At 67.4% G+C, this 54,950-nt stretch carries 53 protein-coding genes (2 of these 53 cut by a window edge); 31 read left to right on the top strand and 22 right to left on the bottom strand.

Annotated elements, in window-relative coordinates:
* Positions 1-782, bottom strand: the 5' portion of a protein-coding gene (locus AvAM_RS11745; protein WP_249368084.1) for a LysR family transcriptional regulator. Its footprint begins 145 nt before the window's first position; 782 of the gene's 927 nt are visible here — the first part of the coding sequence; its start codon is at positions 780-782; its stop codon lies off the left edge, out of view.
* Positions 783-907: 125 nt separating this feature from the next.
* Here AvAM_RS11745 and AvAM_RS11740 point away from each other — a divergent pair, with 125 nt between their 5' ends.
* The gene (locus AvAM_RS11740) at positions 908-1,660 is read left to right on the top strand and encodes an SDR family oxidoreductase (RefSeq protein WP_137747232.1); all 753 of its coding nucleotides are present in this window, start codon (positions 908-910) and stop codon (positions 1,658-1,660) included.
* Positions 1,661-1,723: 63 nt separating this feature from the next.
* Positions 1,724-2,398, top strand: a complete 675-nt coding sequence (locus AvAM_RS11735; protein ID WP_137747231.1) for a glutathione S-transferase family protein — start codon at positions 1,724-1,726, stop codon at positions 2,396-2,398.
* 92 nt (positions 2,399-2,490) lie between these two features.
* On the opposite strand, the gene AvAM_RS11730 is transcribed toward AvAM_RS11735, so the two are convergent.
* From AvAM_RS11730 to AvAM_RS11700, 6 genes are all read right to left on the bottom strand, one after another.
* Positions 2,491-4,206 (bottom strand): tannase/feruloyl esterase family alpha/beta hydrolase, encoded by a 1,716-nt coding sequence (locus AvAM_RS11730; protein WP_137747230.1) that lies wholly within the window; start codon positions 4,204-4,206, stop codon positions 2,491-2,493.
* Between the two features lie 153 nt (positions 4,207-4,359).
* Positions 4,360-6,090, bottom strand: coding sequence for an acyl-CoA dehydrogenase family protein (locus AvAM_RS11725; RefSeq protein WP_137747229.1), 1,731 nt, complete (start codon positions 6,088-6,090; stop codon positions 4,360-4,362).
* Positions 6,091-6,366: 276 nt separating this feature from the next.
* Complete coding sequence (locus AvAM_RS11720; protein WP_137747228.1) at positions 6,367-7,356, bottom strand: Bug family tripartite tricarboxylate transporter substrate binding protein; 990 nt, start codon at positions 7,354-7,356, stop codon at positions 6,367-6,369.
* Between the two features lie 238 nt (positions 7,357-7,594).
* A complete protein-coding gene (locus AvAM_RS11710; protein WP_137747226.1) occupies positions 7,595-8,359 on the bottom strand; it encodes an SDR family NAD(P)-dependent oxidoreductase in 765 nt (254 codons plus the stop codon).
* Between the two features lie 38 nt (positions 8,360-8,397).
* Entirely contained in the window at positions 8,398-10,266 is a 1,869-nt protein-coding gene (locus tag AvAM_RS11705) for a feruloyl-CoA synthase (RefSeq protein WP_137747225.1), read from the bottom strand.
* A 43-nt stretch (positions 10,267-10,309) separates the two neighbouring features.
* Positions 10,310-11,095, bottom strand: a complete 786-nt coding sequence (locus AvAM_RS11700) for a crotonase/enoyl-CoA hydratase family protein (protein WP_137747224.1) — start codon at positions 11,093-11,095, stop codon at positions 10,310-10,312.
* Between the two features lie 157 nt (positions 11,096-11,252).
* On the opposite strand from AvAM_RS11700, the gene AvAM_RS11695 reads away from it, so the two are divergent.
* The 3 genes from AvAM_RS11695 to AvAM_RS11685 are packed head-to-tail and all read left to right on the top strand — an operon-like array spanning position 11,253 to position 15,334.
* Positions 11,253-12,467, top strand: coding sequence for a thiolase family protein (locus tag AvAM_RS11695; protein ID WP_137747223.1), 1,215 nt, complete (start codon positions 11,253-11,255; stop codon positions 12,465-12,467).
* A gap of 2 nt (positions 12,468-12,469) precedes the next feature.
* Positions 12,470-13,723 carry a thiolase family protein gene (locus AvAM_RS11690; protein WP_137747222.1) on the top strand — a complete coding sequence of 418 codons (1,254 nt, stop codon included), beginning with the start codon at positions 12,470-12,472 and terminating at the stop codon, positions 13,721-13,723.
* Positions 13,724-13,759: 36 nt separating this feature from the next.
* Positions 13,760-15,334 (top strand): acyl CoA:acetate/3-ketoacid CoA transferase, encoded by a 1,575-nt coding sequence (locus AvAM_RS11685; protein ID WP_137747221.1) that lies wholly within the window; start codon positions 13,760-13,762, stop codon positions 15,332-15,334.
* Positions 15,335-15,430: 96 nt separating this feature from the next.
* Here AvAM_RS11685 and AvAM_RS11680 read toward each other — a convergent pair whose 3' ends face one another.
* Together AvAM_RS11680 and AvAM_RS11675 are read right to left on the bottom strand one after the other, a co-directional pair.
* Positions 15,431-15,937, bottom strand: coding sequence for a MarR family winged helix-turn-helix transcriptional regulator (locus AvAM_RS11680; RefSeq protein ID WP_137747220.1), 507 nt, complete (start codon positions 15,935-15,937; stop codon positions 15,431-15,433).
* A 157-nt stretch (positions 15,938-16,094) separates the two neighbouring features.
* Positions 16,095-17,639 carry a YifB family Mg chelatase-like AAA ATPase gene (locus tag AvAM_RS11675; protein ID WP_137747219.1) on the bottom strand — a complete coding sequence of 515 codons (1,545 nt, stop codon included), beginning with the start codon at positions 17,637-17,639 and terminating at the stop codon, positions 16,095-16,097.
* Positions 17,640-17,864: 225 nt separating this feature from the next.
* Between AvAM_RS11675 and AvAM_RS11670 the strand changes: the two genes are divergently transcribed.
* The 11 genes from AvAM_RS11670 (at position 17,865) to AvAM_RS11620 (ending at position 27,615) form a co-directional block, all read left to right on the top strand.
* Positions 17,865-18,575 (top strand): TorF family putative porin, encoded by a 711-nt coding sequence (locus AvAM_RS11670; protein ID WP_137747218.1) that lies wholly within the window; start codon positions 17,865-17,867, stop codon positions 18,573-18,575.
* Positions 18,576-18,618: 43 nt separating this feature from the next.
* Complete coding sequence (gene glnK / locus AvAM_RS11665; RefSeq protein WP_108615702.1) at positions 18,619-18,957, top strand: P-II family nitrogen regulator; 339 nt, start codon at positions 18,619-18,621, stop codon at positions 18,955-18,957.
* Positions 18,958-18,993: 36 nt separating this feature from the next.
* Positions 18,994-20,424: an ammonium transporter gene (locus AvAM_RS11660; RefSeq protein ID WP_137747217.1), complete on the top strand. Its 1,431-nt coding sequence runs from the start codon at positions 18,994-18,996 to the stop codon at positions 20,422-20,424.
* 268 nt (positions 20,425-20,692) lie between these two features.
* Entirely contained in the window at positions 20,693-21,823 is a 1,131-nt protein-coding gene (glcE, locus tag AvAM_RS11655; protein WP_137747216.1) for a glycolate oxidase subunit GlcE, read from the top strand.
* 36 nt (positions 21,824-21,859) lie between these two features.
* Positions 21,860-22,669: a YoaK family protein gene (locus AvAM_RS11650; protein WP_137747215.1), complete on the top strand. Its 810-nt coding sequence runs from the start codon at positions 21,860-21,862 to the stop codon at positions 22,667-22,669.
* A gap of 42 nt (positions 22,670-22,711) precedes the next feature.
* Complete coding sequence (gene glcF / locus AvAM_RS11645; RefSeq protein ID WP_137747214.1) at positions 22,712-23,965, top strand: glycolate oxidase subunit GlcF; 1,254 nt, start codon at positions 22,712-22,714, stop codon at positions 23,963-23,965.
* A 73-nt stretch (positions 23,966-24,038) separates the two neighbouring features.
* A complete protein-coding gene (locus tag AvAM_RS11640) occupies positions 24,039-24,653 on the top strand; it encodes an excalibur calcium-binding domain-containing protein (RefSeq protein ID WP_137747213.1) in 615 nt (204 codons plus the stop codon).
* A gap of 93 nt (positions 24,654-24,746) precedes the next feature.
* Positions 24,747-25,655 carry a ProQ/FINO family protein gene (locus AvAM_RS11635; protein WP_171012202.1) on the top strand — a complete coding sequence of 303 codons (909 nt, stop codon included), beginning with the start codon at positions 24,747-24,749 and terminating at the stop codon, positions 25,653-25,655.
* Positions 25,656-25,843: 188 nt separating this feature from the next.
* Positions 25,844-26,131: a DUF2798 domain-containing protein gene (locus tag AvAM_RS11630; protein WP_137747211.1), complete on the top strand. Its 288-nt coding sequence runs from the start codon at positions 25,844-25,846 to the stop codon at positions 26,129-26,131.
* 186 nt (positions 26,132-26,317) lie between these two features.
* Positions 26,318-26,815, top strand: a complete 498-nt coding sequence (locus AvAM_RS11625; RefSeq protein WP_137747210.1) for a GyrI-like domain-containing protein — start codon at positions 26,318-26,320, stop codon at positions 26,813-26,815.
* 65 nt (positions 26,816-26,880) lie between these two features.
* Complete coding sequence (locus AvAM_RS11620; protein WP_137747209.1) at positions 26,881-27,615, top strand: YafY family protein; 735 nt, start codon at positions 26,881-26,883, stop codon at positions 27,613-27,615.
* 118 nt (positions 27,616-27,733) lie between these two features.
* Here AvAM_RS11620 and AvAM_RS11615 read toward each other — a convergent pair whose 3' ends face one another.
* Positions 27,734-28,687, bottom strand: a complete 954-nt coding sequence (locus AvAM_RS11615; protein WP_137747208.1) for a LytTR family DNA-binding domain-containing protein — start codon at positions 28,685-28,687, stop codon at positions 27,734-27,736.
* A gap of 169 nt (positions 28,688-28,856) precedes the next feature.
* On the opposite strand from AvAM_RS11615, the gene AvAM_RS11610 reads away from it, so the two are divergent.
* The gene (locus AvAM_RS11610) at positions 28,857-30,029 is read left to right on the top strand and encodes an acyltransferase family protein (protein WP_137747207.1); all 1,173 of its coding nucleotides are present in this window, start codon (positions 28,857-28,859) and stop codon (positions 30,027-30,029) included.
* A complete protein-coding gene (locus tag AvAM_RS11605; RefSeq protein ID WP_137747206.1) occupies positions 30,026-30,523 on the top strand; it encodes a GNAT family N-acetyltransferase in 498 nt (165 codons plus the stop codon). Before AvAM_RS11610 ends, AvAM_RS11605 begins: the two co-directional genes overlap by 4 nt.
* On the opposite strand, the gene AvAM_RS11600 is transcribed toward AvAM_RS11605, so the two are convergent.
* The 3 genes from AvAM_RS11600 to lplT all read right to left on the bottom strand — a co-directional run bounded on the left by AvAM_RS11600 (position 30,509) and on the right by lplT (position 33,463).
* Positions 30,509-31,000, bottom strand: a complete 492-nt coding sequence (locus AvAM_RS11600; protein ID WP_137747205.1) for a glutathione peroxidase — start codon at positions 30,998-31,000, stop codon at positions 30,509-30,511. The genes AvAM_RS11605 and AvAM_RS11600 overlap by 15 nt on opposite strands.
* Positions 31,001-31,075: 75 nt before the next feature.
* Positions 31,076-31,975, bottom strand: coding sequence for a DMT family transporter (locus tag AvAM_RS11595; RefSeq protein WP_137747204.1), 900 nt, complete (start codon positions 31,973-31,975; stop codon positions 31,076-31,078).
* 183 nt (positions 31,976-32,158) lie between these two features.
* Complete coding sequence (gene lplT, locus AvAM_RS11590) at positions 32,159-33,463, bottom strand: lysophospholipid transporter LplT (RefSeq protein WP_137747203.1); 1,305 nt, start codon at positions 33,461-33,463, stop codon at positions 32,159-32,161.
* Between the two features lie 157 nt (positions 33,464-33,620).
* On the opposite strand from lplT, the gene alr reads away from it, so the two are divergent.
* Both alr and AvAM_RS11580 read left to right on the top strand, forming a co-directional pair.
* Complete coding sequence (gene alr / locus AvAM_RS11585) at positions 33,621-34,736, top strand: alanine racemase (protein WP_137747202.1); 1,116 nt, start codon at positions 33,621-33,623, stop codon at positions 34,734-34,736.
* 134 nt (positions 34,737-34,870) lie between these two features.
* Positions 34,871-35,737, top strand: coding sequence for a hypothetical protein (locus AvAM_RS11580; RefSeq protein WP_137747201.1), 867 nt, complete (start codon positions 34,871-34,873; stop codon positions 35,735-35,737).
* A 93-nt stretch (positions 35,738-35,830) separates the two neighbouring features.
* Here AvAM_RS11580 and AvAM_RS11575 read toward each other — a convergent pair whose 3' ends face one another.
* Entirely contained in the window at positions 35,831-36,322 is a 492-nt protein-coding gene (locus tag AvAM_RS11575; protein ID WP_137747200.1) for a MarR family winged helix-turn-helix transcriptional regulator, read from the bottom strand.
* A gap of 71 nt (positions 36,323-36,393) precedes the next feature.
* Between AvAM_RS11575 and AvAM_RS11570 the strand changes: the two genes are divergently transcribed.
* Positions 36,394-37,203, top strand: a complete 810-nt coding sequence (locus tag AvAM_RS11570; RefSeq protein ID WP_137747199.1) for a siderophore-interacting protein — start codon at positions 36,394-36,396, stop codon at positions 37,201-37,203.
* A gap of 33 nt (positions 37,204-37,236) precedes the next feature.
* On the opposite strand, the gene AvAM_RS11565 is transcribed toward AvAM_RS11570, so the two are convergent.
* A complete protein-coding gene (locus tag AvAM_RS11565) occupies positions 37,237-38,124 on the bottom strand; it encodes a LysR family transcriptional regulator ArgP (RefSeq protein ID WP_137747198.1) in 888 nt (295 codons plus the stop codon).
* 77 nt (positions 38,125-38,201) lie between these two features.
* Here AvAM_RS11565 and AvAM_RS11560 point away from each other — a divergent pair, with 77 nt between their 5' ends.
* Both AvAM_RS11560 and AvAM_RS11555 read left to right on the top strand, forming a co-directional pair.
* The gene (locus tag AvAM_RS11560) at positions 38,202-38,810 is read left to right on the top strand and encodes a LysE/ArgO family amino acid transporter (RefSeq protein ID WP_137747197.1); all 609 of its coding nucleotides are present in this window, start codon (positions 38,202-38,204) and stop codon (positions 38,808-38,810) included.
* A gap of 88 nt (positions 38,811-38,898) precedes the next feature.
* The gene (locus tag AvAM_RS11555; protein WP_137747196.1) at positions 38,899-40,479 is read left to right on the top strand and encodes an ABC transporter substrate-binding protein; all 1,581 of its coding nucleotides are present in this window, start codon (positions 38,899-38,901) and stop codon (positions 40,477-40,479) included.
* A gap of 75 nt (positions 40,480-40,554) precedes the next feature.
* Here AvAM_RS11555 and AvAM_RS11550 read toward each other — a convergent pair whose 3' ends face one another.
* From AvAM_RS11550 to AvAM_RS11540, 3 genes are all read right to left on the bottom strand, one after another.
* Positions 40,555-41,178 (bottom strand): glutathione S-transferase family protein, encoded by a 624-nt coding sequence (locus AvAM_RS11550; RefSeq protein ID WP_137747195.1) that lies wholly within the window; start codon positions 41,176-41,178, stop codon positions 40,555-40,557.
* 75 nt (positions 41,179-41,253) lie between these two features.
* A complete protein-coding gene (locus AvAM_RS11545; protein ID WP_137747194.1) occupies positions 41,254-42,231 on the bottom strand; it encodes a 2-dehydropantoate 2-reductase in 978 nt (325 codons plus the stop codon).
* A 46-nt stretch (positions 42,232-42,277) separates the two neighbouring features.
* Positions 42,278-43,108, bottom strand: a complete 831-nt coding sequence (locus tag AvAM_RS11540) for an aldolase/citrate lyase family protein (RefSeq protein ID WP_137747193.1) — start codon at positions 43,106-43,108, stop codon at positions 42,278-42,280.
* A gap of 163 nt (positions 43,109-43,271) precedes the next feature.
* Here AvAM_RS11540 and radA point away from each other — a divergent pair, with 163 nt between their 5' ends.
* From radA to AvAM_RS11505, 7 genes are all read left to right on the top strand, one after another.
* Entirely contained in the window at positions 43,272-44,651 is a 1,380-nt protein-coding gene (gene radA, locus AvAM_RS11535) for a DNA repair protein RadA (RefSeq protein ID WP_137747192.1), read from the top strand.
* A gap of 58 nt (positions 44,652-44,709) precedes the next feature.
* A complete protein-coding gene (locus tag AvAM_RS11530) occupies positions 44,710-45,129 on the top strand; it encodes a glycerate kinase (RefSeq protein WP_137747191.1) in 420 nt (139 codons plus the stop codon).
* Between the two features lie 115 nt (positions 45,130-45,244).
* On the top strand, positions 45,245-46,183 hold the full coding sequence (locus AvAM_RS11525; protein WP_137747190.1) for a branched-chain amino acid transaminase: 939 nt from the start codon (positions 45,245-45,247) through the stop codon (positions 46,181-46,183).
* Between the two features lie 5 nt (positions 46,184-46,188).
* Positions 46,189-46,395 carry a zinc-finger domain-containing protein gene (locus AvAM_RS11520; protein ID WP_124514066.1) on the top strand — a complete coding sequence of 69 codons (207 nt, stop codon included), beginning with the start codon at positions 46,189-46,191 and terminating at the stop codon, positions 46,393-46,395.
* Positions 46,396-46,410: 15 nt separating this feature from the next.
* Positions 46,411-47,226, top strand: coding sequence for a glycosyltransferase family 2 protein (locus AvAM_RS11515; RefSeq protein ID WP_137747189.1), 816 nt, complete (start codon positions 46,411-46,413; stop codon positions 47,224-47,226).
* The gene (locus AvAM_RS11510; RefSeq protein ID WP_137747188.1) at positions 47,226-48,479 is read left to right on the top strand and encodes an O-antigen ligase; all 1,254 of its coding nucleotides are present in this window, start codon (positions 47,226-47,228) and stop codon (positions 48,477-48,479) included. The genes AvAM_RS11515 and AvAM_RS11510 overlap by 1 nt, the downstream gene beginning before the upstream one ends.
* Positions 48,480-48,671: 192 nt before the next feature.
* Complete coding sequence (locus AvAM_RS11505) at positions 48,672-49,646, top strand: glycosyltransferase (protein ID WP_137747187.1); 975 nt, start codon at positions 48,672-48,674, stop codon at positions 49,644-49,646.
* 84 nt (positions 49,647-49,730) lie between these two features.
* Here the strand turns inward: AvAM_RS11505 and AvAM_RS11500 are convergent, their stop codons facing one another.
* Both AvAM_RS11500 and AvAM_RS11495 read right to left on the bottom strand, forming a co-directional pair.
* Positions 49,731-50,831, bottom strand: a complete 1,101-nt coding sequence (locus tag AvAM_RS11500; RefSeq protein ID WP_137747186.1) for a nitronate monooxygenase family protein — start codon at positions 50,829-50,831, stop codon at positions 49,731-49,733.
* A 23-nt stretch (positions 50,832-50,854) separates the two neighbouring features.
* Complete coding sequence (locus AvAM_RS11495; protein WP_137747185.1) at positions 50,855-51,739, bottom strand: LysR substrate-binding domain-containing protein; 885 nt, start codon at positions 51,737-51,739, stop codon at positions 50,855-50,857.
* A 54-nt stretch (positions 51,740-51,793) separates the two neighbouring features.
* Here AvAM_RS11495 and AvAM_RS11490 point away from each other — a divergent pair, with 54 nt between their 5' ends.
* The gene (locus AvAM_RS11490) at positions 51,794-53,050 is read left to right on the top strand and encodes a YbfB/YjiJ family MFS transporter (protein ID WP_137747184.1); all 1,257 of its coding nucleotides are present in this window, start codon (positions 51,794-51,796) and stop codon (positions 53,048-53,050) included.
* 21 nt (positions 53,051-53,071) lie between these two features.
* Here AvAM_RS11490 and AvAM_RS11485 read toward each other — a convergent pair whose 3' ends face one another.
* On the bottom strand, positions 53,072-54,346 hold the full coding sequence (locus tag AvAM_RS11485) for a HAMP domain-containing sensor histidine kinase (protein WP_137747183.1): 1,275 nt from the start codon (positions 54,344-54,346) through the stop codon (positions 53,072-53,074).
* Between the two features lie 40 nt (positions 54,347-54,386).
* Positions 54,387-54,950, bottom strand: the 3' portion of a protein-coding gene (locus tag AvAM_RS11480) for a response regulator transcription factor (RefSeq protein WP_137747182.1). It continues 159 nt past the right edge of the window; the window shows 564 of its 723 coding nt (coding positions 160-723); the start codon falls outside the window, past its right edge; it ends in the stop codon at positions 54,387-54,389.

The following is a 54,950-nucleotide window of genomic DNA, read 5'->3' as shown; positions in this document are numbered from 1 at the left end:
GGCACGGCTGGAGCAAAGTAGTCCTTCAAAATGAACTTCAAGCGACCGCTTTTCAGCCCCTTTTCAAACAGCCACGCCGGTCCATGCCCAACCCCCAGCCCAGCGCTGACCGCTGCGCTCACAGCTTCGGGTGAGTTGACCCGCAACCGGCCCGAAACTGGTATGTCGGCGTCACGAAAGCGCCATGTCGCGCCAGACGTCAGCAAGGTGTAGATCACGCAGTCGTGGTCGCGCAGGTCGTCAGGTGTGCTCGGAACCCCGCGTTTGGCCAGGTAGTCTTTGCTGGCCACGAACACGCGTTCGTACATGCCGATGCGGCGAGCGCGCAATGCACTGTCTTCCAGATGGCCGATGCGAATGGCGAGTTCGGTTCCCTCATTCACGAGGTCCACGTAGCGGTCATTGATCTGGAGATCCAGCGTCAATTGGGGGTAGCGCTCCAGAAAGGCGGGTACATGGGGTAGCACAAAGGCATGCGCCAGCGCGGTCGGGCAGGCCACGCGCAAGAGTCCCGATGGATCAGCGTTGTTCCTGAAGGACGATTCGGATTCATCCACCGCATCCAGAATGCGCCGAATGTCTGCGTAGTAGCGTTCGCCCTCCGGCGTCAGCGACAGCTTCCGTGTGGATCGATGGAGCAATCGCGTTTGCAGGTGGTCTTCCAACGCGGCCACGTAGCGGCTTACGTTCGGCTGGCCCAGTCCCAAGTCACGTCCTGCGGCAGAAAAGCTCCCCGTTTCCACGGCGCGCGCAAAGCAGGTCATCAAAAGAAATCGATCCAAGCCGTCCCCAATTCATGCAATGGTGGCATGAAGCATATTCAAAAGCCGGATCTTATCTATTTGCAGGCATGAATGCACATTTATCCCTGTCGACCAACGTTGGTCGCTATTCACAGGAGAAATCAATGTCGCGCTTGCAAGGTAAACGTACTCTCATCACTGGCGGCACCAGTGGCATCGGCCTGGAAACCGCCAAGCAGTTTTTGGCTGAAGGTGCCCGCGTCATCGTGACGGGTGTCAACCCCGACACGATCGCGAAGGCCCAAGCCGAACTCGGGTCTGAGGTGCTGGTGCTTCGTGCAGATTCGGCCAACGTTGCCGCGCAAAAGCAACTGGCACAAACCGTCAAGGACCACTACGGTCAGCTGGACGTGGCCTTCCTCAACGCTGGCGTGTCCGTCTGGCTGCCCATCGAGGAGTGGACGGAAGAGATGTTTGATCGCTCGTTCGACATCAACGTCAAGGGGCCTTACTTCCTACTCCAGGCTCTGCTGCCGGTGTTTGCGAACCCCGCCTCCGTCGTGCTGACGACGTCCGTCAGTGCCCACGCAGGCGCGGACCGTTCATCCGTCTATGCCGCTACCAAGGCTGCTTTCTTGAACATGTCGAAGACGCTGTCGACAGAGCTGCTGGGCCGTGGCATCCGCGTCAACGCGGTCAGTCCTGGCCCCGTCGAGACTCCGCTGTACGACAAGCTCGGGATTCCCGACGCGTACCGCGAGCAGGTGAATCAGCAGATTGCCGCAACGATTCCGATGGGCCGTTTTGGCACGGCTGATGAGGTGACCAAAGCCGTGCTGTACCTGGCTTCCGACGAATCCCGCTGGACCGTGGGTTCGGAAATCGTGGTGGATGGCGGTCGCCTGCTCAACCGCTGATGGCGCAGTGCGTGCGGTGCGCCAACGTCCGTTGCCGCCGCACCATTACTTTGAAAGAGCTTCATGCCCGAGACGAACCTCACCCTTGTCAGCCATCCTCTTTGTCCTTTCGTGCAACGCGCGGCGATCGTGCTTTTGGAAAAAGAAACACCCTTCGACAGAATCAACATCGACCTGGCCGCCAAACCCGCATGGTTCCTGGCCATCTCGCCGAACGGCAAGGTCCCCTTGCTGCGCGTGCGCCAGCAGGGCGGTACAGAAGCCGTAATTTTCGAGAGCATGGTGATCTGCGAATACCTCGACGAGTCGCAGGATGGCGCGCCCATGTATCCACGCGATGCACTCGCCCGTGCTCGCCAGCGGGGCTGGGTCGAGTTTGGCACAGCGACACTTGCCGACGCGTGGCAGTTTCTCAACGCCACCGAGCGCACGACTGCTGACGCGAAGCAGGCGGCGTTCCGGCTCCGTCTTCAGCAACTGGAAGCGGAACTTGGAACGGGTCCCTATTTCAACGGCGCAGCGTTTGGCATGGTGGATGCCGTTTTCGCCTCCATCTTTCGCTACTTCGACATCCTGGGTCCTGCGGTATCTCACACCATCTTCGAGAACCTGCCACGGGTGACAGCGTGGCGCAGCGCACTGGCGCAGCGCCGCAGCGTCATCGATGCCGTGGGGAGTGACTATGCGGAGCGATTCCGTGCCCACCTTCGTGGGCATGCAGCGTTGCTTGCTCACTGAGCGACAGCGACCTCAAAAAGCAGGTCCCTGGCAACCTCTAATGCAAAGAAAAAAGCCCGGCACAAGCCGGGCTTCCTACTCTCAATCCCCTATCACTTGCAGCTGAAACTGCTTGCGCTCTCCACATCCCCCGTGCCGTTGTAGCGTGCCACCTTCGGGTACACACACAGCGGCCGGGTACGGTTGGCGGACCAGCTGGCGGGCAGCTCGGCATTCACCACGTTGGCGCCTGCGCCGCGTGCCTTCGCCGTCACGCTGTCGGGCGCCTTGCCTTGCTCCACCCAGGCCACCAGCGGGGCCAGCATGTCGAACTGGTCGGTGGCGGGGCCGCCGGAGCAGTGGTTCATGCCGGGCACCAGGAACAGGCGGGCAAAGGCATCAGCCTTGCCGCTGTGGTTGGCCTGCAGGCGGTCCATCCAGTTGGCGGTGTCCATGGGCGAGAACACGCCGTCGGCCACGCCGTGGAAGACGATCATCTTGGCGCCCCGGTTTTTCAGGGTGCCCAGGTCAGCTTCGTTGGGTGGGGTCATGTAAGACCAGGGCGACTCTGTGTACGTGGTGTTGGTGGCGAACATCTTGGGGTAGTCCGTCTCCATGCTGAAGTTCAGCGCGTACTGCATGCCGGGGATGGCGGTGAACGCTGCCATGCTGGATGGGGGCGAGGTGAAGATGAAGGCCACTGCACCTGCGTCACGCGTGGCAGGCGAGCCAAAGTGCCACGACGCAAAGTTGGCGCCTGCAATGCCGGGGTCAAACCAGGTGCCGGTGTACAGCGCTTCGCCCTTGCTGTTCTTGGGGCCTGCAAATACGCTGGCCAGCACGCTCTTTTGTTCGCTGGTGATGCACGAGCCGTCGCGCGAGCCGGTACAGGTGGGCACGTCGGTCTGCAGGTTGAAGGCGGCCTGGCAGGCGGCCACGTCGTTGACCTGGCCGTCGGTCGCGCCGTCCAGTGCGTCGCACTTGGCGACGATCTTGCTGCTGATGAGCTTGAACTCGGCGGGTGTCACTGCTGACGTCAGGTCGGGCTGGCCGGCCGAATCGGTGGTGGTGCTGACCTTGGCGTATTGCTGCGCCTTCCACAGCTGCGTGGTGGCGGCCTTGGGCAGGTGGAAGCCGGGGTTGCCCGCAAGGATGCCGTCGTACTGGTCGGCATAGCGCGATGCGCCCACCATGGCGTGGCGGCCTCCGTTGGAGCAGCCGGCCAGGTACGAGCGGTCGGGCGCCTTGCCGTAGGCGCTCTTGATGAGGTTCTTGGCCATGGGGGTGAGGGTGCCCACGGCCTGGTAGCCGTAGTCCAGCCGGGCCTGCGGGTCTACGCCAAAGAACGGGGTGGGGGCACCGTGGCCTGCGTCAGAGCTGAGCACTGCAAAGCCCTGTACCAGACCGGGGGCTACCGGGGCGGCGCCGCTCACCGAGCCCAGTGCAAGCACCACGCTGCCGTCCAGCCCGCCGTTGGCCTGGTGCAGAAAGCGGCCGTTCCATTCCACGGGCAGGCGCATTTCAAACCCGATGGCGTAGCTGGCGCCGTCCACGGGGCCGGTGCGCTCTTTCATCTTGCCTTTGACGAGGCAGTGTGCGGGCGCCTGGGTAGTCACGTTCTGCAGCGTCAGCGGGCCAGCGGGCACCTGCTCGGCCGAGGTGATGCGTGTGTCGGGCAACGCCAGGCTGCTGGCCAGTGTGGCGCACGACTGCAGGGTGGCCGGTGTGGCGGCGGAGAGCTGGGGCAGGGCTGCATCGGACGAGCCGCCGCAGCCCATGAGCAAGGCGGCGGCGACGGCCGAGAGTGCCAGGGGTTGGTGGGCACGCATCCGGTTTCTTCTCATCTTCAAGCGCATGGTGTTGTCTCCAGTGGTTTTTTTGAGGCGCAAGGAAACCCGCAACGTGGCCTCAACACGCTGTGGGAGATGGGGTGGGGGGATTGGTTGTTTGCTACGAAATTGGTAGCTGTTGGTGCTTATCCATCAGGCGGTGGCAGCCATTTTTGGTCTGGCTTCCAGCGCCCGGGCAATGCGTTGGCGCAGCATCGCGGCGCGCATGTCGAATTCGGGCAGCACCCACTGGGCGAGCGCCTGGGCGGGGGCGGTCCAGCGGTCGGATTCCCGCAGGGGCTCGCTCCCACGCTCGCCTTTGCCTGCTGCGCCGATCTCGCCCCAGGCCCAGTCCAGCAGCACCAGCGCCACGGCGCGCAGGTAGTCGTCGGCCACCCAGTAGGGCAGTTCGGGGTCGGATTGGGCGGCAATTGCCAGGGTCTGCGTGATCTCGACCAGCGCATGGCGGCGTGCGCTGGCGGCGGGGCTGGGCGCTGCGCCGGGCAGCGTGGCCAGCAGTGCGGCCAGGCCCTGGCCGCCGTCGGCCAGCACCTTGCGCACCAGCAGGTCGATGGCCTGGATTTCGTTGGTGCCCTCGTAGATCATGGCCACGCGCACGTCGCGCACGATCTGCTCGATGCCCCATTCGCTCACATAGCCGTGGCCGCCAAACACCTGCAGGCAGGCGCTGGCGCCATGGAACCCTTGGTCGGTGAGCGCAGCCTTGAGCACGGGGGTGACCAGCGCGCACCAGCGCTGCGCGGCGGCGCGTTCGCCCGCGTCGGCGCTGTGTTTTGCCATATCCAGCTGCAGAGCCGTGTGGTAGGCCAGCACGCGGCCGCCGTCGATCCAGGCACGTTGCGTGTGCAGGATGCGGCGGATGGCGGGGTGGTCTTGAATGAGGCTGGTGTCCTTGGCGCCGGGGGCGCGCATCTGGCGGCGCTCTGCGGCGTAGGCGCTGGCCTTTTGCCACGCGGCCTCCAGCAGGCCGATGCCTTGCAGGCCCACATGCAGGCGCGCGGCGTTCATCATGACGAACATGGCGTTCAGGCCCTTGTTCGGTTCGCCCACCAGCCAGCCGGTGGCGTCGTCAAAGCGCATCACGCAGGTGGGGCTGCCGTGCAGGCCCATCTTTTCTTCGATGCGCTCGCAGACCACGGCGTTGCGGCTGCCGTCGGGCAAGACTTTGGGCACCAGGAACAGCGACAGGCCCTTGGGCCCCGCAGGTGCATCGGGCAGGCGCGCCAGCACCAGGTGCACGATGTTGTCCGTCAGGTCGTGTTCGCCGCCGGAGATAAAAATCTTGCTGCCGTTCACCCGCGCGCTGCCGTCGGGCTGGGGCATGCCGCGTGTGCGCACCATGCCCAGGTCGCTGCCCGCGTGCGCTTCGGTGAGGCACATGGTGGCCAGCCATTCGCCGGTGGCGACTTTCTCCAGGTACTGCGCCTTGAGGGCGTCGCTGGCGTGGTGCTTGATGCATTCGTACGCGCCATGCAGCAGGCCGGGCGCCATGGTCCAGCCGTGGTTGGCACCGGCCAGCCATTCAAACAGCACACATTCGAGCACCGCAGGCAGGCCCTGGCCGCCGTCTTCGGGTGCGCAGGCCAGTGCGGGCCAGCCGCCTTGCCAGAAAGCCTGGTACGCATCGCGGAAGCCGGGGGGCGTGTGCACCTGGCCTGCGTCAAACCGGCAACCCACTTCATCGCCCGTGCGCTGCAGCGGGGCCACGGCGGTGTCCACAAACTTGGCGGCTTCTTCCAGCACCTGCGCCGCCAGCTCGCCATCGGTGTCGGCAAACGGCGCCAGCGCCTGCCACTGCGCAGGGGCCTGCAGCACCTCGGTCAGCAGGAACTGGATGTCGGTGAGGGCCTGGCGTGCTTGCATGGATTGCTCTTGATTTGATAGCTATTGGCGCTTGATGGACGCGCGGTAACGCGCTGTTTTCTTCTACATTTCGCCGGAGGAAGCCTGGGGCGGTGTGCGCCCTGGCTTCGACAGGCTCAGCCCGAACGGGTGGGGTGGCGCAACGCCCACGCGTCTCGAAGGCGCCAAACGTCGATACCGGCGCGACCCCAGGCCAGCGCCACCGTGGAACTGGCTTTGCCAGGCCACGGGTGGCGTCCCCCTCAGGGGGAAGGCGCGCCAGCGCCTCAGGGGGAATCAAGAATCTGCGGTGAAACCGATCTTCTTGATCAGCGGGCCCCAGGTGTCGTACTCGGCCTTTTGCCAGCGCGCCTGTTCCTCGGGCGTGGAGCCGTGGGGCATCAGGCCCACGATGGCCAGGCTGTCGATGACCGACTTTTCCTTCAGCGCGGCGTTGATGGCGGCGTTGGCAGCAGCAATCACGGGCTTGGGCGTGGCGGCCGGGGCGTAGAAGCCAAACCATTCTTCGGTGGTCAGCTCAGGGAAGCCCTGTTCGGCAAACGTGGGCACGTCTGGCACATAGATGGAGCGCTTGGGGCCCGATGTGGCCAGGATGCGCAGCTTGCCCGCCTTGTAGTTGGCGATGAAGTCACCGTGTGGCGTGACCATGGCCGCCACCTGGCCGCCGACCACGTCCGTCACGCCAGGGATGGAGCCACGGTAGGGCACATGGCGCAGGTCCACGCCGCTGTTGATGCCCAGCAGCGCGCCCAGGAAGTGGGGCGTGGAGCCCGCGCCGGGCGAGCCGTAGCTGGCGTCCTTGGGGTTGGCCTTGGCCCAGGCCAGGAAGTCCTTCACCGTCTTGACGCTGGCGGGCACCATGGGGCCCACGGCCAGGCCGTGGTGCATGATGGCTGCGATCGACACGGGCGCGAAGTCCTTGTCGGTGTAGTTCATCTTGCTGTAGATGTGCGGGTAGTTGGCCAGGGCCGACACCTGCGCCACGGCCAGCACCGAGCCGTCGGCGGGGGCGCCCTTCAGCGTCTCCAGTGCAATGCGGCCGCCTGCGCCGGGCTTGTTCTCCACCACGCCAGGGTTCTTACTGAACGCGCTGCCAGCCCACTTCTCGGCCACGCGGCGGGCCACGGTGTCGCCCGAGCTGCCAGCGGGGAAGCCGAAATACACCTTCACTTGGTCTACCTGCGCGTGGGCGGCAAAGGGATGCAGGGCGCCCAGCGCGGCGCTGGCGCCAAAGGCCTGGACGAGTTGTCGGCGGGTGATGGTCATGGTGTTGTCTCCTGGTGTGACGGGGTAGAACTCAAACAAGAAAAACGGGGCTTTTTCATACCCTCTGGTTATCTAGCGTATGGCAAGCGGCGAATAGCGGATAGCGACGCATTTCCTGAGGCGCTCAAAACTGGCGCTGCGCAGGCCAGTGCCACCGTGGAACTGGCTTTGCCAGGCCACGGGTGGCGTCCCCCTCCCGCAGGAGAGGGGGAAGGCGCGAAGCGACTCAGGGGGTGCATTACCGTGGTGCCATGCGAAGGGCGCCGTCAAGGCGAATCACTTCGCCATTCAGGTGCCCGTTGGTCACGATGTGGCAGGCCAGCTCGGCAAACTCCTCGGGCTTGCCCAGGCGTGGCGGGAAGGGGATGCTGGCCGCCAGCGACTGCTGCACGGCCTCGGGCAGTTCCTTCATCAGCGGTGTGGCAAACAGGCCGGGCGCCACGGTGCACACGCGGATGGCGTGCTGCGCCAGGTCGCGTGCCATGGGCAGCGTCATGCCGGCCAGACCCGCCTTCGATGCGCTGTAGGCCTGCTGGCCCACCTGGCCGTCAAAGGCGGCGACGGAGGCGGTGAACATCATCACGCCGCGCTCGCCGTTGTCCAGCGCGTCCAGCTTGCTGCAGGCGGCTGCAAACAGGCGGCTCACGTTGTACGTGCCGATCAGGTTGATGTTGACCACGCGCACAAAGTCTTCGAGCGGCGCGGCGCTGCCGTCGCGCTGCACCACGCGCTTGGCGCTGCCGATGCCGGCCACGTTCATCAGGATGCGCGCGGGGCCGTGGGCGGCAGCGGCCTTGTCGATGGCGGCCTGCACGCTGGCGGGGTCGGTGATGTCGCAGGGGCAGGCTACGCCGCCAATGTCTGCGGCGACTTTTTCAGCCAGCTCGGCATTGCGGTCCAGCACCGCGACCTTGGCGCCCTGGGCGGCTAGTGCGCGTGCGGTGGCTTCGCCGAGGCCCGATGCGCCGCCGGTCACGAGGGCGGCTTGTCCTTGAATCTGCATGGTGGTGTCCTTGTGTGGTCAGTTCAGATGGGTTCAGTTCAACGCTGGGGCACGAGCGTGAACGGCAGGTTGCCGTCGTGCAGCGCGTTCACCAGGTCGGCGCGGTGCTTGAGCACAGCGCGCTGGTTGATGGAGCCCTTGTCGGTGATCTCGCCCTTGTCGAGCGAAGGCGGCTCGGCCATCAGGTGCATGCGCGCCACGCGGGTGGCGCTGCCGGTGGCCTGCGCGGCCAGCTGGTTGATGACCTGTTGAAAGTGTTGCTGCACGGGGGCGCTTTCCAGCACCTGCTGCAGGCTGGCATCGCCCGGCAGGCCCGCGAGCGTGCGGATGTGGGGCGTGGGGATCAAGAGCGCGCCGACCTCCTTGAGGTTGATGCCGGTGATGACGGCATCCTGCACATAGGGTGCGCAGGCGGCGATGATCTTTGCGCGCATGGGGCCCACGCTCACAAAGGTGCCGGTGCTGAGCTTGAAGTCTTCGGCAATGCGGCCGTCGAACTTCAGGCCCTTGTTCAGGTCGGCTTCGTCGATCCACTTCACGGCGTCGCCCGAGCAGTAGAAGCCTTCGTCGTCGAAGGCCTCTTGCGTGGCTTCGGCATTGCGCCAGTAGCCAGGCGTGATGTTGGGGCCGCGATAGCGCACTTCGATCTTGCCGTCGATGGGCACGAGCTTGAGTTCCAGCCCTGGCGTGGGCACGCCGATGTCGCCCGCCTGCACGTTGGGGCTGTTCACGGCCACGCAGAAGGGGCAGCCTTCGGTCATGCCCAAGCCGGTGTTCATCACGATGCGCTCGCCCACCTCTTGCTCGGCCACCTCAAAGAGGGCATCCCAGATGGGCTGCGAGAGCGCGGCGGCGGCAAAGAAGAACATCTGCACGCGGCTGAGCAGGTTCTTGCGCAGCTGCGCGTCGGTCTTCATGGTGTGCGCCAGCACCTCGAAGCCCGTGGGCACGTTGAAGTACACCGTGGGCGCGATCTCGCGCAGGTTGCGGATGGTCTCGGCCATGCCGGCTGGCGTGGGCTTGCCTTCGTCCAGGTACAGCGTGCCGCCGTTGTAGATGACGATGCCGAAGTTGTGGTTGCCGCCAAAGGTGTGGTTCCACGGCAGCCAGTCCACCAGCACCAGGTCTTGCTCGGTCAGCACGGGCATGGACTGGTTCATCTGCTGCAGGTTGGCAGCCCACATGCCGTGCGTGACGATCACGGCCTTGGGCGCCTTGGTGGAGCCCGAGGTGAACATGAACTTGGCGATGCTGTCGCCGGTGATGGCGGCGTGCGCTGCATCCACAGCGGGCGTGGCCTCGGTGCCCAGCAGCGTGCTGAACCGCGTGGTGTTGCGGCCGGGCAGCGTGCCCTCGATCAGCGCCACTTCCACATCGGCGCCCACCGTGGCGTTGATGGCAGCGGCAAAGCGCTCGCCGCTGCTGGCAAACACCAGGCCGGGCGTGAGGGTGTCGATGGCGTGGCGCAGCTTGTCGTAGTCCTTGCTCACGGTGGAGTAGGCGGCCGACACGGTGCACTGCGGCACACCGGCCACCAGGCAGCCCAGCGACAGCAGGGCGTGCTCCAGGTCGTTTTCGCTGAGCATGACCACGGGGCGGTCGGCGCTCAGGCCGCGGTCCAGCAGCGCCTGCGCAATGCGGCGGGCGCCATCCCAGGCTTCGCGGTAGCTGATGTGGCGCCAGTCACCCAGGCTGCCGTCGGCGTTCTTCAAGCGCTGGGCCATCCAGGTGCGGTCGGGGGTGGTCTGCGCCCAGTGGGCGAGGCGGTCGGTCAGCCGCACGGGGTGGGGCTGCAGGTCTTGCGTGGCGCGCACATAGACCACGCCGTTGTCGCCCTGGCGGGTGGTGACCTCGGTCACGCCAAAGCGCAGGGGCCGGTAGCGGGGGGAGGGGAGGTTTGCCGTCATGAAAGCGGGTCTCGGTGCGGTTGCGGGCGCCAGGCGGCGGGCGTCAGGCCTTCTTGACCTTGGCGGCCTTGCCGTCCAGGAAGGCGCGCACGCGGGCCTTGGCCTCGGGCGCGCTCTGGGCGATGGCGGCCATCATGGCCTCGGCCATCAGGCCCTGGTCGGCGGGCTGCTCGGCAATGCGGGGCAGCGCATGCATCAGGGCGTAGTTGGTCAGTGGGGCGTTTTGCGCAATGCGCTGGGCCAGCTCGAAGGCCTTGTCAAACGCCGTGCCGGTGGGCACGAGGTATTGCGCAAAGCCTACCTTTTCGCCGTCCACCGCGTTGTAGACACGGCCGGTCATCATCATGTCGGTCATGCGGGCCGTGCCGATCAGGCGCGGGATGCGCACCGCGCCGCCGCCGCCCACAAAGATGCCGCGCGAGCCTTCGGGCAGCGCGTAGAACGTGGTCTCGTCGGCCACGCGGATGTGGCAAGCGCTGGCCAGCTCCAGCCCGCCGCCCACCACGGCGCCATGCAGTGCGGCGATGACGGGCACGGGACCGAACTGCACGCGGTCCAGCGCCGCATGCCACATGCGCGAGTGCTGCAGGCCCTGGCCCGCGTCGCGCTCTTTCAGCTCCGACAGGTCCAGGCCCGAGCAGAAGTGCTCGCCCTCGCCGTCGATCACGGCAGCGCCCACGCTGGCAGGCAGGTTGTCCATCACATCGCGCAGCGCCAGGATCAGGCCGTCGTTCAGCGCGTTGCGCTTGGTGGGGCGGGTGAGCCGGATGACCGCGATTTCCTCGCGTTCGCCACGGATTTCTAGGGAGATGTCGGAGGTCTTGGTCATGGTGGTGTGGGTGAGTTAGAGAAATTATGGTTATCAAAAATAACTAAAACAAGGCCATTCAGTCGCTCTTTGGTAGGTGGTTTCCCTAGCTTTTCGGGATGTCCATTTGGTTATGATAAATAACTAAAATGCACCACAACGCCGCCAAGGACCTGCCATGAACGCCTTCATCCCCTACGGTATCTACTGGTCGTCCCCTTTTGCCAAGTGGCAGGGCACGCTGGCCAACCTCAACGCGCTGCCGCTGGCCGCTGCCGTGGGCAAGCAGGCGCTGACTGCGCGCGGCTATGACCTGGCGGCGGTGGACCTGGCCATCCTGGGCATCACCAACCCGCAAAAGGGCAGCTTCTACGGCCTGCCCTGGGTCACGGGCCTCATGGGCATCGACCGCGTGGCGGGCCCCACGGTGCAGCAGGCCTGCGCCACCAGCGTGCGCGCGCTGCAGATGGCCGCACAAGAGGTGGCCTGCGGCACCGCCACCAGCGCGCTCTTGGTGATGGCCGACCGCCAGTCCAACGGCCCGGTGGTGTACTACCCCGATTCGAGCGGCACCGGTGGCTACGGCATCACCGAGCACTGGGTGCCCGACAACATGGGCCACGACCCGTATGCCAAGAACCCCATGCTGCAGACCGGCGAGAACGTGGCCGCGCGCTATGGCATCAGCACCGAAGAGCAGCACGCGCTCAAGCTGCACCGTTACACGCAGTACCAGGCGGCGCTGGCCGACGACCGCGCGTTCCAGAGGCGCTACATGGCCGACGTGCCCGTCACCGATTCGAAATTCCGCAAGCAGACCGGCACGCTCAGCACCGACGAAGGCATCTTCCCCACCACCGCCGAGGGCCTGGCCAGGCTCAAGCCGGTGAAGGAAGGTGGCACCGTGACCTTCGGCGGGCAGACGCACCCGGCCGACGGCAATGCGGGCGCCATCGTCACCACCCGCGAACGGGCGCGCGCCGTGGCCACCGACCCCGGCATCGAAGTCGAGATCCTGGGCTTTGGCATGGCGCGTGTGGAGGCGGGCTACATGCCCATGGCGCCGTCCCCCGCCGCGTTCAATGCACTCAAGAACGCAGGCCTGTCCATCAGCGATGTGGCGGCCATCAAGACCCACAACCCCTTTGCCGTGAACGACATCGCCCTGGCGCGCGACACCGGCTTTGCCTGGGAGCGCATGAACAACTACGGCAGCTCCATCATCTGGGGCCACCCGCAGGCGCCCACCGGCATGCGCGCCATCATCGAACTGATTGAAGAGCTGGTGCTGCGCGGCGGCGGCGTGGGCCTGTTCACCGGCTGCGCTGCGGGCGACACCGGCTATGCCACCGTGCTGCGCGTGACCGACAGCAAAACCACTTCCAAGGCCTGACCATGACGACCGCTTCGACAAGCTCTTTCTCTGCCCCCTTGAACGCCTGGTTGGTGGACGGCGTGCGCACGCCCATGGTGGACTACTGTGGCCCGCTGGGCCATGTGTCCCCCACCGACATGGGCATCAAGGTCGCGCGCGCCGTGCTGGCGCGCAGCGGCGTGCCAGCGGCCGATGTGGGCTCGGTCATCACCGGATCGATGGCGCAGGCCGATTTCGACGCGTTTGTGCTGCCGCGCCACATTGGCCTGTACGCGGGTGTTCCCTTGGACGTGCCCTCTATCCTGGTTCAGCGCATCTGCGGCACCGGCTTTGAGCTGTTCCGCCAGGCCGCCGACCAGATCGCGCTGGGCTACACCGACGTGGCGCTGGTGGTGGGCACCGAGTCCATGACGCGCAATCCGATTGCCGCCTACACGCACCGCACCGGCTTCAAGCTGGGCGCGCCCGTGGAGTTCAAGGACTTCCTGATGGAAGCGCTGATCGACACCGCAGGCCCCGTCACGATGATCGAGACGGCCGAGAACCTGGCCAAGAAGTACGGGATCACGCGCGAGGACGTGGACGCCTATGCCTCGCAGTCCTTCGCCCGCGCGCTCAAGGCGCAGGAAGACGGCTTTCTGGCGGGCGAGATCGTGCCCGTGGTCAGCGAAAAATTTGAACTGGAAGGCTATGCCACGCGCGGCATCACGCTGCCCCGCAAGGTGGCACAGCTCGACCGCGACACGCACCCGCGCCCGTCGCCGGTGGAAGCGTTGGCGGGCCTGCGCACCGTGTACCCCGGCGGCGTGCAGACGGCGGGCAACAGCTCGGCCCTTGTCGATGGCGCCGTGGGCGCCGTGGTGGCCAGCGATGCCTATGTGCAGCAGCGCGGCCTGAAACCCCTGGCGCGCCTGCGCGGCGTGGCCGCCGTGGGTGTGGCACCCGAATACATGGGCATCGGCCCGGCCCCGGCCATCCGCGCGCTGCTGGCACGCACCGGCCTCACGCTGGAGGACATCGGCCTGTTCGAGATCAACGAAGCCCAGGGCGCGCAGACCCTGGCCGTGGGGCGCGAGCTGGGGCTCGATCTGAACAAGCTCAACGTGAACGGCGGCGCGATTGCGCTGGGCCACCCGCTGGCCGCAACTGGCGTGCGCCTGACGGTGACCCTGGCGCGCGAGCTGCGCCGCCGTGGCCTGCGCTATGGCATCTCCAGCGCCTGCGTGGGCGGTGGGCAGGGCATTGCACTGCTCATTGAAAACACCGACGCGTAACCCAGTCTTCACACCCATTTGCAAGAGCACAGCACCATGAAAATCATCACCGCAGCCCAGGCCGGCGCCCTGATTCCCGACAACGCCACCATCTTCCTGGGCGGCCTGGCCGTCTCCAGCCTGCCCGAGGAAGTGCTCAAGGGCGTTGAAAAGAACTTTCTGGAAACCGGCCACCCGCGCAATGCGACCACCTGGGCCTGCGGTGCCATCGGCAACAGCAAGGATGCAGGCATGGTCCACTTTGCCCACCCCGGCATGATCAAGCGCACCGTGGCGGGCCACTTCGGCCAGACGGGTGCCGAGATGATGAAGATGGTGTTCGATGGCGAAGTCGAGGCCTACAACTTCCCGCAGGGCAGCCTGTCGCACCTCACGCGCCACATCGCCAGCCGCAGCCCCGGGCTGCTGACCAAGGTGGGCCTGGGCACGTTTGTGGACCCGCGCATCGAAGGCGGCAAGCTCAACAGCAAGTCCACCGAAGACCTCGTGAAACTGGTGGAGTTCAACGGCGAGGAATGGCTGTTCTACCCCGCGCCCAAGATCGATGTCGCCATCATTCGCGGCACCGTGGCCGATGAGAACGGCAACCTCACGCTCGACAAGGAAGGCGTGCTGCTCGAGCAGATCAACATCGCCCACGCGGCCAAGGCCTGCGGCGGCATCGTGATCGCGCAGGTGGAGCGCATCGTGAAGGCGGGCAGCCTGCACCCCAAGTCAGTCAAGGTGCCGGGTGTGTCGGTGGACTATGTGGTGGTGAGCCAGCCTGAAAACCACATGCAGACCATCACCACGCAGTTCAACCCCGCACTGTGCGGCGACGTGCGCGTGCCGGTGAACTCGCTCGAACCCATGCCCCTGGACGAACGCAAGGTGATCGCGCGCCGCTCGGCGCTGGAGCTGCTGCCGGGCGCCATCACCAACCTGGGCATCGGCATCCCGGCCGGTGTGCCTTCGGTGGCGGCGGAAGAGGGCGTCTCGGACCAGTTCACGCTGAGTGTGGAAAGTGGCATCACCGGCGGCATCCCCGCGCAGCTGGGCGACTTTGGCACGGCCTACAACGCCGACGCGATCATCGAGCAGTCGCTGCAGTTCGACTTCTACGACGGCGGCGGGCTGGACGCGAGCTTCCTTGGCCTGGCGCAGGCCGACAACCACGGCAACGTGAACGTGAGCAAGTTCAACGGCCGACCCGTGGGCTGCGGCGGGTTTGTGAACATCACGCGCGCCACCAAGAACCTGGTGTTCTGCGGCACTTTCACGGCCGGGGGGCTGGAGGTGAAGGTGGGCGACGGCCAGCTCACCATCGTCAAGGAAGGCCGCTCGCGCAAGTTCATCGAGAAGGTCGAGCAGATCACCTTCAACGGGCTGGATGCGGCCAAGCGGGAGCAGAACGTGCTCTTCGTGACCGAACGCGCCGTGTTCCACCTGACCACCGAAGGCCTGGAGCTGACCGAGATCGCGCCAGGCGTTGACCTGGAGCGCGATGTGCTGGCGCACATGGGCTTCAAGCCGATCATGCGCAACGTGAAGACCATGGACCCTGGGCTGTTCCGCGAAAAGTGGGGCGGGCTGGCGGCGGCCATGGCGGCGAAGTCTGAGGTGGTGGCATAGGTGGCCGCAGGCCAATAGACGGGGCGCAGAAGCTGCTCGAAGCCAGGCACACAACCAAGGACCAAGGGGCGCTGGCTGCAGCGCCCCTTTTCTTTGTCAGGCCCCGTCGCGGGCGTAGACCTTTTGCAGCAGGCGGATCAGCGTCTTGCGCTCGGTGGCGGTGAGGCCTGCGGTGGCGTCCACCTCCAACTGTGCCGCGGTCTGCTCGGCCTGGGCGGTCAGCTCCACGCCGGCGGGCGTCAGGTGCAGGCCCATGGCACGGCCGTCGCTCGGGTGGGGGCGGCGCTCGATCAGGCCGCGCCGCTCCAGCGCCGCAATCAGGCCCACCAGGTTGGGCGGCAACACGCCCAGCGTCACGCACAGCTGGCGTGAGGTCACGCCCGGGTTGTGCGCCACCAGCGACAGCACCGAAAAATCCACCACCTTGAGCCGGTACACCGCCATGCGCTCCATGAACACCTCGATCACGGCCAGCGACGCGCGCCGCGCGTTGTAGCCCACCAGGGTGCGCAGAAAACCGGTGTCCACCGATTCAGGCGCGGGCGTGGCCGGGGTGTCGAGCGTGGCAGCGGTGGTCTTTTTGGAAGTGCGGGGGCTGGGCATGGGGCGATTGTGGCGGCGCAGTGTGGGGATGGGTGCAAGACAGCGGAAAATTTGATTCAAATCAGCCGTCTGCGCCTGTCTGTATTGCCTATTTAGCTATGAAAATGATAGTTAATAAAGGGTGAAAACCCGCAGCAGCAGGCCCCTGCCCTGCGCGTCAGGCGGGGTGGCGCAGCACGCGGCGGTACTGCACGGCCTCGGCCACATGGCCCACCTCGGTGTCGGTGGCGCCTGCCAGGTCGGCAATGGTGCGGGCCACCTTGAGCGCGCGGTGGGTGCTGCGCGCCGACCAGCCCAGGCGGGCGGCAGCGGTGTTCAGGAACTTGGCGGCGGCATCCTGCAGCTGCAGGTGGGTGTCGATCTCCTGGCCCTGCAGCGCCTGGTTGGCCTTGCCCTGGCGGGACAGCGCGCGCTGGCGAGCCTGTTCCACCCGCGTGCGGATGGCGGCGGTGGATTCGCCTGCGGGGGCCTGCACCAGTTGCTCGGCGGGCAGGGCGGGCACTTCCACATGCAGGTCGATGCGGTCCAGCAGCGGGCCGCTGAGCTTGGCCTGGTAGCGGTTCACCTGGTCAGGCGTGCAGCGGCAGGCGCGCTGTGTGGAGCCCAGGAACCCGCAGGGGCAGGGGTTCATGGCCGCAATCATCTGAAAGCGCGCCGGAAACTCCGCGCGCTGCGCTGCGCGGGCGATGGTGATGTGGCCGGTCTCCAGCGGCTCGCGCAGGGCCTCCAGCGCGGCCCTGGGGAACTCAGGAAGCTCATCCAAAAATAGAACGCCTTGGTGCGCCAGGGAGATTTCGCCCGGGCGCGGGGGCGAGCCGCCGCCCACCAGCGCCACCGCGCTGGCCGTGTGGTGTGGCTGGCCGGTCGGCCGCTGGCCCCAGGCCTCGGGGCGAAAGCGCCCGGCCAGGCTGGCAATGGCGGCGCTCTCCAGCGCCTCTTCCACCGTCATCGCGGGCAGCAGGCCTGCAAAACGCTGCGCCAGCATCGACTTGCCCGAGCCCGGTGGCCCAGCCATCAGCAGGCTGTGACCACCTGCCGCAGCAATCTCCAGCGCACGCTTGGCGGCCGCCTGGCCTTTGACATCGGCCATGTCGGGGCCGGTGGTGCGGGTGGCCATGGGGGTGGCGGCCAGGCGGGTCCAGCCGTCGTTGGCAACGTCGGCATCGCCGCCTGCCACGCTGCCCGGGGGCAGAAAGGCGCGCACCACGTCCAGCAGGTGGCGCGCGCGCACCACCTGGGCGGCGGGCACCAGGGCGGCCTCTTCGGCGCTGCCGGGGGGCAGCACCAACTGGGTGTCGATCTGCTGCGTCTGCAGCGCCAGGCTGGTGGCCAGGGCGCCGCGCACGGGGCGCAGCTCGCCCGACAGCGACAGCTCGCCCGCAAACTCGTAGCCCGCCAGGCGGCTGGCGTCCACCTGCCCGCTGGCGGCGAGGATGCCCAGGGCAATTGGCAAGTCGAAGCGGCCGGAATCCTTGGGCAAATCAGCGGGCGCCAGGTTCACGGTAATGCGCTTGTTGCTGGGGAACTCCAGCCCCGCGTTCTGCAGCGCCGAGCGCACCCGCTCGCGGGCTTCCTTCACTTCCACCTCGGCCAGCCCCACCAGGGTGAAACTGGGCAGGCCGTTGGCCAGATGCACTTCCACGGTGACTGAAGGCGCCAACATCCCCAGAAGGGCGCGGCTTTGCACCAAAGCAAGACTCATGAAGCGGTTTCTCCCCAGATGGGTGCGTTTTCGGGTGTTTTGGCGCGGGGTGGCGGGTTCTTGCACCAGATGGGTGCGACGTGCCCGGCGCGATCCCCACCACTGTACTGGGGATTGTTGTAACCCAACGCAACCGCACCCGGTCCGCACGCGCAGGGCCTGCGGAGGCAATGGCACGGTCCGTGCTTAAAGCGCTTGTCCCTACTTTGTCCAACCGGAGGAAACATGACCCGCGCCATCATCAAGACCCTGGGCGTTGCCCTTGTTGCAACCCTTCCCATGCTGGCCAGCGCCCAGCTCACCGCCAATGTCAGCCTGACCACGAACTACAAGTTCCGTGGCCAGGACCAGGACACGTCCAAGGCCAAGGCCGTCAAGCCCGCCCTGCAAGGCGGGTTTGACTACACCTTCGGCGAATCCGGCTGGTACGTGGGCAACTGGAACTCCAGCGTGGACTGGCTGTCCGGCAACTCGCTCGAATCCGACCTGTACGGCGGCTACAAGTTCAAGGCCGGCGGCGTGGACCTGGACGTGGGCCTGCTGACCTACATCTACCCCGGCAACAGCGCTGGCAACACCACCGAAGTCTATGGCGCTGCCACCCTCGGCCCCGTGACGGCCAAGTACTCGCACACCCTGTCCAAGGACTACTTTGCCTACGCAGGTCCTGGCATGAAGGGCCGCAACACCGGCTACCTGAACCTGGCGTTTGCCCAGGAAGTGGCGCCCAGCACCACGCTGAAGGCATCGGTGGGTTTCACCCGCTTTGGTGGTGACATCACCGCCCCCAACTTCATGGACTACAGCCTGGGCGGCTCGTACGACTTCGGCGGCGGCGTGTCCCTCGGCGCTGCCGTGGTGGGCGCCACCAAGAAGGCCTTCTACGGCCCGGTCAACAAGTCGCGCGTGATCGTCACGCTCACCAAAACCCTGTAAGTCTCAATGGGCGCCGGTGGCGCCCATTCCGGAGGATCTGAAAATGAAAATGGTGACAGCCATCATCAAGCCCTTCAAGCTCGACGAAGTGCGCGAAGCGCTCTCCGACATCGGCGTGCAAGGCATCACGGTGACCGAAGTCAAAGGCTTTGGCCGCCAGAAGGGCCACACCGAGCTGTACCGCGGTGCAGAGTACGTGGTGGACTTTTTGCCCAAGGTCAAGATCGAAGCCGCCATCGCGGACGACCTGGTGGACCGCGTGATCGAGTCCATCGAAAGCGCCGCGCGCACCGGCAAGATCGGTGACGGCAAGATTTTTGTGACCCACCTGGAGCAGGTGGTGCGCATCCGCACCGGCGAAACCGGCAAGGAAGCCCTGTAAGGGCCCGGTCGCAACAGACACAAGAGAAGAAATGCCATGAAAAAACTGCTTGCTTCCTTCATCCTGGGGCTGGGTCTGCTGACCATGGGCAATCTGTCCCTGGCCCAGGCGCCTGCCGCCGAACCAGCGGCCGCCACCGCCGCTGCCCCGGCTGCTGATGCCGCTGCGCCTGCAGCTGCTCCGGCCGCTGCTGCTCCCGCTGCAGCCGAAGCTGCTCCAGCCGCTGCTGCAGCCCCCGTGCCCAAGATCGACTCCGGCGATACCGCTTGGATGCTGACCTCCACGCTGCTCGTGATCCTGATGACCATCCCTGGCCTGGCCTTGTTCTACGGTGGCCTGGGCCGCAGCAAGAACATGCTGTCGGTGCTGATGCAGGTCTTCGTGGTGTTCTCGCTGATCTCGCTGCTGTGGGCCATCTACGGCTACAGCCTGGCGTTCTCGGGCGAGGGCAAGTTCTTCGGCGGCTTCGACAAGATCTTCCTCAAGGGCGTGACCCAGGAGACCTTTGGTGCGCTGACCACGATTCCTGAGTACGTGTTCTTCGCGTTCCAGGGCACGTTTGCCGCCATCACCGTGGCGCTGATCGTGGGCTCGTTCGCCGAGCGCATCAAGTTCGCTGCCGTGCTGATCTTCTCGGTGCTGTGGTTCACCTTCAGCTACGTGCCCATGGCCCACATCGTGTGGGGCGGCGGCCTGCTGGGTGCTGACGGTGCTCTGGACTTTGCAGGCGGCACCGTGGTGCACATCAACGCCGGTATCGCTGGCCTGGTGGGCGCGTACATGGTGGGCAAGCGCATCGGCTTCGGCAAGGAAGCCATGACGCCCCACAGCCTGACACTGACCATGGTCGGCGCCTCGCTGCTGTGGGTGGGTTGGTTCGGCTTCAACGCTGGCTCTGCCGGTGCTGCCAACGCCAACGCTGGCCTGGCCTTCGTGAACACCGTGCTGGCCACTGCCGCCGCCACGCTGTCCTGGATTGCTGGTGAAGCGCTGCACAAGGGCAAGGCCTCGATGCTGGGTGCTGCCTCCGGTGCGGTGGCTGGCCTGGTGGCCGTGACGCCTGCTGCAGGCTTCGTGGGCCCCATGGGTTCCATCGTGATGGGCCTGATCGCTGGTGTGGTCTGCCTGTGGGGTGTGGGTGGCCTCAAGCGCATGCTGAACGTGGACGACGCGTTTGACGTGTTCGGCGTGCACGGCGTGGGCGGCATCCTGGGTGCCATCCTGACCGGTGTGTTCGCTTCGCAAGGCCTGGGTGGCACGGGCGGCTTGACGCCTGACACCTTCGCCATGGGCGCGCAAGTGTGGGTGCAGGTCAAGAGCGTGCTGTTCACCATCGTCTGGTCCGGTGTGGTGGCTTTCATCGCCTACAAGATCGCCGACCTGCTGGTGGGCCTGCGTGTCTCGGAAGAAGCCGAACGCGAAGGTCTGGACATCACCTCGCACGGCGAAACGGCGTATAACCGCTGATCGCTCTGCGCCCCACGCGCTGCGGTGTCTGGTGGCACCGTGGCGTGGTAGCAAGAAAAACAAGCAAGTTACTCCTCTCGGTTCTTTGGCCCGCCGACCACCGGCGGGCCTTTTTCGCATCGGCAGGGGGCTTGCTGACAATGGTGGGGCAGGGGCCTTGCGCCCCGCGCCCGCACCCCCACCAGGCCGCTGTCCTTCACAAGCGCTGTTCAAAAAATTCACGCGCCCCGCCTGCCGTGCCGCACACCGCTGCCGCTACGATGCACGGATGGACTTTTCCCTTGCCCCGATTGCCGAGCGCGTTCGTGCCGCTGCGGCCGACCAGACCCCGCTGCGCATCCGTGGCGGGGGCACCAAGGACTTCCACGGCCTGGCCCTGCATGGCGAGGTGCTGGACACCCGGGGCCTGCGCGGCATCGTGAACTACGAGCCCAGCGAGCTGGTCGTGACCGTGCGCGCGGGCACCCCGCTGGCCGAGCTGGAGGCCCTGCTGGCCGAGCGCGGCCAGTGCCTGCCGTTTGAACCCCCGCATTTCGCCAAGACCCCTGCAGACGGCGCCACCGTGGGTGGCATGGTGGCTGCGGGCCTGTCGGGCCCGGCCCGCGCCAGCGTGGGCGCCGTGCGCGACTACCTGCTGGGCGTGACGGTGCTCAACGGAAAGGGCGAGCTGCTGACCTTTGGCGGCCAGGTCATGAAAAACGTGGCGGGGTACGACGTGTCGCGCCTCATGGCCGGAGCCTGGGGCACGCTGGGCCTGCTGACGGAAGTGAGCCTCAAGGTGCTGCCCGTGGCGCCTGGCGAAGCCACGCTGCGGTTCGAGGGCATCAACCAGGCCGACGCCCTGCGCAAGCTGCATGCCTGGGGCGGCCAGCCGCTGCCCCTCAACGCCAGCTGCTGGGTGCAAGACGGTGGAGTGGGCACCCTGTATGTGCGCCTGCGCGGCGCCGTGGCGGCGGTGGAGGCCGCGTGCAAGACCATGGGCGGCGCGCGCATGGGCGACAACGCCGCCGTGGCCGCCGACTGGGCCGCCTGCCGCGAACAGACCCTGCCCTGGTTCGCCGACCGCGCCCAGCGCCCCGACCATGCGCTGTGGCGCCTGTCCGTGCCCGCCACGGCCCCGGTGCTAGCCCTGCCAGAGGGCGCCGAGCCGCTGGTGGAATGGCATGGCGCACTGCGCTGGGTACAGGCCCCCGAGTCGGCGGGCGAGGCCCTGCGCGCCGCCGCCCACGCGGTGGGTGGAAATGCTTCTGTTTTTGTAGCTGCAAGCACAGGTGGGACAGGCGCAAAGGGCCTTTTTGACCTCAAATCCACGGCACTGGAACAGATCCACGCCCGCCTCAAGCACAGCTTCGACCCGGCGGGCATCTTCAACCCCGGCCGCGTGGCGCGGGCCTGGTAGGCGCCGCAGCCCGGTTGGCTCCCAGCGCACGCACCCATGCGACGCCTTCTCCATCTCACCGGACACCGGCGCACGGTGGCCAGCAACCAGGTGCTGGGCCTGCTGCTGGCCTTCAATGCCGGTGCGGTGAACGCGGGGGGCTTTCTGGTCGTGCACCTCTACACCTCGCACATGACCGGTTTCCTGTCGTCGTTGGCCGACAACCTGGTGCTGGGCCAGATGAAGCTGGTGCTGGGCGCCATTGGTGCACTGTGGGCCTTCATGTCCGGCGCGGGCACCACGGCCATCATGATCAACTGGGCGCGCCAGCGCAGGCTGCGCAGCACCTTTGCGCTGCCCCTGCTGCTGGTGGCTGTGCTCATGCTGCTGTTTGGCCTGGTGGGCGCCATCACCCTCAACTGGCCCACGCCGTTTGCGGTGCCGCTCACGGTGCTGCTGCTGTCTTTCATCATGGGCCTGCAGAACGCCACGGTGACCAAGATGTCCTCGTCCCAGATCCGCACCACCCACATGACCGGCGTGGTGACCGACCTGGGCATCGAGATGGGCAAGATGCTTTACTGGAACCGCACCGGCACCGCGCCCGAGTCGCAGGTGCGCGCCAACCAGGCCCGGGTGCGGCTGTTTGCCGGGCTGCTGGGCATGTTCCTGGTGGGCGGCATTGCGGGTGCGGCGGGCTTCAAGCATGTGGGCTTTGTGTTTGTGGTGCCGCTGGCGCTGGTGCTGCTGGCCCTGTCGCTGCCGCCGCTGTGGGCCGACCGGGCGCGGCTGCGCCAGCCGTTGCGCAAGCCCCAGGCGCTGGATGTGCCCCTGGATCCGCCCCTGGACCCACCGCCCGCGCGCTGAACCGCTCCCGATCTTTTCTGTTCCTTCGCCCAGGCATGCACTATGCAAACCCAGCTCTCTCCTGAATACCGCGCCCGCGCCGATGGCCTGGAGGCCGAATCCATCCTGCGTATGTGCGTGCACTGCGGCTTCTGCACCGCCACCTGCCCCACCTACCAGTTGCTGGGCGACGAGCTGGACGGCCCGCGCGGCCGCATCTACCTCATCAAGCAGGTGCTCGAAGGCGCCGAGCCCACGCGCAAGACCCAGATGCACCTGGACCGGTGCCTCACCTGCCGCAACTGCGAAAGCACCTGCCCGAGCGGCGTGCAATACGGCCACCTGGTGGATATTGGCCGCAAGATCGTCGATGAAAAAGTGCCCCGCCCCGTGGGCGAAAAAGCCCTGCGCTGGGCGCTGAAGGAAGGCCTGCCCTCGCCACTGTTCGCCCCCGCGATGAAGGCCGGGCAAATGGTGCGCGGCTTGCTGCCCGAGGCGCTCAAGGCCAAGGTGCCCGCACTGCAGGACGCCGGCGCCTGGCCCACGCGTGAACATGCGCGCAAGGTGCTCATGCTGGCGGGCTGCGTGCAACCGGCCATGATGCCCAACATCAACACGGCCACCGCCCGCGTGCTCGACGCCGTGGGCATCCAGACCGTGATCGCATCCAAGGCCGGCTGCTGCGGTGCCGTCAAGTTCCACCTCAACGACCAGGCCGGCGGCATGGCCGAGATGCGCGCCAACATCGACGCCTGGTGGCCGCTGGTCGAAGCAGGTGGGGTCGAGGCCATCGTCATGAACGCCTCGGGCTGCGGCGTCACCGTCAAGGAATACGGCCACATCCTGAAGGACGACGCAGCGTACGCCGCCAAGGCCGAACGCATCAGCGCCCTCACGCGCGACCTGTCGGAGCTGCTGCCCGCCCTGCTGCCCGAGCTGGCCGCCAAGCTGCAGGGCCGCGTGAACCAGCCGGACACCTTGTACGCCTACCACCCCCCTTGCACGCTGCAGCACGGCCAGAAGCTGCGCGGGGGTGTGGAGGCGCACCTGAACCAGCTGGGCTTCCAGCTGCGCACCGCGCGCAACGATGCCCACCTGTGCTGCGGCTCGGCGGGTACCTATTCGGTGCTCAATCCCGACCTCTCGTACCAGTTGCGCGACCGCAAGCTCGGCGTTCTGGCCGAGGCCTTCGGCGAGCAGCCGCCCGACGTGATCCTCTCGGCCAACATCGGCTGCATCACCCATCTGCAAAGCGGCACGGGGACGGCGGTGCGGCACTGGGTGGAGGTGCTGGACGAGGCGCTGGCGGGTCATTGACCGCGCGGCCCAGGGGTTGATCTTGCGACCAGCCGCTACCATGGCGCCCCAACCAGCCTAGAAAGGGGAGGCCATGCGCTTCGAGGGGACGCTCACCCAGTGGAACGACGACCGGGGTTTTGGCTTCATCACGCCCATCCCGGCAGGCCAGGATGTGTTCGTGCACATCTCGGCGTTTGCGCGCGACGGCCTGCGGCCGCGACTGCATGAAGCGCTGAGTTTTGAAATCTCGCTGAACAAGGACGGGAAGAAGCAGGCGGTTCTGGTGCGCCGTGACCGGCTCGCCCCCGCCTTGTCTACTGCTGCCCCGCCCCGGGCGCGCCGCGACATCGGCCGCGAATCCTCTGAACCCCGGGGGCTGCCCACACGCATCGTTGTCTTTGTGGTGGCCTGCGCGCTGCTGGCGGCGGCCTACTGGCACTTTGATCGGCGCACGCAGCGGGCTGCTGCGGCCCGGGCCGAAGCGGCGGCGCAGACTCTGGAGGCGCCGCAGCAGCGCGCCCCCGCTGCCCCGGCGCAACCGTTGACATCCTCGTATCGCTGTGACGGCCGCCAGCACTGCTCGCAGATGACATCGTGCTCCGAAGCCAAGTTCTTCCTGCAGAACTGCCCCGGCACCAAGATGGACGGGAACGGCGACGGGGTTCCCTGCGAGCAGCAGTGGTGCACCCATCCGCTGGCAAAGTAGCGTGCCCACCAAGGCCGTTTTGGCGCTCGCAACCCCAACACTGGCATGATCGAGGGTTTTGTTGCCCTCCATTTGCCCCCGAACCGCATTGCCATGACCGACTCCGCGTCCGCACAAGAACAACCCCACGCAGCCCCTGCCAGCGCCCCGGCCGCGCCCGTGGTGGCCGAGGCTGCCGTTGCCGTGGCAACCCCTGAGTCCGTGGCAGCGCCTGCTGCCGAAGCCGGTGCGCCCCAGCCGCAGCGCAAGGGCGGGTCCCGCCGTGGTGGCCGCAACCGCCGCAAGCCCGAGGGGCGCCAGGCGCCTGAAGGGGCGGCCGAAGGCACCCTCCAGGCTGCCGCATCCGGCGCAGCCTCGCGCGCGCCCCAGCGCGTGCACCCAGCGCTGGAGCAACTCGCAGCGCTTTACCCGCATCTTTTTGGCGCGGTGTTCCGCCCGCTCAAGCGCGGCATCTTCCAGGACATCCTGGCCGCCCACCCCGAACTGTTCGAGCGCGAGGCTCTCAAGGTGGCGCTGGGCCTGCACACCCGCTCCACGCGCTATCTGCAAAGCGTGGCGGCGGGTGACAAGCGGCACGATCTGCAAGGCCAGCCAGTGGAAACCATGGCACCCGAGCATGTGCACCACGCGCTGCTGGAGGTCTACCGCCGCAAGAAGGCCCGTGCCACCGAAGACCTGCTGCCCAAGCTGCGCAACCGCATGATGGCGGCTTTCGAGGCCTCGGGCCTCACGCGCGAGGCCTACACCGAGCTGGTGCAGGGCCGCGACGAGGCGGCCAACTCCATCCTTGAAGAAGCCTTTGCCGAATGGGCTGCCCGCAACGCCAAGGACGAAGCCCTGCTGCGTGCTTTTGAAGCCAGCGGCCAGACGCTGGAGGCCTTTGCCGACATGTACGGCCTGGTGGCGCGCACCGTGGGCCAGCAGTTGGAGCGTGCACGCCGCCTGGCAGCCGCGCGGGTTCAGGCTCCCGTGGCTGCAGTGTCTGCAGCCCAAAGCGACTAAGGCTCAAGCGACCGAGGTCGGCTCAGCCTAAAATTTCCCTCGCGACCCGGTTCATGGGTTGCCGTAAGCGTTTACGTCAATCAACGTGCCTACCAACGCCGGCCCTGCCGGGGTGGTGGCCCCCAGCCCGCAGATGCTGCAGGGTGGGGGTGGCACCTTGCTTGACCGGTGTGCTTTCTGGAACTGCAATGAACCAACCTTCTTCGCTCCCCCCGTCTTCCCGCAAGACCTTTCTCGGGCTGCCCAAGCTGCCCGCACGCTCGGCGGCCTGGGTGATGCCGCTGCTGCTGTCACTGCTCATGACCTTCATCGTGTCGCTGATCAGCACGGTGCGTGTGGCCGGCTTCTCGCTAGACTTCTTGCGCCTGTGGCTGAGTGCCTGGGCGCTGTCCTGGGTCGTGGCCTTCCCCACACTGCTTCTGGTGCTGCCCGTGGTGCGCCGCGCCACAGCCGCCATCGTCGAGACGCCGAACTGACCTGTGGCGGGGCGGGTGCCTGGTGCCTGCCAGCCCTCGCCACTGCGCCCACCCTCGGATCACCAGGGGTGGGCGCAGGCTACTGACATCAGGCTGTCAGCAGCAGGCACGCACCATGCCTCTCTCGCGCTGCGCCCTCGGGCCAGCGCATTGATTCCATCCAACGACCCAGAGAGAGGACCTGCCATGACCGCCACCATCACCTTTCCCGCACCCACCAGCGTCCAGATCCCCGCGTTCAGCGTGGCGGGCATCAGCGTGCGCACGCGCAACAGCGAAGAAATGAACCCCGCCATCGCGCGCCTGGGTGGCCTGTGGAACCGCTTTTTCAGCCAGAGTTGGGGGCGCCAGCTGCCCAGCCGGGGCGACGACGGCCGCATCTTTGGCGTGTACAGCGCCTACGAGTCCAACGAACACGGCGCCTTCGACGTGACGGCCGGTGTGGCCGTGGCCGAACCGCACCTGGCACAGGCCGTGCCGGGCGCGCACCGCGTGGACATCGAAGCGGGCGACTACCTGGTGTTCACCGGCGAGGGCGACATGCCGCAGATGGTGATCGACACCTGGATGCGCATCTGGCACTACTTTGCCGACAATCCGCAGGTGCAGCGCCGCTTTGGCACCGACTTCGAGGCCTATGAAGGGCCCGACAAGGTGTCCATCCATGTGGGTGTTGTGCTATAAATAATATAGCTATTAACGCTTGATGGACAGGCGCAGAAGCCTAAAAACACTCATATTCCCAGCCCATGCGCCGCGCCGACCGCCTGTTCCAGATCGTCCAGCTCATCCGGGGGCGGCGCCTGTCCACGGCCGCTTTCCTGGCCGAGCGGCTTGAAGTCTCTCCCCGCACCATCTACCGCGACGTGGCGGACCTCCAGCACCAGGGCGTGCCCATTGAGGGCGAAGCCGGTGTGGGCTACCGCCTGGGCGCGGGCTTCGAGCTGCCGCCGTTGATGTTCAGCCAGGGCGAGGCCAATGCGCTGGTGGCTGCCGCGCGGCTGGCCCAGGCCTGGCTCGACCCCGGGCTGGCGCGCGAGGTGGAGGGCGCGCTGGGCAAGATTTTGTCGGTGCTGCCCCCGGCCGCCCGGGTGGCGGCCGAGGCGCAGGCGCTGTATGCGCCGTCTGTGGGGCTGGACCCGCGCGTGCAGGCCACGCTGCAGGCGCTGCGCGAGGCGGTGCACAGCCGGCATATGGTGCATATCGACTACGCCGACGTGCACGGCCGCCCCAGCCTGCGCCGCCTGCGGCCGCTGGGCTGCTTTTACTGGGGCAAGGTCTGGACGCTGTCGGCCTGGTGCGAGCTGCGCAATGACTTCCGGGGCTTTCGCATCGACCGCATCGTGGACCTGGTGGTGCTCGAAGAGCAGTTCCGCCAGGAGCCCGGCAAGACCCTGGCCGACATGCTGCGCAAGGTGGAGGCCGAGATGGCCGCCAGCCCGCCCGAGTGGGGGGCCGCACAAACGCCGGGGCTCAATGCGTGAGAACAGTTTCTGACAGGCTTGCCGCCCTCGGCCCTCGGCCCTCAGCCCTCAGCCCTCAGCCCTCAGCCCTCAGCCCTCAGCCCTCAGCCCTCAGCCCTCAGCCCTCAGCCCTCAGCCCTCAGCCCGTGCGGGGCGCTAGCCCGTCCCGGTAGCGCCGGCTACAGGGCACGGTGCTGCCGTCCTTCATGGTCAGGCGCGCGTCGCCGCTGTCCAGCGGCTCGATCACGGCGATGGCATCCAGGTTGACGGCGTAGCTGCGGTGCACGCGCACGAAGCGCGTGGGGTCGAGCTGGGCCAGAAAGTCGGTGAGCGTGGAGCGCAGCAGGTAGTCGTGCCCGTTCACATGCAGGCCCACGTAGTTGGCTTCGGCCTGCAGCCAGGCGATGTCGGTGGCTGCGATCAGGAACTCGCGGCGCAGCTTGCGCACCAGGAAGCGCTCGGGGCGCTGTTGGGGCTGTGGGGGCTGTGATGGGGGTTCGAGCGGATCGGCTGGCGCGGGTGCATCCTGGGTCGGGGCCTGCTCCTGGAGCGCAGGTGGCGCTGGCGGTTCGGGTGCATCCAGCACGCGGGCCTCGCCCTGCAGGCGCAGCAGCAAGAAGCGGTAGCTGACCAGCGCACACACCGTGAGCGTGTAGCTGCGCACATCCTTCAGGTACTCATACCCCCACTGCGCCCACCAGCCGGGCGGCTGGTAGCGTTCGCCCAGTGCCGCGTAGCCCGCATGGCGCAGCGCCCACATGCCCACCAGGTGCACGGTGCAGTACACCACGCTGGCCAGCACATGCCAGGGCAGATGGCGCCGCAGTGTGCCCCAGCGCAGCACAAAGCGCCGCTCAAAAGCCACCATGGCCGGGATCAGCGCTGCCACCACCAGCGCGCTTGTCAGCTCCCACAGCAGCGGCTCCCACGCCGCCACGGCTCGGCCAGCGCCGCGCAGGTCGATCCAGCTCACCAGGGTGTTGAAGGCCGCCTGCACCAGCAGCACGGCGGCCCAGAAGCCGATTTCCGCGCGCCGCCGCAGGGCACGGTCGTGGGGATAGCGGTCGATCCAGGCGGACACGGGGGCGGTCATGGGGCCAAGTGTAGGCAGGGCGGGACCGGAGTGGCCCCGGGGCGGTTGCGTTTCGTCCCTGGCAACCACCGCTGGTCCCAAAGGCGCCCCGGCCCATCCCCCGGGCGGGCGGCGCGCAGGGGCGCAACCGCAGCATCAGGCCCTGTGTCCCCCTTGCCTTTGTTGTGCCATGTCCACGCCTTCCAGCGCTTCCACCCCCGCCCGCCGCCACGACATCGACGCCCTGCGCGTGCTGGCCTTTGCCCTCGTCATCCTTTACCACGTGGCCATGTATTACGTGGCCGACTGGCACTGGCACCTCAAAAGTCCGCACGCCGCCGAATGGCTGCAGGCCCCCATGCGTGCGCTCAACCTCTGGCGCATGGACCTGGTGTTCCTGGTCTCGGGCCTGGCTTTCGGGCTGGTGCGGCGGGGGCAGACGGTGCCCGGTCTCATTCGCCTGCGCAGCCTGCGCCTGCTGCTGCCCTTGGCCTTTGGCATGGCCGTGGTTGTGCCCTACCAGGCCTATGCCCAGGGGGTGGCCAACGGCCTGGTGGCGCCGGGGTTTAGCGCCTTTTTGCTGCGCTACCACCCCGGCAGCCACTGGCCCGCCGGGGCGTTCGACGGCTGGGAGGTGGGCATGACCTGGAACCACCTCTGGTACCTGGCCTACCTCTGGGCCTACACCTTGGTGCTGGCACTGCTGCTGCCCCTGGCCGAATCCGCCCCGGGCCGCCGCCTGCGCGCAGCCTTCACCGGCCTGCGTGGCGGGGCACTGCTGGTGCTGCCCGTGCTGCCGTTGGCGCTGTATTCGGTGCTGCTGTGGCCGCATTCCCCGCCCACCCACGACCTGATCCACGACGGGTGGCTGCACGCGGTGTATTTCACGGTGTTTGTCTACGGCTACTGGATCGGGCTGGATGCGGGTCTGTGGGCCGAGCTGGTGCGCCTGCGCTGGCGCACGCTGGGCCTGGCGCTGGGCTTGCTGGTGCTGTACCTCACGCTGCTGGCCCTGGCGCAGCAGCACGGCATGCGATGGGCCCGCCTGCCCCTGCGGGTGTTGGCCGACGGCTATCTGTGGACGGCGCTGCTGGCCATCCTGGGCTGGGCCCACCACCGCCTCAACCGGCCCTGGCGCTGGCTGCCCTGGGCGAATGCGTCGGTGTATCCCTGGTATGTGCTGCACCAGACGGTCATCATCGTGCTGGTGGTCTGGCTGGCGCCTGCCCGGCTGGGGCCGGTGGTGGAGCCGGTGGTGCTGGTGGTTGGCACCGTGGCGCTGTGCGGGGGGATGACGGCAGGGGTGCAGCGTGTGGGGGGGTTGCGGCCGCTGTTTGGGCTGGCCCGCACAATGCGGGCATGAGCCCCTTCCCAGCTTCCTGGACACTGCGCTCCGCCACCCCGCAAGACACCCCCCAGATCGCGCCGCTGTGGCGCGACGCCTGGGCCAGCGCCAACCCGGCCGTGCCCACAGTGGCGCCGCTGGCGCATTGGGCGGCGCGGGTGGATGCAGAGTTCGGCCCGCCTTGCACCACCCTGTTGGTGGAGCAAGGGGGCGCCATGGTGGCCTTCATGGTGCTAGAACGCTCGGGCCTGCAGAGTCTGTCCCAGGGCCATCTGCACCAACTCTTTGTGGCACCCGGGGCGCAGGGCCAGGGCCTGGGGGCGGCGTTGGTGCAACAGATGTGCGAGCAGTTGTGTCCCCGGGGATGGACCTTGCATGTCGCCACCACCAATGTGCGGGCGCGGCGGTTCTATGCGCGCTGCGGCCTGGTCGAGGAGGCGGTGGACCACCACCCCGGCACGGGCCGCGAGCGGGTGTTGTGCCGCTGGCTGCCGCCCTCAGCCTTGCGCTAGCGCCGCCTCAATATCCCCCGCCAACTTCTTCGGCGCATCCTGCGGCGCATAGCGGCGGATCACGCGGCCGTCCTTGCCGACCAGGAACTTGGTGAAGTTCCACTTGATGGCCTTGCTGCCCAGCAGGCCTGGGGCCTCGGCGGTGAGCCACTGGTACAGGGGCGAGGCGTTGGCGCCGTTCACGTCGATCTTGGCCATCATCGGAAAGCTCACGCCGTAGTTGAGCTGGCAGAAGCTGGCGATCTCGTCGTTGCTGCCGGGGTCCTGGCTGCCGAACTGGTTGCAGGGGAAACCCAGCACGACGAGGCCCTTGTCGGCGTATTGCTTGTGAAGCTCTTCGAGCCCGCCGAACTGGGGGGTGAAACCGCAGGCGCTGGCGGTGTTCACGATGAGCAGCACTTTGTCCTTGTACTGCGACAGGGGCACGGCCTGGCCGTTCATTTGCTGGGCTTCAAAGTCGTAGATGCTGGTGGGCATGCGGAATCTCCGGGTGGGAATGACGGGCCATCGTAGCCCCAGCCGCCCATGCCTGCGCGCGTGCGGGTCAATCCATCAATGGGGGCCCGTAGCGCCTGGCCGGCGAAACTGCAGCGCGGCCAGCAGCGATGCCAGCAGGATCAGCGCCCCGCCCAGCACGGTGCGGGTGCTCAGGGTGGAGGCGCCTAGCAGGGCCGATGACACGCTGGCGAACACCACCTCCGACAGCATCACCAGCGCCGTGGTGCCCGCCGCCAGCCGCGCCGCGCCAAACTGCAGTGCCCAGTTGCCCAGCAGCAGCACGCCCGCCAGCAGCAGCCCGGTGACGATCCAGGTGGCGTTGGCGGCCGGGAAGGCATCCACCACGCCCACCTGCCGCCCGACGGTGGCCACGGCCAGCGCCATGAGCATGCAGCCGCCAAACATCGCGAACATGCGCGCGGGTCCGGGCACGGCGTGCAGGCGGCGCAGCGTGACGTTGGTCAGCGCAAACATGAAGCCGCCCAGCAGCGCCAGCCCGTCGGCCAGGCTCAGGTTCTGCAGCAGGCGCGATGCGGGCGCGCCCTCTGGCAGCAGCACCAGCACCACGCCGCAGAAAGCCAGCGCCAGGCGCAGCAGCGCCGAGCCCGTGGGGCGCTCACCCAGCACCTTCCAGGCCAGCAGCACGGCCCAGGCGGGCATCAGATAGAACAGCAGGATCACGCGCACCACGTCGCCAATGGTCACCGCCCAGTTGAAGGCCACGTTGTTCAGCCCCGAGGCCAGTGCCAGCAGCCACAGCTGTGGATGCGCGCGCACCTGCTGCAAGATGCCGGGGCGCCAGGCCAGCAGCGCCAGCAACACCACCGCATACATGCAGGCCGTGGCCCACAGCGGGTGCAGCCCTGCCTGGTGCATGTGCTGAAACGGCCACCACGCCAGCCCCCAGACGAAGGCGTTGAACAGCAGGGCGGCGAAGGGTAAAGGCGATTGCATTGAAAGAAAAATGGCCGCCACCGCGCGCTAGATAAGCGCTGGTAGCTATGAAAATAATAGTAATCTGCGTGGCGCCAGAAACTGGCGCGCCGCACTCGCCAGTGCACCCGTGGAGCTGGCTTCGCCAGGCCACCGGGTGCGTCCCCCTCCGGGGGAAGCGGCGCAGCCGCTCAGGGGGGCTTCTCAGTGATGCGTATCGTGCCGCGCAATGTGCAGCAGATGCTCCACCTCTTCACGGTGCGTGATGCAGTTGTTCTGGTGCCAGCGCCGGATGAGCCACATCACGCCCGCCACCACCAGCCCGAAGGCCGTGATGGCGCCAAACACCGAGAGCCCGAACTTGAGCGAAAGGCTGTAGAACGCGCCCAGCGCCAGGATGCAGGCCTGCTCGTTGAAGTTCTGCACGGCGATCGAGCGGCCCGCGCCCATGAGGTTGTGGCCCCGGTGCTGCAGCAGCGCGTTCATGGGCACGACCAGGTAGCCGCCCAGCCCGCCCAGAATGATGAGGAAGGGAATGGCCACCCAGATGTTGTTGATGAACACCATCAGGATCAGCAGCAGGCCCATGGCAATGCCCAGCGGGATGACCTTGGTGGCCATGTCCAGGCGCATGCGCATCGAGGCCACCACGGCGCCCACGGCGGTGCCGATGGCCACCACGCCCGTGAGGGCCGAGGCCTGCGTGGTGTTGTAGCCCAGCGCCACGGCGGCCCAGGCCAGCACGATGAACTTGAGGTTGCCGCCCGCGCCCCAGAACAGCGTGGTGGTGGACAGCGAGATCTGGCCCAGCTTGTCGCGCCACAGGCGGCTGTTGCAGGCCCAGAAGTCGGGCAGCAGGCTCAGCGTGTTGGCGAACACGCTGCGCGAAGGGTCGGCGCGCATTGGGCGCATTTCTACGCCCGTGTGCGGGATGCGGGTGTTGAACCAGGCGGCCACTGCATAGACCGCGATCAGTGCGGCAATGGCCGACTCGGCAGGCGTGTCCACGCCGGTGTCGATGAACGGAATGTCGATACCCAACAGCATGCCCGACAGGTGCTGGCCCACAAGCTGGCCGCCGAACAGCACGCCCAGAATGATCGATGCGATGGTGAGCCCCTCGATCCAGCCGTTGGCCTTGACCAGCTGCGATGCGGGCAGCAGCTCAGTAAGGATGCCGTACTTGGCGGGCGAGTAGGCCGCAGCGCCCAGGCCGACCACCGCATAGGCGATGAGCGGGTGCGAGCCGAACAGCATCATCAGGCAGCCCACCACCTTGATGGCATTGCTCACGAACATCACCTTGCCCTTGGGCAAAGCATCGGCAAAGGCGCCCACAAAGGGCGCGAGCACCACATAGAACAGCGCAAACATGGGCACCAGGGCGGCGCGCTGCCATTCCGGGGCGCCCTCTGAGCGCAGGAGTTCCACGGCGGCCACGAAAAGTGCGTTGTCGGCCAGCGAGCTGAAAAACTGCGCCGACATGATGGTGTAAAAACCGCGCTTCATCGAATGGCTGGTGGGTGCATCAGTTGGGCTGATGCACTGTTAATTGTGAGTAACCGTAGCAGGAGACAGGCGGTTATATCACGCGGATAAACGGCTGCAGTGCCAGAATCCTGCAGGTATTCCCCGGTAGATTTCCTCGCCCCCACTGGTCCTTTCCATGCCCCGTCCCATCACCGCCACCATCCACACCGCCGCTTTGCACAACAACCTCGCGCGCGTGCGCCAGTCGGTGCCCGACGCCAAGGTGTGGGCGGTGGTCAAGGCCAACGCCTATGGGCACGGCATCGAACGTGTGTTCGAGGGCCTGCGTGGGGCCGACGGTTTTGCGCTGCTGGACCTGGCCGAGGCCGAGCGCGTGCGCCACCTGGGTTGGCGCGGGCCCATCCTGCTGCTCGAAGGCGTGTTCGAGCCGCGCGACCTGGAGCTGTGCTCGCGCCTGGGCCTGTGGCATGCGGTGCACTGCGACGAGCAGATCGACATGCTGGCCGCCCACAAGACGCAGGTGCCGCACCGGGTGTTCCTCAAGATGAATTCGGGCATGAACCGCCTGGGCTTCACGCCCGAGCGCTACCGCACGGCCTGGGCCCGGCTCAACGCGCTGCCGCAGGTGGACGAGATTTCGTTCATGACCCACTTCAGCGACGCCGACGGCCCGCGCGGCATTGCGCACCAGATGGCGGCCTTCAACGCCGCCGCGCAGGACCTGCCCGGCGAGCGCAGCCTGAGCAACAGTGCCGCGACGCTGCGCCACGCGCAGGACGCGGGCGTGCGTGCCGACTGGGTGCGCGCTGGCATCGTGGTGTACGGCAGCGCCCCCGACTTCCCCGAGCACAACGCCAGCCACTGGGGGCTCCAGCCCACCATGACGCTGTCCACCCGCCTCATCGCCACGCAGCAGCTGCAGGCGGGCGACACCGTGGGCTATGGCTCGCGCTTCACGGCTGACGGCCCGCTCACCATCGGTATCGCCGCCTGTGGCTACGCCGACGGCTACCCGCGCCACTGCGACACCGGCACGCCGGTGCTGGTGAACGGCGTGCGCACGCGCCTGGTGGGGCGGGTGAGCATGGACATGGTGACCGTGGACCTCACGCCCTTGCAGCAAGCGGGCGTGGAAGCAGGCTTTGGCAGCGAGGTTACGCTCTGGGGGCGGGCCAGCAATGGCACGGTGCTGTCCATTGACGAGGTGGCGCAGGCGGCTGGCACCGTGGGCTATGAGCTGATGTGTGCCCTGGCGCAGCGCGTTCCGGTGGCGGTGGACGGCGGGGCCTGACATCCGCTCTCTCTGTCTCTACCCTGCGGTTCGCGTAACAGTTCACGCAGTGGGCATAGGCCGCGCGCGGGGTGGCCGCAAACTGGTGTGAAATGGCGCCGTCTGTTTGCCACCGCGCGCAGCGCGCTCCTTCCATGGCCACACCCCGCAGCAACCCCTCCGGTTCCAAGAAAAAAAGCAGTTCCACCTGGCGCTCGGTGCGCATGCCGCACCACGGCGCGGTGGCGCGCACTCTGCAACAGCGCTACAGCCTGCGCTGGCACGGGTTGCTGATCGGCAGCTGCACGCTGCTGCTGATGTGGGCCACCTCGCACCTGCAGATGGTGCTGGGCGTGGATTCGCTGGCGCTGCGGTACTTGATCACGCTGTCGGTGGGCTACATCGGCTATCTGCTGGTGCTACGCGCCTGGGCGGCGCGGCTGGTGCGGCGGGACGGGCCATCGGGCGATGGCAGTCTGGATGTGCCCGACATCTCCTGGCCCAGCGGCAATGGCCCCTCCGGGGGCGGCCAGGTGCCCATGCCGCGCACGGGCGGGGGCGACTTTGGTGGCGGTGGCGCATCGGGGGACTTTGGGGGCGGGTGGACGCAGGGCCTGTCCAGCGGGGGCTCCGGCAGCGACTCCAGCGTGCTGGGCGATATTGCCGGGGGCGCGGCCGATGCGCTGGGCAGCGCCGACGAGGGCGCCGTGGTGGTCGTGCCCGTGGTGGCCATCTTTCTCATTGGCGCGGCGCTGATCCTGGGCGCGGGCTCGCTCGCCATGCTGTTCTTTGGCTGGGATGTGCTGCTCACGGTGGCGGTGGAGATTGCCTTCTCGGTGGCCACGGCCCGCGCCGCCGTGGGGGTGGAGCGCGAGGGCTGGCTCAGCGCCGCCGTGCGGCTGACCTGGAAGCCGCTGCTGGGCGCGCTGGTCTGCGCCGTGCTGCTGGGCGCCACCATCGACCACTTCCTGCCCCATGTGCAGTCGCTGCCCGAGGCGTTGCGGGTGATCCAAGGGCGCTGATTTGCTCTTTATTTGATAGCTGTTAGGGCATATTGCACTAGCGCTTGGGGCAAAAAACCCTTGAAAAGCGTCGGGAGCGCCTCCGAGGGGCTCCTATCGGGAGGACCGGCCCTTGCCGTGGCTGCAGTCCTCGCCAGTCTCCAGGGGGGGCAGTGCATCCAGGTTGGACCGCACCCGCGCCAGCAGGGCGAGGAACTGCGCCTGAGTGTCGTCGTCGCAGCCCGCCAGCACCTGGGCCGACAGGGTCTGCCGCGCGGCCTGCAGCGCCTGGTACAGCGCCTGGCCCTCGGCGCTGAGCGTGAGGCACAGGCTGCGCCGGTCTTCGGCGTGGGGCTGGCGCTCCAGCCAGCCCTTGTCCTGCAGAAGGCCCAGCATGCGCGCCACCTGGGCCTTGTCGGCGCCGCTGTGGCGCACCAGCTCTTTCTGCGTGGCGCCGGGGTGGCGGCCAATGAAGTTCAGCGCGCGCACCTCGTTGAAGGTCAGGTCCGGGTGCACGGAGGTCATGGCGCGCACCATGCGCGCCCGGTAGGCATGCATCAGGTCGTGCAGGGCTTCAAACACATCGGGGCGGGCGCGTGAGGGCATGGCGTGGCTATCGGTTGACAAAGTCAACTGAATGGCGGATGATTTGATTGACTAAATCAACATTTTACGCCATGAACGCACCTCTGCCCCTGGCCGCCACGGCCCCCTTCCTCACCATCGAGCGCATTCGCCACCCTTTGCAGGGCCGCCACCTCCAGGTGGTGCGCCGCACCCAGGTCAGCCCCGGCTTTGTGCGGCTGACCCTGGCCGGCCCCGAGCTGGCAGGGTTTGTGAGCGCCGGGTTCGACGACCATCTCAAGCTCATCCTTCCCTCGCCCGGGCAAGACCGTCCCACCTTGCCCACGCTGCAGGACGGCCGCCCCGTGTTCGACGGCCCGCGCCCCGTGCTGCGCGACTACACCCCCGCGCGCTTTGACGCCGCAGCGGGCGAGCTGGACATCGAAGTGGCCCTGCACGACGCCGGCCCCGCCACCGACTGGGCCGCCAGCGCCACCGTGGGCCAGTGGGTGGGCATCGCCGGGCCGCGCGGCAGCATGGTTGTGCCCACGGGCTTCGATTGGCACTGGCTGCTGGGCGACGAAACCGCGCTGCCCGCCATCGCCCGCCGCCTGGCCGAGCTGCCCGCCAGCGCAGTGGCCACCGTGCGTATCCATCTGAGCAACCCGGCCGACCAGCGCACGCTGGCGAGCGCGGCGCAGGTGGATCTGCAGTGGGTGAGCGCGCTGCCTGCTGCTGTGGAGGCGTTGGCGTTGCCGCCCGGTGCGGGCTTTGTCTGGGCTGCGGGCGAACACAGCGACATGGCCGCTGTGCGCCGTGCCATGCTGGCCAAGCCGGGCGTGGACCCGAAACGCATGCGCATCTCCGCCTACTGGAAGCGCGGGGCGGCGGACCACCACGAAGACCTGACGAATGCCGCGTAGTCGGCGCTTGCTACGTCACTCTCGACCTTCCTCTCAATGCAGCAGTGTCAGCGCCGCTGCCTTCTGCACCGCCTGCGTCATGTGCTGCAGCGCCTGCACGTTCAGGCGCCAGCACTGCCAGTACAGCGGCACATCCACAGGCTTGTTCGCAATCAGCTCGACCAGGGCGCCGCTCTTCAGGTCGTCCTCCACCAGCGGGTCGGGCGTCATACCCCAGCCCAGGCTGGCGCGGGTGGCTTTGACGAACGCATGCGCCTCGGGCAGCCAGTGCACGGGTGGCGCAAGTTGGCGGCGTGTGATGCGGCCTACAAAACGCGCCTGCAGCGCATCCTTGCGGTTGAACACCAGCATGGGTGCCTGCGCCAGCGTGGTGGCGTTCACCCCCTGCGCAAAGTGGCGCTGCATGAAGGCCGGACTGGCCAGCGCGCGGTAGCGCAGCGTGCCCAGGGGCAGCACCTGGCAGCCCTGCACGGGCTGCGGGTCGGCCGTCACGGCGCCCATCACGCGGCCTTCGCGCAGCAGGTTGGCCGAGTGGTCCTGGTCTTCCACATGGATGTCGAAGGTGATGGCCTGCCCCTCGGCCGCCTGCGCCATGGCGTGGGGGAACCAGGTAGCCAGCGAGTCGGCGTTCACCCCAATCGCCAGCCGCGTGCTGCTGTGCTGCCCGCCGCCAATGGTGGCCAGGGCGTCGGCCTCGCTCAGCGCCACCTCGCGCGCATGGCGGTACAGCGCCTGCCCGGCCTCGGTGGGCGTGCAGGGCGTGGCGCGGCGCACCAGCACCTGGCCCACGCGCTCTTCCAGCAGCTTGATGCGCTGCGACACCGCCGAGCGCGTGACATGCAGCACGGCCGCCGCGCGCTCAAAGCTGCCCTCGTCGATCACCGTGGCAAAGGCGTTGAGCTGGGCGGAGTCAAGTTGCATGTGGGGTTAGCCATTCTGACGGATCGTTAAAAAGTATAGCTGGCATCAACGCCTTGACTTGACCAGAATCCGTGCCCATGGTCTCCACTGCCTTCGTCCACGGTTTCACTTCCACCGCCATGCTCATCATGGCCATTGGCGCACAAAACGCGTTTGTGCTGCGCCAGGGCCTGCGGCGCGAGCATGTGATGCCCGTGGTGCTGGTGTGTGCGCTGTCGGACGCGGTGCTGCTGCAGGTGGGCGTGTGGGGCATGGGTGGCGTGCTGCTGGCCCGGCCTGAATGGGCGCAGTTCATGCGCTGGGCGGGCGCCTTGTTTTTGCTGGTCTACGCCGCGCAGACCGCCGCGCGCGCCTTGCGCCCTGGCCAGTTGCTGGTCGCTACCAGTGGCCCGGGCACCAGCCTGCGCACCACGCTGGCCACGGTGGTGGCCCTCACCTGGCTGAACCCGCATGTGTACCTGGACACCGTGGTGCTGCTGGGCACCATGGCCACGCCCTACCCGGCCTGGGGCCGCGCGCTGTTTGCGGCGGGCGGCTCGCTGGCCAGCGCGCTGTGGTTCTTGCTGATCGGCCTGGGCGCCCGCTGGCTGGCGCCGCTGTTTGCCACCCCGGCGGCGTGGCGCGTGCTGGACGGGGTGACGGCGACCACCATGCTGGTGCTGGCGGGGATGATGGCTCTAAGCTAAGAACAATAAGTTCGTTCCCATGCAGCGCTGCTTGGGGGATAGTGCGGCCATTCAGCATTTTTTGGCGTTTTTGCCTACCCTCCCGCCCATGCGCTTCAAACACCTTCTCCTGGCCGCCGCCGTTGTTGCGGCACTGCCCCTGGCTTCTCAGGCCAAGACCTTCCGCTGGTCCCGCTCGGTGGACATCTCCACCTGGGACATCCACACCCAGAACGTGGGCGTGAACAACACCATGCACGGCGCGGTGTACGACACGCTGGTGGAATACAACAGCAAAACCTTCAAACCCGAGCCGTCGCTCGCCACCGAGTGGAAGCTGATCAAGCCCACGCAGCTGCGCCTGACGCTGCGCAAGGGTGTGAAGTTCAGCGACGGCAGCGAGTTCACGGCCGACGACGCCAAGTTCTCGCTGGAGCGCGCCAAGGCCAAAAGCTCCAACTTCGCCGTCTACACGCAGGGCATTGACCGCGTGGAAAAGGTCGATGCCTACACCATCGACATCCACTCCGACCTGCCCAATCCGGTGCTGGTGAACCAGCTGACCGAGCTGCGCATCATGAGTAAGGTCTGGGCCGAAAAGAACAAGTCGGTCGAGCCCAAGGACATCAAGACCAAGGACGAGAACTTTGCCCACCGCAACGCGCTGGGAACCGGCCCCTACCAGCTCAAGCAGTGGACGCCCGACCAGCGCGTGGTGCTGGAGCCCAACCCCCACTGGTGGGGCAAGGGCAAGTACCCCACCAACCTGACCGAGATCATTTACACCCCCATCAAGGCCGATGCCACGCGCACGGCGGCACTGCTGTCGGGTGAGGTGGACTTTGTGATCGACCCCAGCCTGCAAGACCTGGCGCGCATCAAGCAGACGCCCAACCTGCAGGTGCTGGAAGGGCCGGAGTACCGCACCATCTTCCTGGGCCTGGACCAGTTCCGCGACGAGCTGTCCGGCTCGGACGTGAAGGGCAAGAACCCGCTCAAGGACCTGCGCGTACGCAAGGCGCTGTACCAGGCCATCGACATCCAGTCCATCCAGCGCGTGGTGCTGCGCGGCCTGGCCCAGCCCACGGGCACGCTGATCGCCAACCAGGTCAACGGTTGGACCAAGAAGGCCGATGTGCGCTACCCCTACGACCCCAAGGCCGCGCAGAAGCTGCTGGCCGATGCGGGCTACCCCAACGGGTTTGAGGTGGACTTTGCCTGCAGCGCGGGCCGCTACATCAACGACGAGCAACTGTGCCAGGCCATCACCTCGCACTGGGCCAAGATCGGGGTGAAGCCCAAGCTGCGCTCGCTGCCGTTTGCCACCTACTTCCCGATGATCCAGCGCAACGAGGCCAGCATCTACCTGCTGGGCTGGGGCGTGCCCACGTTCGACGCGTTCTACAGCCTGCAGTCGCTGGTGCGCTCGCCCGGTGCGGGCGGGGACGGCAACTTCAACCTGGGCCGCTTCTCTGACCCGCAGATGGACGCGCTGATCGAACGTGTGAAGAAGGAAACGGACACTGCAACGCGCAACGGCCTGATCGAGCAGGCGCTGATCAAGGAGCATGAGCTGGTGTCGCACATCCCGCTGTACAACCAGGTGATCCCGTGGGCGGGTACCAAGAAGGTGGAGATCATTCACCGCGCGGACAACCGGATTGATTGGCGGTATTTGAAGGTGAATTGATCCCGGTTGCCAGCAAAAAGCCCCGGTGCTTCGCGTCAGAAGCACCGGGGCTTTTTTGCGTCCGCAGGTGGCGTATCAGGCCAGTGCGCGCTGCACGGCCGGGCGCTGCAGCATGCGCTGCGTGTGCGCAAACACCTTGGGGAACTGGGCAATGTCCACACCATCGCTGTGCAGCCAGGTGCCGATGGTGAACAGGTAGCCGTCGGCCACCGTGTATTGCTCGCCCATCACCCACGGGCCCTGGTCCGCGTTCGGCAGGTAGTGGCTTTCGATGAGGTTGAAACACTCCGTCATGTTTTGCGGCACCTTGCGCTGCATGGCCGCTTGGGCCTCGGGCTCATCGGCCCAGCGGCTGGCGCGGGGGCGGTGGGCGTGGGCGATGTGCACGGTGGACGCGAGGTAGCTGTGGAACTCCTGCAGGCGCGCAAAACCGTGCGCGTCGGCGGGGGCCAGGCGGGCTGCGGGAAAACTCTGCGCCACAAAGGCCAGCAGCGCGGGGGTTTCGGTCAGCGTGCCCTGCGGCGTGGCCAGTGCGGGTACGCGGCCCTTGGGGTTGACGGCCAGGTATTTGGGTGTGCGCTGCTGGCCTGCGGCAAAGTCCACGCGCTCCAGGTTGTAGGCGGCGCCCGCTTCTTCCAAAGCGATGCGCACGGCCTGCGCACAGGTGCCGGGGGTGTAGTACAGCGTGAGTGTGGTCATGGATAGTTTGCTATTAAATATGTAGCTTATAAGGCAATGGGGCCGCGCGCAAACGGCCTTTTTGGCTTGAATTCTTCAGTACAGGCCCCGCGTGCGCGCCATCAGCCGCACCAGGCCCAGCAGCGCATCGGTGTGGGGAGTGGGCACAGCCGTGATCTGGCCCAGCTCGCGCACGGCGCCCACCAGGGCGTCGATCTCCATGGGCTTGCCTGCTTCCACGTCCTGCAGCATCGAGGTCTTGAACGCGCCCAGCTTGCGCGTGACGGCGTGGCGGTCTTCGGGCTGCTGGTCGATCGGCAGGCCCAGCTGATCGCCGATGGCCTTGGCTTCGAGCATGACGTGCGAGACAAAACCGCGCACCAGGTCATCGTCCAGGATGCGGTCGGTGGTGGCGCCGGTCAGGGCGCTGATCGGGTTCATGGTGAGGTTGCCCCAGAGCTTGAACCAGATGTCCTTCTGGATGCAGTCGCTCACCTCGACGTCGATGCCACCGCGCTGCAAGGTGTCGGCCAGGGCCTGCAGGCGCGCACTGCGCTGGCCGCCGGGTTCGCCGACGATGAGGCGGTTGCCAAAATGCTGCTTGACGAAACCCGGCGCCTCCAGCGAGCAGCTGGTGTGCACCACGCTGCCCACCACATGGCGCGTGGGGAGGGCGCTGGCGATCACGCCGCCTGCGTCCACCGACGCGAGCGCACGGCCCTGCGCGGCGCCGCCAAAACCATCCAGAAACCACCAGGGCACGCCGTTCATGGCGGTGAGCACGATGGTGTCGGGCCCGATCAGCGGGCCCATGGCGCGCGCCACATCGGGCAGGCCGGGCGCCTTGACGGCCACCACCACCAGGTCCTGCACGCCGAGGGCTGCCGGGTCGGCCGCTGCCGTCACCGCCACCTGGGCCACCGTGCCGTCGGGGCGGCGCAGGCGCAAGCCATCGGCCTGCAACGCCGCCAGCGTGGCGCCGCGCGCGACCAGGCTCACAGGGTGGCCTGCCTGTGCCAGGGCCACGCCCAGCCAGCCGCCGATGGCGCCCGCGCCGTAGATACATGCTTTCATGCTTGTCGATCCTTGCTTGTTATGTGTGTTGTCGGGAAGAGAAGGGTCAGTAGCCTGCGGGCCGTGGCGCGGCGGCTTCTGAGCCAGTACGAAACCGCGCCAGCAGAGCCTGTGCAGCGCTGGTCAGCAGCATGGTGTCCACCCCCACGGCCACAAACAGCGCACCGGCTGCCAGCCACTGGCGCGCCTGGGCCTCGTTGGTGGCCAGGATGCCCGGTGCCTTGCCCGCGCGCAGGATGCGCGCTATGCCGTCGTGGATGGCGGCCTGCACATCGGGGTGCCCGGGGTTGCCCGGGTGGCCCATCGATGCCGACAGGTCGGCAGGGCCGATGAACACACCGTCCACGCCGGGCGTCGCGGCAATTGCATCGAGGTTGGCCATGGCTTCCACCGTCTCGGCCTGCACCAGCAGGCAGACCTGCTGGTTGGCCTCGTGCACATAGCGGGGGTAAGCCTGCCAGCGCGACGAGCGCGCCAGGGCGCTGCCCATGCCGCGCACGCCCTCGGGCGCGTAGCGCGTGGCGCGCACGAGTTGCTGCGCTTGCTCGGGCGTATCGACCATGGGCACTAGCAGGGTTTGTGCGCCGATGTCCAAATACTGCTTGATGAGGGCGGTGTCGCCCACCGGCACCCGTGCGACGGCGTGGGGTGCGCGTGCGCCGGGTGGCAGCGCGCTGCTGGCGCTGGCGATGGCCTGCAGCTGGTGCAGGATGGAGCGCAGGTCGTTGGGCGCATGTTCGCCATCGACCAGCAGCCAGTCGTAGCCGGTGCCTGCAAGGATTTCTGCGGTGTAGGCATTGGCCAGGCCCAGCCACAGGCCGATTTGTGCTTCGCCCTGGGCCAGGGCCTGCTTGAAGGAGTTGGTGGGTGTGTGCATGGCGTGCATTCTTGCCGATGCCGACGGACAGAGTGGCGAGCCCGCCATCGTAGGGGCGCGGCGCCTGGGGTCTATAGGTGCTTGGTAGGGTGGGCGCCGACTCCTGGGCCTGCGCCGCTATAGTCGGCCACCCGCGCCTGTGCCCACCGACCATCCCCTTCCCATGGCCAAAGACAAAACCATCTTCACTTGCACCGAATGCGGCGGCACCAGCCCGCGCTGGCTGGGCAAATGCCCGGCCTGCGGTGCCTGGAACACGCTGATCGAGCAGGTGGCAGAGGCCGGTCCGGGCAAGAACCGCCTGAGCGCGCCGCAAGGCTACGCCGGCCTGGCCCACGCGCAGCCCGTGATGCCGCTGGCCGCCATTGAGGCCCAGGACGTGGCGCGCACCGCGAGCGGCATCGACGAGCTGGACCGCGTGCTGGGCGGCGGCATTGTGGAAGGGGGTGTGGTACTGATTGGCGGCGACCCGGGCATTGGCAAATCGACCCTGCTGCTGCAGGCGATGGATGCGCTGCAGCGCGCGGGCCTGCCTACGCTGTACGTGACAGGCGAGGAAAGTGGCGCGCAGGTGGCGCTGCGTTCGCGGCGCCTGGGCATCGAGGGCAGTCAGGTGCAGCTGCTGGCCGAGATCCAGCTCGAAAAGATATTGGCGACGGTGGACGCCACGCAGCCCGCCGTGGTGGTCATCGACTCCATCCAGACCACGTATTCCGACCAGCTCACCAGCGCGCCGGGCTCGGTCGCCCAGGTGCGCGAATGTGCGGCGCACCTCACGCGCATGGCCAAGGGCACGGGCATCGCCGTGATTCTGGTGGGCCATGTGACCAAAGAGGGCGCGCTGGCCGGTCCTCGCGTGCTGGAGCACATGGTGGACACGGTGCTGTACTTTGAAGGCGACACCCACAGCCAGTTCCGGCTGGTGCGCGCCATCAAGAACCGCTTTGGCGCCGTCAACGAAATTGGCGTGTTCGCCATGACCGAGAAGGGCCTCAAGGGCGTGAGCAACCCGAGTGCCATCTTCCTTTCTCAACATTCCGAGCCCGTGCCCGGCAGCTGCGTGATGGTCACGCTGGAAGGCACGCGTCCCATGCTGGTCGAGATCCAGGCGCTGGTGGACAGCGCTGGCCCCAGCCCCCGGCGCCTGAGCGTGGGCCTGGACAAGGACCGCCTGGCCATGCTGCTGGCCGTGCTGCACCGCCACGCGGGCGTGGCCTGCATGGACCAGGACGTGTTTGTGAACGCCGTGGGCGGCGTGCGCATTAGCGAGCCTGCGGCCGACTTGGCGGTGATGTTGTCCATCACCTCCAGCCTGCGCGGCAAGGCGCTGCCCCGGGGCTTCCTGGCGTTTGGTGAGGTAGGCCTGGCGGGCGAGGTGCGGCCTGCGCCCCGGGGGCAGGAGCGATTGAAGGAGGCTGCCAAGCTGGGCTTCAGCGTGGCCGTGGTGCCCAAGGCCAACGCGCCCAAAAAGCCCATCGAGGGCCTGACCATCCACGCTGTGGAGCGTGTGGAGGAGGCCATGGACGTGGTCCGCGGCTTGTAACCCTCTCTACGCAATGCCCACAGCGCCGCCGGTGCGCCGCCGTATGACAATCGGGCCCATGAATTTGCGCAACATCCTGGTGCCCCTGGGGGCGGTGGCCCTGATCGGTTTTGGTTTCTCGGCCTATGGCTGGGCAGGCGTGGCGGCGGTTGTGGGCGGGCTGGTCATGTGGGCGCTGCTGCACTTCACGCGGCTGGTCAATGTGATGAAGAAGGCCGCCAAGCGCCCCATCGGCTACGTAGGCAGCGCCGTGATGCTCAATGCACGGCTGGCCGAGGGGGTGAACCTGATGCACGTGGTGGCCATGACGCAGGCGCTGGGCGAGCTGCGGTCTGCCGAAGGCGCGGACCCGGAAATCTACCGCTGGACCGACGGCACCCGTTCGCACGTGACCTGTGAGTTTCGCCAGGGCAAGCTGGTGAAGTGGACGCTGGAGCGGCCTGAGGCAGATGCCGATGCCCCGCCTCCGGCGGGGTGACACCCCACCCCTGAACCTGCGGGTTTGCTGCACTGCACCCTCGGGTGGCGGTTCCCGGCGGGCTGGGGGCCCGTAAAATCCCGGTTTTGCGACCCACAGCAACCAAAGGATTCCCATGAGCCCCGTAGTTCCCTCGATGGCCGACCGTGACGGCAAGATCTGGATGGACGGCCAGATGGTCGATTGGCGCGACGCCAAGATCCATGTGCTGACCCACACCCTGCACTACGGCTGCGGCGCCTTCGAAGGCGTTCGCGCCTATAACACCCCCAACGGCACGGCGATCTTCCGCCTCGAAGAGCACACCGACCGCCTGTTCAACAGCGCCAAGATCCTGCGCATGAAGATCCCGTTCACCAAGGAAGAAGTGAACGAGGCCCAAAAGGCCGTGGTGCGCGAAAACAAGCTCGAATCCTGCTATCTGCGCCCATTGACCTGGATCGGCTCGCAAAAGCTGGGTGTCTCGCCCAAGGGCAACCAGATTCACCTGATGGTCGCTGCCTGGGCCTGGGGCGCCTACCTGGGCGAAGAAGGCCTCAAGCGCGGCATCCGCGTCAAGACCAGCAGCTACACCCGCCACCACGTCAACATCACCATGACGCAGGCCAAGGCGGTGAGCAACTACACCAACTCCATCCTGGCCAACATGGAAGCGCTGGACGACGGCTACGACGAAGCCCTGCTGCTCGATAGCAGCGGTTTCGTGAGCGAAGGCGCTGGCGAGAACATTTTTGTGATCAAGAACGGCGTGATCTACACGCCCGACCTGTCGGCCGGCGCCCTGAATGGCATCACCCGCAACACCGTGTTCCACATCGCCAAGGACCTGGGCCTGGAGATCGTGCAAAAGCGCATCACGCGCGACGAGGTCTACATCGCCGACGAGGCCTTCTTCACCGGTACGGCCGCCGAAGTCACGCCCATCCGCGAACTTGACCGCATCGAACTGGGCAGCGGATCGCGCGGCCCTATCACCGAAAAAATCCAGAGCGCCTTCTTCGACATCGTCGGCGGCCGCAATCCCCAATACGCCCACTGGCTCACCAAGGTCTGATGAACATGTCGCAAGCTTCCGTAGAACTCCTGGCCAAAGACCTGAATGCACAAGGCGGTGTCTTCTGCCCGAGCCCCAAGGCCGACATGAAGCTGTGGAACAGCCACCCCAAGGTGTACCTGGACGTGGCCCGCACCGGCGAGGCCAAGTGCCCCTATTGCGGCACCGTCTATCGCCTGAAAGCGGGCGAGCATGTCCACGCCGGCCATTGACCGATTGATTGGTTGATGCCAGTTGCAACTGGCGGCGCATCGGCGCCGCCCACGTTGACCGTGGCGGTGCTGACCCACAACGAGGCGCACCGCATCGAGGCCTGCCTGAAGAGCGCTGCGTTCGCTGACCAGCTCCTGGTGGTGGACAGCGGCAGCACGGACAACACCGTGGCCCTTGCCCAGGGCCTAGGTGCCGAAGTCCACAGCCATCCCGACTGGCAGGGTTTTGCCGTGCAGCGCAACCGCCTGCTCGCGCAGTCACGCGGCGACTATGTGTTTTTTCTGGACGCCGACGAGGTGATGACGCCTGCGTTCGCGCAGGAGCTGCAGGCCATCGTGCGTTCGGGCGAGCAGGCCGTGTGGAGCATCCGCTGGCGCATGGTGGCCTATGGGCACGAACTCAAGTATTTCCGCTCGCAGTCGCAGATCGAGCGCCTGTTCGTGCGCGCGCTGGTGAAGGAATTCACTGGCGTTGTGCACGAGCAGGCCGAACTGCAGCCCCTGCCCGGCGGCGGGGCGGTGCCGCGCCGTTTGATCCGGGCGCGGCTGCTGCATTACTCCCGCACCACGGTGCGGGGCAGCCTGGAAAAGCTCACGCAGTACGTGATGCTGGGCGCCGCCAAACGTGCTGAGAAGGGCCAGCTGGGCGGCGTGCTGCGCGGGCTGGCCTCGGGGTTCTCCATGTTCCTGCGCTTGTATGTGTTCCGCCTGGGGTTTTTGTGTGGCGGGGCCGGGTTTCTGTATTGCCTGTTTGTGGCGCTGGAGGGCTTCTTCCGGTATGCCGCCCTGCACTATGACCGTGACAGCCTGACCGACAAGGTGATCCGTTGATGAGTGCACAACGCTGGTGGGGGCGCTGCGCAAGCATCGGTGCCTTCATGGTTCCGGGTTTGGCGCTGTGTGTGCCCTCGGGGTATTCGTATGGCGCAGCCCTGCTGCTGCTGGCCGCGCTGGCCAGCGCCCCGGTGTGGTGGCGCCGCCCCGCGCCCCGCACCGCCTGGTGGCTGACGGCCGCGTTTTCCTGCATGGCCGCGCTGTGGCTGCTGGATGTGGGCACCGCCTGGGGCTGGGGCAGCATGGACCGCCCGGTCAAGTACCTGCTGGCCCTGCCTTGCATCTTTTATCTGATGACCTTCCAGCCCCGTGCCGCCTGGCTGTGGATGGGGATTGCTGTCGGGGCCGTGGGCAGCGGGCTGGTGGGGCTCTACCAGACCTATGTCATGGGCCTGCCGCGCGCCAGCGGTTTCACCAACGCCATCCAGTACGGCAACCTGAGCATGCTGCTGGCGGTGATGAGTGGCCTGCTGCTGGTGGCGCAGTGGCGGCGCTGGGTGCTGTGGCAGCGCCTGCTGCTGGCCAGCGCCATCGTGCTGGGAGTGGCCGGGTCGGTGTTGTCGCAGTCGCGCGGCGGCTGGCTCGCCCTGGTACTGCTGCTGCCGGTGTGTGCCTGGCTGCTGGTGCGCACCACCGGCCAACGCCGGGTGTACTGGGGCCTGTGCGCCTTGTTGGTCGCGGCGGCAGCGCTGTCGCAGGTGCCAGCGGTGGAGCTGCGGGTGGACGAAGCCCGCCAGGAAGTGCAAACCTACCAGCAGCATGGCGATGGCCGCAGCTCGGTGGGCCAGCGCCTGGCGCACTGGGGCCTGGCCTGGCAGATGGGCTGGGACCGCCCCCTCACCGGCTGGGGCCGGGCGGGGTACGCCGAAGAAAAGGCCCGGCGCGTGGCGGCCGGACTGGCCCACCCCGTGGTGCTCGAATTCGGTCATGCACACAACGAAATCCTGGACTTGTTCGCCAAGCGTGGCTTGCCCGGCGTGCTGCTGCTCATGGCCTTTTATGGCATTCCGCTGGCCATGTTCTGGCCCACCGCGCAGCGCATCCGCGATGCAGAGGGCAAGATGGACCGCGAATCGCTGTCGCTGTGCCTGGTGGGCGTGCTGCTGCCGCTGTCGTACATCGGTTTTGGCCTCACGCAGGTGTTTTTGGCCCACAACAGCGGCAACATGTTCTATCTGTTCATGTGCCCGCTGGTGCTGGCTGCGCTGCACCAGCGGCGCGCGCGCCTGGGCTGCCCCCGTCCTCTGTGAAATGAAGAAACACCCCCCTGAGTCCCTACGGGCCTTCCCCCCGCTCTCGCATTGCTGCGCAACGCGGGCAGGGGGACGCAGCCCTCGCTGCGGGGCGGCCCTTGCTCGGCTGCCCTGGCTGGGGCCGCGCCAGTCTCATGGGCTCTGGGTCGTGTGCAGCGCCCTGGAAAACCGAGACGAGAGGTCTTTTTGATGCACATCCTGCTGGTCAACAACTCCCCTATCCCCGTCTATGGCTACGGCGGCACCGAGCGTGTGATCTGGGACCTGGGCAAGACGCTGGTGCAGCAAGGCCACCGCGTGAGCTATCTGGTGCCCGAGGGCTCGACCTGCGACTTTGGCCAGGTGCTGCCCATCCGGCCGGACGAACCCTGGGAGGGCCAGATCCCGGCCGACGTGGACATCACGCATTTCCAGTTCAACCCGCGCACCGAGTTGGCCAAGCCGTACCTGGTGACCGAACACGGCAACGCGCGCAAGCCCAAGCCGCTGCCGCGCAACACGGTGTTCCTCTCGCGCGACCATGCGGCGCGCTATGGCTCCAGCGAGTTTGTCTACAACGGCTTGGACTGGTCGGGCTATGGCCCGGTCGATTTCAGCCTGCCGCGCCCGCACTACCACTTCCTGGGCAAGGCGGCCTGGGGCGTGAAGAACGTGCGCGGTGCCATCAAGGTGGCCAAGTTGGCGGGTGTGGAGCTGGACGTGCTGGGGGGCGACCGCATCAACTTCAAGCGTGGCTTTCGCTGGACGCTGTCGCGCAAGATCCATTTCCACGGCATGGTGGGTGGCACGCAGAAGACGGGGCTGCTCAATGCCTCGCGCGGGCTGATCTTTCCGGTGCGCTGGCACGAGCCCTTTGGGCTGGCCGTGATCGAGAGCCTGTACTTCGGCTGCCCGGTGTTTTCCACGCCTTATGGCGCGCTGCCCGAGCTGGTGCCCCTGCACTGTGGCGTGCTTTCGGCCGAGGCGAGCGTGCTGGCCGAGGCAGTGCGCGGCAACCGCTTCGACCCGCGCGCCTGCCACCAGCATGTGGTCGAGCACTTTGGCGCCGAGCGCATGGCGCGCAACTACCTGCGCATGTACGAGCGCGTGCTGGCGGGAGAGACCCTGAATGCGCAGGCGCCGGTCATCCAAGGCCCGGCGCGCGAGCTGCCCTGGAAAAACTGACGGGGCAGCCCCTGAGTTTTTGACAAAAATAGCCGTTTGCGCGCACTGCATAAGCGCAAATAGCTATCAAAAATATAGCAAACGTCAGTTGGTGGCTGCCAGCAGCTCTTGCGCCAGCACCGCCACCAGCTCGGCCGCAGGCATGGGGCGTACCTGGGCCACGCCCTGGCCTGCCCACAGCGACAGATGGTCGGCCCGACCCGCCTGGGCCGCCGCGCGGCGCAGTGCGCCTGTCAGCGCGTTCTGCACGGGGTAGGGCGGCACGCTGCGCTCATCGGCCCGCAGGGCATCCATCATGGTGTTGACGATGCCCCGCGCCGGGCGGCCCGAGAAGATGCGCGTGGTGCGGGTGTCTGTGGGCCCGGCCTGCGTCAGCGCCTGGCGGTAAGCGGGGCCGATGGCCGATTCGGGGCAGGTCAGAAACGCCGTGCCCATCTGCACCGCCTGGGCGCCCAGGGCCAGTGCGCCCGCAATGCCACGCCCGTCCATGATGCCTCCCGCCGCGATCACGGGAATGGATGGCGGCAGCGCGTCCACACACTGGCGCACCAGCGTCAGCGTGCCCAGCATGCTGGCCTCGAAGTCGTCCACCGACGGCCCGCCCGCTGGCGGTATGTCGTGCCCGGGTGACAAGAAGGTGCCCCGGTGCCCGCCCGATTCCATGCCCGAGGCGCAGACCGTATCCGCCCCCACGGCGGCCCAGGCGCGGGCCTCGGCCACGGTGGTGGCGGTGCCGATCACCGTGCTGCCCACGGCCTGCAGCCGCGCCACCTGTGCGGCCGAGAGGATGCCGAAGGTGAAGCTGGCCACCGCCGGGCGTGCTGCCACCAGGGCTTCGAACTGCGCGCCGAAGTCCTCACACCACTGCGCAGGCCGCTCGGGCACCAGCCCGAACTCGGCATAGAACGGCGCCAGGCGCTGCAGCGCGGCCGCCACCGTGGCTTCGTCGGGTGTGGGCGTGGCCTGCACAAACAGGTTCATGCCAAAGGGCCGGTCGGTGCGGCGGCGCACCTCGGCAGCGGCTTCGGCCATGGCGGCGGGCGAGCGCATGCCGCAGCCCAGCATGCCCAGGCCCCCGGCTTGGGACACGGCGGCCGCGAGCGCAGGCGTGTCGGAGCCCGTCATGGGGCCCTGGACGATGGGCAGCGCGAGGGCCAGGCGGGTGGTGAAGGGGTAAGAATGCATGGGCAACTCCTGTGGAGAGAGGGTCAGGCGATGGAAGGGACCGGGTGGAGCGTGCTGGGCAACAGGGCCGCCAGCAACGCTGCCAGCGCGGGCGACTGGTAGCCGCGCCGGTGCACCAGCACGGTGTCGCAGGTGGCCAGCGGCACCAGGCGCAGCGCAGGTGGCTCGCGCATCAGATCAATCACCGCCTGGGGCACCACACCCGCGCAGCGCCCGGCGGCCACGCAGGCCAGGATGGCGTGGTACGAGGCCAGTTCCAGCACGTACGGCGGGTTGCCGTCCTTTTGTTGCAGGAAGGCCTCGCCCATGCGGCGGTAGGTGCAGCCAGTGCTGAAGGCGGCCAGGGTGTCCAGCTGCAGGTCCTGGGGGGTGTGCACGGGCGGGTGGTCGGCGGGCAGGGCCAGCAGCAGGGCTTCGGCAAACACGGCGGTGTGTTCCACCGGCGCATCGGCGTCGATGCCCGGCGGCGGCCAGGCCACCAGCGCGCAGTCGATCTGGTGGGCCAGCACCTGCTCCACCAGCTGGCGCGAGGGGGCGGTGGACAGCTCCAGCACCAGCCCCGGCCACTGCGCATGCAGCTGCGCCAGCGGCTGCGGCAGGCGCGCGGCGGCCGTGCTTTCCATGGCGCCCAGGCGCAGGCGGCCGCCGGGCTGGTTCGGGTGCACCGACTGCCGGGCCTCTTCGGCCAGCGCCAGCAGGCGGTCGGCATAGCCGCGCAGCGATTCGCCTGCAGGCGTGGGCACCATGCGTTTGCCCTCGCGCAGGAACAGCGTGGCGCCCAGTTGTTCTTCGAGCTGCTGCACGCGCGTGGTCACGTTGGACTGCACCCGGCCCAGCCGCTCGGCGGCACGGGTCACGCTGCCTTCCTGCGCTACGGCGCGGAAGATCTCCAGGGCGGTGAGGTCCATGATGGTTCTCTTTGTGAGATGATTTAAAGAAAATATATCTCAAAAAAGAATCATATGCCGAAGCCTGCTACCCTGGAATCCCCCACCGCCTCACCCCTGTCCGAGCGCCCGCTGGCCGTGGCGCTGGCGGGCATGGCGGCGCTGGCCGTGGCCATGGGCATCGGGCGGTTTGCCTTCACGCCGCTGCTGCCCATGATGCTGCACGACGGTGTGGTCACGCTGGCAGGCGGCAGCTGGCTGGCCACGGCCAACTACCTGGGCTACCTGATCGGTGCACTGGCCTGCATGGCGCTGCCCTGGGTGGCGCCGCGCGCGCGGCAGCGGTGGCATGCGGCGCGGCTGGCGCGCTGCGGGCTGGCCGCCACGGTGCTGCTGACGCTGGGCATGGCGCTGCCGCTGCCGGGCACTTGGCCAACGCTGCGGTTTGCGGCGGGTGTGGCAAGCGCGCTGGTGTTCCTCAATGTTTCGGTGTGGTGCATGGTGCGGCTGGTGGCGCTGGGTCGGGCGCCGCTGGGCGGGCTGATCTTTTGCGGGCCCGGGCTGGGCATCGTGCTCACCGGCCTGTCGGCCAGTGCCATGGTGGCCCTGGGCTGGCCTGCTGCTGCCGGGTGGGCGGTGTTCGGTGTGTTGAGTGTGGGCCTGTGCGCCGCCATCTGGCCAGTGCTGCAGGGCCTGGCCCTGCCTGCCCCGGCAGCTGCCGCGCACGCACCGGGCCTGCTCCTGCCGGGCCAGGGCCCGCTGGCGCGCACGGGGCTCACGCTGGCCTATGGGCTGGCGGGGCTGGGCTACATCGTCACGGCCACCTTCCTGCCCGTGATCGCGCGTGCCGCGCTGCCGGCCGGGTCACCCTGGCCCGACCTGTTCTGGCCGCTGTTTGGCGCGGGCGTGGCGCTGGGGGCGCTGCTGTCCACGCGCACGCCCGCCGCGTGGGACCGGCGCTGGCTGCTGATGGCCGCCTATGTTGTGCAGGCCGGGGCCATTGCGCTCAGTTTGGTGTGGCCGGGGCCTCTGGGGTTTGCGCTGGGCAGCCTGTTGCTGGGCCTGCCATTCACGGCCATCACGTTCTACGCCTTGCAGGAGGCGCGGCGCGTGTGGCCCGCAGCGGGCGACAGCTTCCCCGGCCTGCTCACCGCTGCCTACGGCATCGGCCAGATCGTGGGCCCGCCCATGGTGGCGTGGATGCTGCACCACGCGGCCACGCAGGGCCAGGGGTTTGTGCAGGGGCTGGCCGTGGCGGCGGCAGCGCTGGTGCTGGGCGCGGTGGTGTATGCGGCCATGGCCTGGCGCTGGCCATTGTCCTCGGGGCGCTGAACGCGCCCCGAGGGGGCCGGGTCAGTGGGGGACGAGGTTGGTGGTGGCTTTTGTCGGCGCCAGCGGCAGGGTCAGCACAAAACAGGCGCCGTGCTCGCCATCGGGCCGGTCCTGGCAGTGCACGGTGCCCTGGTGGCGCCCGGCGATCGAGCGCACCAATGACAGCCCCAGGCCCACACCACCCGCGCGCTCGCTGGCGCCCGGCAGGCGGTAGAAGGGCTCGAAGATGCGCTCGCGTTGGCTGGGTGGCACGCCAGGCCCGTGGTCACACACATGCACCTCGGCGCGGCCCTGGCGGCGGTGAACCACCACCGTGATCTCACCGCTACTGTAGCGGCGTGCGTTCTCCAGCAGGTTGCGGATGGCCCGGCGCAGCAGCTTGGCCACGCCGCGCACTTCCAGCGAATCGGGGCTCGCGCTCACGTCCAGGTCGGCGTCCACGCGGGCACATTCTTCGGCGGCCAGGCCGATCAGGTCCACCAGCTCCACCGTGCCTACGTCGGCCTCGCGTGCGTCGAGGCGGCTGGCCAGCAGGATCTCGTCCACCAGCTGGTCCAGCTCGGCGATGTTGCGCAGGATCTCTTCGCGGAACGCGGGCGAGGGCTGCTGGCCACCCATCAGCTCCAGCCCCATGCGGATGCGGGTCAGGGGCGAGCGCAGCTCGTGCGAGGCATTGGCCAGCAGCGACTTGTGCGACTTGACCAGGGTTTCCACACGCTCTGCCGCTGCATTGAACTGGCGCGCCAGGTCGGCCACCTCGTCCTGCCCTTGTTCGGGCACGCGCACCGACAGGTCGCCTTCGCCAAACGTCTTTACGCTGCGCTGCAGGGCTTCCAGCCGCTGCGTGAGGCGGCGGATGATGGGGTACACCCCCACGGCCACCGCCAGGCTGACGATGCCCAGCAGCCACAGGAAACCAAACGGGGGCCGGGTCCAGAAAGCGGCCTCGTCCTGTCCGGGGCCGCCCCGGCCGCCGTTGCGGCCCATGCGGGGCTGGCGCGGCGCCATCTGCAGGGTGAAGATCTGGCCGTTTTCTGCCTCGATGTGGAATTCGACCACCTCACCCGGCTCGGACGGCTGGCGCGTGGCCATGCCGCGCAGCACCAGGTTGCCGGCCGGATCGCGCACCGCCATCTCGCGCGAAGGCGGCACAAACGGCTGGTTGTTCTGGGCCTTTTGCTCTTCGGCAATGCGCCAGGCCCAGCCCACGGTGAGCGTCAGCACCGCCATGCCGCCGACCACGGCGAGCCAGATGCGCAGATAAAGACGGCGGGAGAAAGGGTTGGACAGGGACATGCGTGGGGCTATAGCGCAGGCAGCGGGGCTGCGTCAGCGATCAATCTTGCTGCTTGGCAAACACATACCCGACGCCCCGCACCGTGAGGATGCGGCGCGGGTTCTTGGCGTCCTGCTCGATGGCTGCGCGGATGCGCCCCATGTGCACGTCGATGCTGCGGTCAAACGCCTCCAGCTCGCGGCCGCGCACGGCTTCCATGATCTGGTCGCGTGTGAGCACGCGGCCCGCGCGCTCGGCCAGTGCCACCAGCAGGTCGAACTGGTAAGAGGTCAGGTCAGCCAGCTCGCCCGCCACCGTGACGGTGCGCGCGTCGCGGTCAATCTCCAGCGTGCCGAAGCGCAGCACCTGCGTGGCCGCCGCTGCGCTGCCGCCATCGGTGCGGCGGCGCAGGATGGCACGGATGCGGGCCAGCAGCTCGCGCGGCTCGAAAGGCTTGGGCAGGTAGTCGTCGGCGCCCAGCTCCAGCCCGATGATGCGGTCCATGGGGTCGCCCTTGGCCGTGAGCATGAGCACCGGCACCTGCGCTGCATGGCCTTGCAGCGAGCGGATGCGGCGGCACACCTCCAGGCCATCCATGTCGGGCAGCATCAAGTCCAGGATCAC

It is taken from the genome of Acidovorax sp. NB1, assembly GCF_005405905.1.
GTDB lineage: Bacteria > Pseudomonadota > Gammaproteobacteria > Burkholderiales > Burkholderiaceae_C > Acidovorax.
Note: the sequence above shows the minus strand (reverse complement) of the source record. Positions and strands in the feature narration are given on the sequence as shown.

What these genes read in the sequence shown, in the direction of transcription:
- AvAM_RS11740 (WP_137747232.1), top strand. Translation starts at nt 908, where the DNA reads ATGTCGCGCTTGCAAGGTAAACGTACTCTCATCACTGGCGGCACCAGT.
- AvAM_RS11735 (WP_137747231.1), top strand. Translation starts at nt 1,724, where the DNA reads ATGCCCGAGACGAACCTCACCCTTGTCAGCCATCCTCTTTGTCCTTTC.
- AvAM_RS11730 (WP_137747230.1), bottom strand. Translation starts at nt 4,206, where the DNA reads ATGCGTGCCCACCAACCCCTGGCACTCTCGGCCGTCGCCGCCGCCTTG.
- AvAM_RS11725 (WP_137747229.1), bottom strand. Translation starts at nt 6,090, where the DNA reads ATGCAAGCACGCCAGGCCCTCACCGACATCCAGTTCCTGCTGACCGAG.
- AvAM_RS11720 (WP_137747228.1), bottom strand. Translation starts at nt 7,356, where the DNA reads ATGACCATCACCCGCCGACAACTCGTCCAGGCCTTTGGCGCCAGCGCC.
- AvAM_RS11710 (WP_137747226.1), bottom strand. Translation starts at nt 8,359, where the DNA reads ATGCAGATTCAAGGACAAGCCGCCCTCGTGACCGGCGGCGCATCGGGC.
- AvAM_RS11705 (WP_137747225.1), bottom strand. Translation starts at nt 10,266, where the DNA reads ATGACGGCAAACCTCCCCTCCCCCCGCTACCGGCCCCTGCGCTTTGGC.
- AvAM_RS11700 (WP_137747224.1), bottom strand. Translation starts at nt 11,095, where the DNA reads ATGACCAAGACCTCCGACATCTCCCTAGAAATCCGTGGCGAACGCGAG.
- AvAM_RS11695 (WP_137747223.1), top strand. Translation starts at nt 11,253, where the DNA reads ATGAACGCCTTCATCCCCTACGGTATCTACTGGTCGTCCCCTTTTGCC.
- AvAM_RS11690 (WP_137747222.1), top strand. Translation starts at nt 12,470, where the DNA reads ATGACGACCGCTTCGACAAGCTCTTTCTCTGCCCCCTTGAACGCCTGG.
- AvAM_RS11685 (WP_137747221.1), top strand. Translation starts at nt 13,760, where the DNA reads ATGAAAATCATCACCGCAGCCCAGGCCGGCGCCCTGATTCCCGACAAC.
- AvAM_RS11680 (WP_137747220.1), bottom strand. Translation starts at nt 15,937, where the DNA reads ATGCCCAGCCCCCGCACTTCCAAAAAGACCACCGCTGCCACGCTCGAC.
- AvAM_RS11675 (WP_137747219.1), bottom strand. Translation starts at nt 17,639, where the DNA reads ATGAGTCTTGCTTTGGTGCAAAGCCGCGCCCTTCTGGGGATGTTGGCG.
- AvAM_RS11670 (WP_137747218.1), top strand. Translation starts at nt 17,865, where the DNA reads ATGACCCGCGCCATCATCAAGACCCTGGGCGTTGCCCTTGTTGCAACC.
- glnK (WP_108615702.1), top strand. Translation starts at nt 18,619, where the DNA reads ATGAAAATGGTGACAGCCATCATCAAGCCCTTCAAGCTCGACGAAGTG.
- AvAM_RS11660 (WP_137747217.1), top strand. Translation starts at nt 18,994, where the DNA reads ATGAAAAAACTGCTTGCTTCCTTCATCCTGGGGCTGGGTCTGCTGACC.
- glcE (WP_137747216.1), top strand. Translation starts at nt 20,693, where the DNA reads ATGGACTTTTCCCTTGCCCCGATTGCCGAGCGCGTTCGTGCCGCTGCG.
- AvAM_RS11650 (WP_137747215.1), top strand. Translation starts at nt 21,860, where the DNA reads ATGCGACGCCTTCTCCATCTCACCGGACACCGGCGCACGGTGGCCAGC.
- glcF (WP_137747214.1), top strand. Translation starts at nt 22,712, where the DNA reads ATGCAAACCCAGCTCTCTCCTGAATACCGCGCCCGCGCCGATGGCCTG.
- AvAM_RS11640 (WP_137747213.1), top strand. Translation starts at nt 24,039, where the DNA reads ATGCGCTTCGAGGGGACGCTCACCCAGTGGAACGACGACCGGGGTTTT.
- AvAM_RS11635 (WP_171012202.1), top strand. Translation starts at nt 24,747, where the DNA reads ATGACCGACTCCGCGTCCGCACAAGAACAACCCCACGCAGCCCCTGCC.
- AvAM_RS11630 (WP_137747211.1), top strand. Translation starts at nt 25,844, where the DNA reads ATGAACCAACCTTCTTCGCTCCCCCCGTCTTCCCGCAAGACCTTTCTC.
- AvAM_RS11625 (WP_137747210.1), top strand. Translation starts at nt 26,318, where the DNA reads ATGACCGCCACCATCACCTTTCCCGCACCCACCAGCGTCCAGATCCCC.
- AvAM_RS11620 (WP_137747209.1), top strand. Translation starts at nt 26,881, where the DNA reads ATGCGCCGCGCCGACCGCCTGTTCCAGATCGTCCAGCTCATCCGGGGG.
- AvAM_RS11615 (WP_137747208.1), bottom strand. Translation starts at nt 28,687, where the DNA reads ATGACCGCCCCCGTGTCCGCCTGGATCGACCGCTATCCCCACGACCGT.
- AvAM_RS11610 (WP_137747207.1), top strand. Translation starts at nt 28,857, where the DNA reads ATGTCCACGCCTTCCAGCGCTTCCACCCCCGCCCGCCGCCACGACATC.
- AvAM_RS11605 (WP_137747206.1), top strand. Translation starts at nt 30,026, where the DNA reads ATGAGCCCCTTCCCAGCTTCCTGGACACTGCGCTCCGCCACCCCGCAA.
- AvAM_RS11600 (WP_137747205.1), bottom strand. Translation starts at nt 31,000, where the DNA reads ATGCCCACCAGCATCTACGACTTTGAAGCCCAGCAAATGAACGGCCAG.
- AvAM_RS11595 (WP_137747204.1), bottom strand. Translation starts at nt 31,975, where the DNA reads ATGCAATCGCCTTTACCCTTCGCCGCCCTGCTGTTCAACGCCTTCGTC.
- lplT (WP_137747203.1), bottom strand. Translation starts at nt 33,463, where the DNA reads ATGAAGCGCGGTTTTTACACCATCATGTCGGCGCAGTTTTTCAGCTCG.
- alr (WP_137747202.1), top strand. Translation starts at nt 33,621, where the DNA reads ATGCCCCGTCCCATCACCGCCACCATCCACACCGCCGCTTTGCACAAC.
- AvAM_RS11580 (WP_137747201.1), top strand. Translation starts at nt 34,871, where the DNA reads ATGGCCACACCCCGCAGCAACCCCTCCGGTTCCAAGAAAAAAAGCAGT.
- AvAM_RS11575 (WP_137747200.1), bottom strand. Translation starts at nt 36,322, where the DNA reads ATGCCCTCACGCGCCCGCCCCGATGTGTTTGAAGCCCTGCACGACCTG.
- AvAM_RS11570 (WP_137747199.1), top strand. Translation starts at nt 36,394, where the DNA reads ATGAACGCACCTCTGCCCCTGGCCGCCACGGCCCCCTTCCTCACCATC.
- AvAM_RS11565 (WP_137747198.1), bottom strand. Translation starts at nt 38,124, where the DNA reads ATGCAACTTGACTCCGCCCAGCTCAACGCCTTTGCCACGGTGATCGAC.
- AvAM_RS11560 (WP_137747197.1), top strand. Translation starts at nt 38,202, where the DNA reads ATGGTCTCCACTGCCTTCGTCCACGGTTTCACTTCCACCGCCATGCTC.
- AvAM_RS11555 (WP_137747196.1), top strand. Translation starts at nt 38,899, where the DNA reads ATGCGCTTCAAACACCTTCTCCTGGCCGCCGCCGTTGTTGCGGCACTG.
- AvAM_RS11550 (WP_137747195.1), bottom strand. Translation starts at nt 41,178, where the DNA reads ATGACCACACTCACGCTGTACTACACCCCCGGCACCTGTGCGCAGGCC.
- AvAM_RS11545 (WP_137747194.1), bottom strand. Translation starts at nt 42,231, where the DNA reads ATGAAAGCATGTATCTACGGCGCGGGCGCCATCGGCGGCTGGCTGGGC.
- AvAM_RS11540 (WP_137747193.1), bottom strand. Translation starts at nt 43,108, where the DNA reads ATGCACACACCCACCAACTCCTTCAAGCAGGCCCTGGCCCAGGGCGAA.
- radA (WP_137747192.1), top strand. Translation starts at nt 43,272, where the DNA reads ATGGCCAAAGACAAAACCATCTTCACTTGCACCGAATGCGGCGGCACC.
- AvAM_RS11530 (WP_137747191.1), top strand. Translation starts at nt 44,710, where the DNA reads ATGAATTTGCGCAACATCCTGGTGCCCCTGGGGGCGGTGGCCCTGATC.
- AvAM_RS11525 (WP_137747190.1), top strand. Translation starts at nt 45,245, where the DNA reads ATGAGCCCCGTAGTTCCCTCGATGGCCGACCGTGACGGCAAGATCTGG.
- AvAM_RS11520 (WP_124514066.1), top strand. Translation starts at nt 46,189, where the DNA reads ATGTCGCAAGCTTCCGTAGAACTCCTGGCCAAAGACCTGAATGCACAA.
- AvAM_RS11515 (WP_137747189.1), top strand. Translation starts at nt 46,411, where the DNA reads ATGCCAGTTGCAACTGGCGGCGCATCGGCGCCGCCCACGTTGACCGTG.
- AvAM_RS11510 (WP_137747188.1), top strand. Translation starts at nt 47,226, where the DNA reads ATGAGTGCACAACGCTGGTGGGGGCGCTGCGCAAGCATCGGTGCCTTC.
- AvAM_RS11505 (WP_137747187.1), top strand. Translation starts at nt 48,672, where the DNA reads ATGCACATCCTGCTGGTCAACAACTCCCCTATCCCCGTCTATGGCTAC.
- AvAM_RS11500 (WP_137747186.1), bottom strand. Translation starts at nt 50,831, where the DNA reads ATGCATTCTTACCCCTTCACCACCCGCCTGGCCCTCGCGCTGCCCATC.
- AvAM_RS11495 (WP_137747185.1), bottom strand. Translation starts at nt 51,739, where the DNA reads ATGGACCTCACCGCCCTGGAGATCTTCCGCGCCGTAGCGCAGGAAGGC.
- AvAM_RS11490 (WP_137747184.1), top strand. Translation starts at nt 51,794, where the DNA reads ATGCCGAAGCCTGCTACCCTGGAATCCCCCACCGCCTCACCCCTGTCC.
- AvAM_RS11485 (WP_137747183.1), bottom strand. Translation starts at nt 54,346, where the DNA reads ATGTCCCTGTCCAACCCTTTCTCCCGCCGTCTTTATCTGCGCATCTGG.